Source organism: Aquincola sp. J276 (assembly GCF_024700035.1).
GTDB classification, from domain to species: domain Bacteria; phylum Pseudomonadota; class Gammaproteobacteria; order Burkholderiales; family Burkholderiaceae_C; genus Aquincola; species Aquincola tertiaricarbonis.
This window is the reverse complement of the sequence record NZ_JAJONC010000002.1, coordinates 1,172,052-1,217,500: the sequence shown is the minus strand read 5'-3', so window position 1 is coordinate 1,217,500 and position 45,449 is coordinate 1,172,052. Positions and strand designations below refer to the sequence as shown.

Genomic DNA, 45,449 nt, shown 5'->3' with positions numbered 1-45,449 from the left:
GGAGCCGCAAGGTGACGGCGTACCTTTTGTATAATGGGTCAGCGACTTACATTCAGTGGCGAGCTTAACCGAATAGGGAAGGCGTAGAGAAATCGAGTCCGAATAGGGCGTTCAGTCGCTGGGTGTAGACCCGAAACCAGGTGATCTATCCATGGCCAGGATGAAGGTACCGTAACAGGTGCTGGAGGTCCGAACCGACTAGTGTTGCAAAACTAGCGGATGAGCTGTGGATAGGGGTGAAAGGCTAAACAAACCTGGAGATAGCTGGTTCTCTCCGAAAACTATTTAGGTAGTGCCTCAAGTATTACCATCGGGGGTAGAGCACTGTTATGGCTAGGGGGTCATGGCGACTTACCAAACCATTGCAAACTCCGAATACCGATGAGTACAGCTTGGGAGACAGTGCACCGGGTGCTAACGTCCGGACACAAGAGGGAAACAACCCAGACCGCCAGCTAAGGTCCCTAAAATTGGCTAAGTGGGAAACGAAGTGGGAAGGCTAAAACAGTCAGGATGTTGGCTTAGAAGCAGCCATCATTTAAAGAAAGCGTAATAGCTCACTGATCGAGTCGTCCTGCGCGGAAGATGTAACGGGGCTAAGCCAGTTACCGAAGCTGCGGGTGCATCGCAAGATGCGCGGTAGGAGAGCGTTCTGTACGCCTGTGAAGGTGGATCGTGAGGTCTGCTGGAGGTATCAGAAGTGCGAATGCTGACATGAGTAGCGTTAAAGGGGGTGAAAAGCCCCCTCGCCGAAAGCGCAAGGTTTCCTACGCAACGTTCATCGGCGTAGGGTGAGTCGGCCCCTAAGGCGAGGCAGAGATGCGTAGCTGATGGGAAACAGGTCAATATTCCTGTACCGACGTGCAGTGCGATGTGGGGACGGAGAAGGTTAGCTCAGCCGGGTGTTGGATATCCCGGTTCAAGCATGTAGGCGTGCCCTCTAGGCAAATCCGGAGGGCTTAGCTGAGGTGTGATAACGAGGAGGCTTGCCTCCGAAGTGAGTGATACCCTGCTTCCAGGAAAAGCCACTAAGCTTCAGCTGCACGCGACCGTACCGCAAACCGACACTGGTGCGCGAGATGAGTATTCTAAGGCGCTTGAGAGAACTCTGGAGAAGGAACTCGGCAAATTGACACCGTAACTTCGGAAGAAGGTGTGCCTTTAGTAGGTGAACCATTTACTTGGGGAGCCCAATGAGGTTGCAAAGAATCGGTGGCTGCGACTGTTTATTAAAAACACAGCACTCTGCAAAGACGAAAGTCGACGTATAGGGTGTGACGCCTGCCCGGTGCTGGAAGATTAAATGATGGGGTGCAAGCTCTTGATTGAAGTCCCAGTAAACGGCGGCCGTAACTATAACGGTCCTAAGGTAGCGAAATTCCTTGTCGGGTAAGTTCCGACCTGCACGAATGGCGTAACGATGGCCACACTGTCTCCTCCAGAGACTCAGCGAAGTTGAAATGTTTGTGATGATGCAATCTCCCCGCGGAAAGACGGAAAGACCCCATGAACCTTTACTGTAGCTTTACATTGGACTTTGAACAGATCTGTGTAGGATAGGTGGGAGGCTTTGAAACCCAGTCGCTAGATTGGGTGGAGCCGACGTTGAAATACCACCCTGGTGTGTTTGAGGTTCTAACCTTGGCCCGTGATCCGGGTTGGGGACAGTGTATGGTGGGCAGTTTGACTGGGGCGGTCTCCTCCCAAAGTGTAACGGAGGAGTTCGAAGGTACGCTAGGCACGGTCGGAAATCGTGCTGATAGTGCATTGGCATAAGCGTGCTTGACTGCGAGACTGACAAGTCGAGCAGGTACGAAAGTAGGACAAAGTGATCCGGTGGTTCTGTATGGAAGGGCCATCGCTCAACGGATAAAAGGTACTCTGGGGATAACAGGCTGATACCGCCCAAGAGTTCATATCGACGGCGGTGTTTGGCACCTCGATGTCGGCTCATCTCATCCTGGGGCTGTAGCCGGTCCCAAGGGTATGGCTGTTCGCCATTTAAAGAGGTACGTGAGCTGGGTTTAAAACGTCGTGAGACAGTTTGGTCCCTATCTTCCGTGGGCGCTGCAAGATTGAGAGAGCCTGCTCCTAGTACGAGAGGACCGGAGTGGACGCACCTCTGGTGTATCGGTTGTCACGCCAGTGGCATTGCCGAGTAGCTAAGTGCGGAAGAGATAACCGCTGAAAGCATCTAAGCGGGAAACTCGTCTCAAGATGAGTCTTGCCGGGGCCTTGAGCCCCCTGAAGAGTCGTTCGAGACCAGGACGTTGATAGGCTGGGTGTGGAAGCGCAGTAATGCGTTAAGCTAACCAGTACTAATTGCTCGTGAGGCTTGACCCTATAACTTTGACAACACGACCGTCAAAGATCACGTTATGCCAAACCTTGGCGCAATCGTTGAATACTGATTACACTCTTTGAATTGGCTGGGCTGACCCAACAGGCGTCAACCCGGCAACCCGTCAAGCCTGATGACCATAGCGAGGTGGTCCCACTCCTTCCCATCCCGAACAGGACAGTGAAACGCCTCAGCGCCGATGATAGTGCGGGTTCCCGTGTGAAAGTAGGACATCGTCAGGCTATTTACCCAGCGCATGCCCCCGCATAACGAATAGTTGTGCGGGGGTTTTGCCTTTGGGGACGCCGATGTTTAGTTTCTGTTGCGCGACGCGGCTGAAATAGAATATCCGCTGACACCGCTATTGGATATAGATATGGCCAAGAAGATTGAACGCAGCCGGATTGATGCCGGTCGTTTTGAACTCCCGACGAAGCTGGCGTTCCTTTCCGCCGAGAAGCTGGATTTCGCTTCGGTGACGGACAAGGATGGGCAGTGGAGCGTCGAGATGCCTGCGGCCGCGCTGCAGAAGCTTGCAACGTCTCGTGCCGAGCTGAAGCTGAGCAAGACCGAACAGAAAAGGCTGCAAGCGGAACACACCGCGGCGCTGGAGGCCGAGCGCGCTGCGCACCAAGCAACGCGTGACGAGCTCGTCAAACTGCAGCGTCGTCTCAAGACGCTGGAGAAGAAGCTGGGTGCCGGTGCCGAGGCACCTGTTGCGGTGCGCAAGAAGGCCACGGCGGTCTGAGCCAGCGCCGGCCGCAAAGACACCGGCATCTGCAGACCAAGCAGAGATTCCGGTGACTGACGCGGCCATGCCGGCTCGCATGGGGCGCGGGAGCGCTCGCCAGCTCGCCTGACGCCTGCTCAACCCTGCGGCGGCTGCAGCGGCAAGCTGAAGAAGAACAGAGCGCCGCGTCCGACCTCCGAACGGGCGCCAACGCGCCCGCCGTGGCGGTGCACGATGCGCTTGACCAAGGACAGGCCGACACCCGTGCCCGGAAAGTCTGCGGTGCTGTGCAGTCGGCGGAAGGCGCCGAAGAGATGCTCGGAGGCGGCCATGTCGAAGCCGGCGCCGTTGTCTTGCACCTCGTAGATCCACTCGTCGCCTTCACGGCGGCAACGGATTTCCAGCCTCGGCGACATCACGCGGCTGCTGAACTTGTAGGCATTGGCCAGCAGGTTTTGCCAAACTTGCCGCAACAGGACTTCGTCACCATGGGCGACCGGCAGCGGGCGGTGGACCACCGCCGTAGTGCGGCCGTCATGCAGGCCGGCAAGCACCTGGTCCACCAATGCTTCCATCGGCACCGGGCCGAACGACAGCGGGCGTTCCTCCACCTGGGCGAGCAGCATCAGTTCGTCGACCAGGGCGGTCATGCGGGCGCACTCGCCACGCACCAGCACCAGGGCCTTGCGCGTCGGGTCGGCCAGCGGGTGCTGCCCGCTGTGGAGCAGCATGTCGACGACCTGGCCCATCGCGGCGATGGGGCCGCGGATGTCGTGGGACACGCTGCGGCCGAAGCTCCGCAGGTCGGCATTGGCGTCGTCCAGCAGCGCCGTGCGCTGCACCACGCGGGCCTCCAATGTGCTGGTGAGCTCCAGCAGCTCCTGCTCACGCTGGCGCAGCTGCGCCACGAGCTGCGTGAGCGACCCGGCCAGCTGCGCAATCTCGTTGGGGCCGCCGAGCGGGCTGTGCTCGTCGGCATCCTTCGCTCCGACCAGGCGGCGGGCCTGCAGCGCGATCGCGCGCAGTGGTGCCGTCACCCAGCCTGACAACCACCAGCCGGCCAACCCGAACAGCAGCGCGCCGAACAGGCCGTACAGCCAGATGCGCTGTCGCAGCGCATCGGCGGAAGCCAGGGCGGCATCGGCTGGCTGACGCACGACGATGGTCCAGCCGATGCCGGGATAGTCGGCCTGTCCGCGGGTGGGCAAGGCGGCGGTGAGGTAGGCGCGGCCGTCGCTCCAGGTGCGGATGCGCGGCGGGCCGTGCGACAGGTCGGCGATCTGCGTGGGATGCCAGGACAGCACCTGCGGCGCCGGTGGCCCCAGCAGCACGGTACCGCTCCGGCTGAGGACGATGATCTCGACGTCACCGCCCACCTCGCCGGAAGCCAGCGCCGCCCGGCGCAGATCGTCCGCCCAGCGCAGGTCCAGGTGCGCGCCCAGCACGCCGGTCGTGCGGTTGCCGAACCGCACCGGCGCGGAAAAATCCACCAGCCGCAAGGGCTCGGCCGCCGGCCGCCGCGGCAGCAGGCTGGCCAGCAGCAGGGCGTCATGCACGTCGCCCACGGCAGGGCCGCGCAAGCCTTCCGCGAACCAGGGCCGTGCCGAGACGTCGCGGCCTTCCAGCAGGCCGCCGGTGGCGGCGATGACCTTGCCCTGCGTGTCCGCAAAGCCGATCCATGAGTAATAGGGCAGCGTGGCCTGCAATCGATCGAGCAGGGCACGCCAGGCGTCGGCGTCCACCTCGGCGTCGATCAGCGACTGCAGCGTGGCCAGGTTCTGGATCTCGCGGTAGCGCTCGAACATGCCGGCGTCGAGCGCGCCGACCAGCCGGCTGCCGATGTGCTGCAGCGTTTCGCCGGAGCGCTGGCTCATCTCGTCGCGCACATGCTGGCCGGACAGCCCGCCGACCGCGGCGAACAGCACCGCCGCCAGCCCTGCAAAGGCCAGGCCGATCTTCATCCGTGTGCTGCGGCCGCCGTGGCCTGTCCAGAAATTCAACTGCATCGAGGATCTGTACCGCGGACGGAGGGCGGCGTAGGCAAGTGAGTGGGTGGGCGCCCGCATGCGCCGTGGAGCGCAGCGCTGAGTGTCGCCTACCTCGGGGGCGGACCAGGCCGGAAATCGGGCACCCCGATTGCTGTGGATCCGTACAGCCATTCAACGGAGCAAGCGATGACCGACAAGAAGACCCAGGCGCAGGCCGACCAGAGCAACATGGAGAAGAACCCGGACGACTGGGTGACCGGCGAGGAACCGATGACCGGCGCCCAGCGCTCCTACCTGAAGACCTTGTCCGAGGAAGCCAAGCAGCCCTTCGACGAGGAATTGACCAAGGCCGAGGCCAGCAAGCGCATCGACGAGCTGCAGGCGCAGACCGGGCGCGGCCAGAGCTGATCGACGGTTGGGGCCGGGCGGCCTGCTTCAGGCGGCCCGGCGGCACGGACGCCCGCATCCCGCGGGCTTGGCGTCCGGCTGGGTGCAAGGGGCTCAGGCCTCCTCGGACTCCTCTTCCTCGGCCATCATGCCCATCTCGGACATGAGGGCCATCTTGCGTTCGTTCAGCTGCTCGCCCAGGGCGGCGACATCCAGCTTGGCCTTGCGCACCTGCGGGAAGAGCTCGCTCTCTTCTTCCTTGACGTGGTGGTCGATGTACTCGCCCAGCACCTTGACCAGCGAGTCGTACATCTCGTCCGACGGGTCGGACTCCTGGATCTGCGCGATGAGGTCCTTGGCCGATGCATGCTCGACGGTGGCTTCGTTGACCAGGTCGGCTTCCTTGATCTGGTCCTTGGCCGCAGGATAGAAGATCTCTTCCTCGATCTGCGCATGCACGGTGAGCATCATGCAGATCTGCTCGGCCAGCTCCTGCTTCTCGTCGTCCTCGGCTTCGTGGTCGACCATCTCCTGGTACTGCTGGAAGAGTGCCTTCACCTCACGGTGGTCGGTGGTGAGCAGCTTGATGGCGTCGGGTGTTCCGGACTTGGACGCTGTCGTCGAGCGTGAACGGGTCGTCTTCTTCGCTGCAGCTTTTTTTGCGGTGGCCATGCTGGTGCTCCGGGTTGATGGATTCGTGCGGCGCGGAATGCGCCGGCGTGCTCGCATGGCAACCGGCGTTCCGCATGGTCATCGCCGCGCGGCTACAGTTCGCGTCATGAAGCGGTGGCTGATCGGCGCGCTGGTCCTGTGGATGGCCTTTCAATCGGTGGCGGCGGCAGCCTGGCCGGTGATGCCCTGCTGCGCCGCCGAATGCCATGACGCACTCGCCTGCGCGACCATGGCCTGCAGCCCGGCCTGCATGGCCGCGGCCGCGGTGCCGGCCGCTCCGGCCGACCTGGCCTGGACCACCGCGGCCGATGCACCGGCCGCCGGGCCGGCAATGTGGCGCATGGCCCGTCCGGGCGACGAGATCTGGAAGCCGCCGCGAGGCCTGCCGCTTTGACCCCTATCGATTCCCCAAGACCTTCCACGGAGTACCCATGAGCAAGAAGTTCCACAAGATCGGCGCCGCGCTGGTGCTGCTGGGCGCATCGGCGGCCGCCTGGGCCGCCACCGGCTGCTGCGGCGACCTGGCCTGCTGCCTGCAGATGCTGGCCTGCTGCTTCGAATAAGCCGGCAGCGCCTCGTCGCGACCCGGGCCGGTGCCGCAAGCACCGGCCCTTTTTCTTGTCCGCCCGCCGGCTGGTCGTGACCCTGTCATATCGCTTCCGAAGAATGTCGCGCACCCCGTTCCACAACGACAACCCGGAGGAAGAGAACATGCAGTACCCCCGTCTTGCCCTGCAGCCGGCCGCACTGGCCGCTGCGCTGATGGCCGCCCTGGCTGGCATGCCCGCGCAGGCCGCCAACACGCTGGTCGGCTTTGCCGAACTGGCTGCCAACACCTTCGCACCCGGCCCCACCTCGGGCCAGTTCCAGAGCCCCGCGAGCGGCGTGGTGCCACCCTACATCGACAAGCAGCCGGTGCAGGGCTTCTCGGCCGTGCTGGCCGGCCCCAGCGCCGGCAGCTTCTACGTGATGCCGGACAACGGTTTCGGCAACAAGGCCAACTCGCCCGACTACCTGCTGCGCATGTATGCGGTGACGCCCGACTTCCGCACCGCCACCGGCGGCAGCGGCCTGGTGCGCGCGGCGGACTACACCACCGGCGCGGTGCGCAACAGCTTCGACAACAGCAGCTACATCAACCTGCGCGACCCCGACGGCAAGCTCGGCTTCCCGATCGTGGCCGCCGGCACGAACTACCCCTATGCCGGCAGCGGCGCAGGCAATGCCGGCATTCCGGTGGACAGCAGCATCCGCAATGGCCGACTGCTGACCGGCGGCGACCTGGACATCGAGTCGGTGCGCCGCGACAAGAACGGCAACCTGTGGTTCGGCGAGGAGTTCGGCCCGTTCCTGGTGAAGACCGATGCCACCGGCAAGGTGCTGAAGCACGAGGTGTCGCTGCCCAATTCGCTGGGCATCGGCAGCAACCCGCTGGTGCAGTCGCCGCAGAACCCCTACCTGGGCGCCGGCGGCAACAACCTGCGCGGCTCCAACGGCTTCGAAGGCATGGCCATCAATCCGGCGGGCGACAAGCTCTACACGCTGCTGGAGGGTCCGCTGATCGAGGATCCGAACCAGAAGCGGCTGATCATCAACGAGTTCAGCGTGGACACCGAGAGCTACACCGGCAAGACCTTCGGCTACCGCCTGGATGCCGCCGGCACCAACATCGGCGACATGACGGCGATCAACGACCATGAGTTCCTGGTGATCGAGCGCAACGGCATCCAGGGCACCAGCCCGAACGCCGGCGACATGTTCAAGAAGATCTTCAAGATCGACCTGAACAAGGTGGACGCCGACGGCTTTGCCGAGAAGACGCTGGTGGTGGACCTGCTGGACATCGCCGATCCCAACGACCTGAACCGCGACGGCAAGACCACCTTCGACTTCCCCTTCGTGACCATCGAGGACGTGCTGATCCTGGATGCCAACACGCTGCTGGTGATCAACGACAACAACTATCCCGGCAACGGCGGCCGCACGCTGGTGGGCCCGGACAGCACCGAGTTCATCCAGATCCGGCTGGACACGGCGCTGAACGTGTCGCCGGTGCCGGAGCCCGGCACCTATGCGCTGATGCTGGCCGGCCTGGCGGGCGTGGGCCTGGTTGCACGACGCGGCCGTCGCGCTCAAGCCCAGCGCTGAAGCACCTGGTAGCCGCCGCGGGAGGCGGCCAGCACCGCCTCCTGCAGCGGCCAGTCCACCGGCGGCGGCAGGCTGCCCGCCGACGGCAGACCGGCACCGCGCGCCTTGCGCGCCAGGGTGATGTGCCGCTGCCAGGGCCGCTCGTCCAGCGCGATGTCCATGGCCTGCAGCGCTTGGCCGATGGCCTGGTGCAGCGCCTGCAACGGCGCGGGCGGTGGCTGGCTGCACAACAGTACCGCCACGCCGTTGGGCCAGACGCTGCAGCGGTCGAAGCGCAGCGCCAGGGGCTCGTGCGGCGGGGGCCAGCCCGACGACCGCACCGCCGCCTGCAGCGCCGCCTGCAGTGCGGGCAGCTGCGCCGCGGCCAGCGCGCCGATGAAGTGCAGCGTGACATGCAGGTCCGTCGGCCGCACCGGGCGCGCGCCCGGTGGCCAGGTGCAGCGGGCCTGCCAGGCCTGCGCCGCGGCACGGGTGGCCTCGCCCGGCCACAAGGCGGTGAACAGGCGCAGCGGCGGCGCGTCGTTCAACGCCCGTGGCCGCGCTGGGCGTCAGCCGGGTTCTGGGCGTCGATCTGGCTGTGCAGGGATTCCAGCACCGCCTGCAGCCCGGTGAGGGCCGGCGGCTCGGGCTGGGCGATGCCGCTCAGCTGCCGGCTGCCGCCGTCGGCGGCCACCACGCTGGCCTGCCATTGCAGCCGGCCGTCGGGCAGGGTGTCGTAGTCGCCCTCGTAGTCGCAGGGCAGGTTGGACAGCGCATGGGCATGCTGGCCCGTGAAGTGCGGCATAGAAGCCTCCGGTTGGCGTCAGAAGGTGCCGTGGTACAGCGCGCAGGAGCGGCAGATGGATGGCGGTGCATCGTCGCGCAGCCCGCGGCGGAACTGTCGCGCGGTGGCGCTGTTCCAGGCGCCGGGAATGTCCACCTCGGCCGAGGCCGGCTCGGGGCCGAAGACGCGGCCGAAGCTGGCGCGGTCGGCGGTGGCCACCATGCAGCAGGGCAGCATCTCGCCGGCGGCGGTGAAGTACAGGCCGTCCCACGGCCAGCTGCAGCGCGGGCTGCCCGCGGCGGGTGCCGGCGCGGCGGCCGGCCGCAGCGAGGGCAGGTTCAGCTGCAGGCCCAGCGCCCGGGCCCGCTGGCGCGCCTGCTCGAACACCTGTTCCGCATGCGGCAGGTCCTGCGGACGCAGCTCGGCGCTGCGGCAGTAGCTGCGGATGGGGATGTAGCGGCCCGGCAGGTCCTCGTGCTCGAGGTCGCTGGACAGGCGCTGCACCAGCAGCTCGGGCACGCGGTGGGCATGCAGCAGCTCCACCAGCGCGGGCAGCTCGTCGAGGTTGCTGCGCATCAGCACCATCACCCCCCGCACCTCCAGCGGGCTGGCGGCGGCATCACGCGCGTCGGTCAGCCGGCCGAGGTTGCGCACCACCTTGCCGAAGTTGGCGCCGTGGCGCACGCCTTCGAAGGTGGCGGCGGTGGCGCCGTCCAGCGAGACGGACAGCGCCGCCAGGCCGCTGCTGATGCAGCGTTGCACCCGCGCCGGCGTGAGCAGCGTCAGGTTGCTGTTGGCCGACACCCGGATGCCGCGTCGGGCGGCGATCTCCACCATGTCGAAGAAGCGTGGATGCAGCATCGGCTCGCCCAGGCCCTGCAGATGCAGCGCTTCCAGGCCGGGCAGGGCATCCAGCAGGGCGATGTAGCGCTCGACCGAGAGGGTGGCCACCTCGTCGCCGCGGTGGTTGACGGTGCACATGCCGCAGGCCAGGTTGCAGCGGCCGATCGGCTCGATCTGCGCGAACCGTGGCAGCGGCGGTGCCGGCACGTCCGGCGCCGGCGCCTCGAACGCCGCGGGTTGCACCGGCGGCAGCGGCGGGGAAAGGGTGGAGTCGGGCGCGGGTCGTGTCGGCGAGATCAGGTCGGTCATGCGCGGCGGTGGGCAACGCGCGTGCCGTGGCCCTGCCGGGCCGTCACTGCATCGGCGGCAGCGGCGCCCGGGGCGGCTCGTGCGTCTGCTCGAACTTCTCCTGGCAGGGCAGGCAGCGCAGCGCGGCCGGCTGCGCTTCCAGCCGGGCCAGCGGGATGTCGGTGCCACAGTCCAGGCATTCGCCATAGCTGCCGGAGCGCATGCGGTCCAGCGCGGTGCCGATGTCCTGCAGCTCGCGGGTGTCGCGCTCCTGCTCGGCGGCACGCACTGCGCCGCGCACACGTTCCTCGCCCTGTTCGCCCAGGTCTTCCACCTGGCTGTGCGGCACGCTGGCGGGCGTGTCCTGCGATTCGTCGTCCAGCGCCTGCACCTCGTCGCGCAGGGTGGCCTGGCGCTCGTGCAGCCGCTGGCGCAGGCGCTCGATCTCCTGGCTTCCCAGCGCGGCCATGCTCATGCTCCCTTGCGGCCGCCGGCGCCCTGCAGGTGCTGCTGCACCGCCTCGGCCGAGGTTCCCACGGCAGCCACGGCCTGCCGGAGCTGGTCGGGCGTGACGCCGAACTTGGCGGACCAGTCGCGCAGTTCGTAGTCCTCGTTCACGTTGATGCGGGTGCGATCCTGGCCGTGGCTCTTGGTCTTGTCGTCGGACATGGTGTGCCTCCTGCGGTGGTGGACGATGCCTGCGACTGTGCTGTCCGATGCGCTGGCCGCGTATCAGCCGCCGTCGCGGACGCCTGTAGGCGACAGACGACGCCCCCTAACCCGTCAAGAGGCGCCCGCGTTTCCTCATCAATCGGTAGGAGGCGTTGGCTGCAGGCGGCTGGGCAACATTCGGTAACGCCGCCTCCAGTGCGGCTCGCAGTAGGCGCGACCGCCCGGCGCGCAAGAGGAGAAGTTTTGTCACAGGTCCTGGAGTTCGAATCCGCGCCCGCTTTCCAGGCGCATCCACCCCAAGCCCCGGCGGGCCTCGACGACTGCGTCGAGATGTTGTACGACGCGGTCGGCGACGACACCAGCTTCCGCACCGCCCTCGGCCATTTCTGCGGCCACTTCGACGCCACCGGCGCCATCTACCTGCTGCCGCCCGACGAGCACAGCGCCGACACCATCGCCGCGCGCCACGTGCCGGCCGCCGCACTCACCGAGTACCACAGCCACTTCTTCGCGCACGACAGCTGGCGGCTGGCCGCGCAGGCCCGCGGCCTGATGGTGCCGGGCTACGTGGCCCGCGGCTGTGACATCGTGGACCCCGGTGCCTTGCAGCTGTCGTACTTCTGGCGCGAGTTCCTGCAGCCCTACGGCGTGAAGGACATCCTCACCGGGGTCATTCCGCCGGCCGAAGGCGAGGGCGGTGCCTGCACCATCGTCAGCTTCCACCGCGGCGCGGCGCAGCCGGGCTGGTTCGCGCCGCGGCTGGTGGAGCAGATGCGCACGCTGATGCCGCACCTGGGCCGCGCGCTGCGCATGCACCGCCGCATCGCGCCGCAGGTGGCGGTGGCAAACACGCTGGAAGGCATGTTCGACCAGATGGACGTGCCGATGCTGTTCGTGGACCGCCGCGGCCGCCTGGTGCGCGCCAACCGCCAGGCCGAGCGGGTGTGCCAGCGCGCCCAGACGCTGAGCCTGGCCCCGGGCGGCCTGCTGATGGCCCGCACCGCCGCCGCTGGCTGGCAGCACGTCGCCCGCGTGATGGACGGGCTGGCCGGCGCGCCCACCGTGCGGCAGATGCTGCTGGAGGAGGACGGCATGCCGGCGGTGCTGACGCTGCGGCGGGTGCATGGCAACCCGCCCGGCTTGGCGCCGGGCGATGGGGCCGACGAGGTGCATGCGGTGGTGACGCTGCGCGCCACGCCGGCCGAGCTGCTGGAGGCCTTCGCCCAGCACTATGCGCTGACGCCGGCCGAGGTGCGCACCGCCCGCTGCGTGGTGGATGGGTTGCAGGCCGAGGAGATCGCGCAGCAGCTGGGCGTCAAGCTCAGCACGGTGCGCACGCACATCGGCCACCTGCTGGCCAAGACGGGCTCGCGACGGCAGACGGAATTCGTCGCGCGGCTGCGCGGCGGCGCGCCGCGGCCTTCAGCCCGGTGAGGTCTGCAGCGCCAGCGCCTGCTCCACTTCCGCGAACAGCGTGGCCGGCTCCACCGGCTTGCTCAGCACCTTCAACCCGGCCTCCTTGGCGGCCTGCAGGCGCGAGGCATAGCCGGTGACCAGGATCACCCGCAGCGCCGGGCGCAGCGTGCGCAGCCGCAGCGCCAGCTGGATGCCGTCCAGCGTGCCGGGCATGGCGACGTCGGACACCACCACTGCATAGTCCGGCGCGCCGCGCAGCACCGCCTGCAGTGCATCGTCGGCATTGGCCGCGCGGTCCACCTGCAGGCCGGTGGAGGCGAGCACCGCGGTGTAGGTGGCGGCCACGTCCTCGTTGTCCTCCACCAGCAGCGCGCGGCCATGCAGGTGCGGCGTGGCCGCGGTGTCCACAGGCGCGGCCACCGGCACCGGCCGCGGCGTGGCGGGCAGCGTCATCGTCACCGTGGTGCCCGTGCCCGGCTGGCTCCGGAGGGCGGCGCTGCCGCCGGCCTGCAGCGCAAAGCCGTGCACCTGGCTCAGGCCCAGGCCGGTGCCCTTGTCCTGCGGCTTGGTGGTGAAGAAGGGCTCGAAAGCCTTCTGCGCCACCTCCGGGCTCATGCCGGTGCCGGTGTCGCTGACCGCGATGCACACGCTGCCGGGCTCGGGCGCCTCGCCCTGTGAAGGCCGCACCTCGATGTGCAGGCGGCCGCCCTGGGGCATGGCATCGCGTGCGTTCACGGCCAGGTTGATCAGTGCCAGCTCCAGCTCGGCGGTGTCGGCCAGCACCGGCGGGGTGTCGGCCGCCACGTCCAGCGACAGCGACACGTTGCTGCCCAGCGTGGTCTTGAGCAGGCCGGACACCGCGGGCAGCCATTCCTGCAACTGCACCGGCTCGGGGTTGATGGCCTGCCGGCGCGAGAACGACAGCAGCTGCCGGGTCAGCCGCACGCCGGAGGCGGTCGCGCGTGCGATGGCCTCCAGCTGCTTGCCCTGCGCCAGCTGCGGGTGCAGCCGGCGCAGCAGGTGCACGTTGCCGTTGACGATGGCCAGCAGGTTGTTGAAGTCATGCGCCACGCCGCCGGTGAGGTGGGCCAGCGCCTCCAGTTTCTGCGACTGCATGGCCGCCTGCTCTGCCTGGGCGCGCAGGCGGATCTCCTCGCGCAGCTCCACCGCCACCGCATGTTCGTTGCGGGTCTTCTTCAGCGCCACGAAGGAGACGTACACCAGCCCCAGCGTCACCGGCCCCAGCACCGCGGCCAGCAGGCCGACGAAGCGCTTCCAGCTCTGCAGGATGGCGTGCTCGCTGAGCGAGGTGGAGACATACAGCGGCAGGCCCTGCAGCCGCTGCAGGCTGGCCAGGCGGCGCACGCCGTCGATGCCCGAGACGCCGAACATCACGCCGCTGGCTGCGCCCGCGCTCACGGTGGCCAGCACCGGGCTGCTGGCCGGCAGCCGCGTCACCGGCGCCGCCGGCCGCGGCCAGCGGGTGAGCAGATCGCCGCTCTGCAGGAAGAGCAGGAAGGTGTTGAGCCCCGGTTCCTGCGCGGCCAGCGAGCTGTAGAACTCCTCGAAGTACTCGGGCGAAAGCGACACCGAGATCACTCCGGCGAAGCGGCCGTCCGGCGCGCCGCGGCGCAGCAGCAGGCTGAAGATGGGCTTGTTCTGCAGCCGGCCGGTGACCACGCTGGTGACGACCACCGGCTCGCCGCCCTGGGCCATCGCGGTGAACCAGGGCCGGTCGGCCACCGAGGTGCCGGCCGGCACCGGATAGCGCGCGCTGCTGACCACCGGCTCGCCGGCGGCATTCCAGACACCCAGGGCCTGCACCGCGCGCTGGCCTTCGATCAGGTCGACCAGCCGGCGGTGCACCGTGGCCTCGTTGTCGCGCAGGGCGGCGTCGTCGTGGCCGGCGATGCTGTCCACCCGCAGCGCCAGGTCGCGGGAGGTGTCCATCACCTGCTGCGCATGCCGGGCCAGCACGCTGCTGACGCGCACCACCGTGTCCTCGGCATCGTTGAAGGCGCGTTCGTAGCCCCACCAGCTGGCGGCCAGGAAGGCGCTGAGCGGGATCACCGCGGCGCCCCAAAGCACCGTCTGCAGCCAGCGGGTCAGCGGCGTGTCGCCGTGCTCGGCCAGCCGCGCCGCCATCTGCGGCTGGGCGTCCTGCTGCGCACTGCGGATGCGGCCGCACAGCAGCGCCGTGAGCAGCGCGCTGACGATGAATGCCCCGAGCTGGACGGGCGCCTGCCCGGTCCGGATCGACGGCGGCACGCCCGGCAGGGCGACCGCCACGGCGCACAGCAGCGCCACCAGCGCGCCTGGGCCGGCGCCCAGCCGCACGGCCACGATGGCGCAGGCCGGCAGCGCGAAGAGGAAGGGCAGTGCGTCGTCCAGCAGCGGCTGCAGCGCGGCGCGGGCCAGCACGGCCAGCACCGCCCAGGCCGCCGCCTGCCACCAGCGCCGGAGGCGGTGGTGCGGCGCGGGCGGGTGGCCTGGATGGGGCTCGGACGTCATGGACTGCAATCGGATCGGCGAGGAACGCGGCGCGCCCCGCCCGGCATGTCATGGTACTTCGCGCGTCTGACGCCTCCGCGGCCGGCCGGCGGTGCGGCAGGTATCCCGTTTGCCGGTAGGCGTGGTCGGCCTGCGTCCAGCGGGCCCTGAAGCTCCAGGAACACCACGCATGTCCAGCCCGCCCCTGTCGCCCACGCCCGATCCTGCCGCCGGCGTGGCCCGTGTGGACAACCGCCTGGCCCGCGCCCGTCGGCTCATCGGCTGGGCGGTGGTGATCGGCGGCATGGCGGCGGCGCTGGATGCGCTGATGCACACGCCGGTGTTCGCCGACGAACGGGTGAAGGCGGCCCTGCTGGGCGGCTCCATCGCCGCGCTGGCCACGGCGCTGGGCACGCTGCCGGTGCTGCTGTCCCAGCAGTTCTCGCAGCGGGCCAGCGATTCGATGCTGGGCTTCGGTGCCGGCGTGATGCTGGCTGCCTGTTCCTTCTCGCTCATCATTCCGGCCCTCGGTGCGGCCGAGGCGCAGGGCGCAGGGCCCTGGGGCGCGGGCGGCATCGTCGGCAGCGGCGTGCTGCTGGGCGCGGCCGCCTTGATGCTGGTGGACCGGCTGGTGCCGCACGAGCACTTCGTCAAGGGCGTGGAAGGGCCGAAGCGGCAGACCGCGCGCCGGGCCTGGCTGTTCGTGATGGCGATCGCGCTGCACAACCTGCCGGAGGGCCTGGCCATCGGCGTGGGCTTCGGCGGTTCCGACCGCATCGGCGCGCAGGCGCTGGCCACCGGCATCGCGATCCAGGACGTGCCCGAGGGCATGGTGGTGGCGCTGGCGCTGCGCGGCGTGGGCTACAGCAAGCTGGTGGCAGTAGGACTGGGCATCGCCTCGGGCCTGGTGGAGCCGGTGGGCGCGGTGTTCGGCGCCGCGCTGGTCAGCCTGGCCTCGGGCCTGCTGCCCTGGGGGCTGGCGGCGGCCGCGGGCGCCATGCTGTTCGTCATCAGCCACGAGATCATCCCCGAGTCGCACCGCCAGGGCCACGAGCGGGCGGCGACGACGGGGCTGATGCTGGGCTTCGTGCTGATGATGCTGCTGGACACCGCGCTCGGCTAGCACTCCGGGCGGCAGGAGCCGCCCAGCCGGCGCCGGGTGCCCCCATGCGTCGCAGGTCCGGCGCCGTGCACACGAGCTTCCGCTCTGCGCGCACACGATGCAACCCGCGCGGGGTCAGCTCCCGGACGCCAGCATCGTCTGCGTGATGGCGCGGCCGATCTGCTCGAACATCTGGCCGGCCAGCTTGTTCTCGTCCAGGCCCTCGGCGCAGGTGGCCACCACGATGGCATTGCGGCCGCCGTCCTGCGGATGGATGACGCCCATGTGGCAGGCGCGCTGGAACTGCGTGCCGGTCTTGTGGATGAACTTCACCGTGCGCGGCAACCCGGCTTCCAGCCGGTAGTTGTCGTAGCGGTCGAACTTCATGTCGATGAACAGCACCTGCTGGTGCTGCGGCGACACCAGCTCGCCCTTGACGAACTTCTCCAGCATGCCGCCGTACGCTTCCAGCGTGGCTGAGTTCAGACCGCGGCGGTAGTAGCGCTCATAGGCCTCCTCGAGGGTGGGCACCTGCAGCTCGGAGGCCTGCACGCCCAGCGTGCGGCGCAGCGCCGTCACCCGCTGCGGGCCCATGGGCGCGCCGGCGATCTTCACCAGGTCGATGTTGGGCAGCTCGCGCGCCTTGGGATGCAGCTCGGCATACACGTCCCGCCGCACCTGGGTGAAGCTGGTCAGCGTGCCGGCGCCGCGGCCCATCATGGCCTGGGCCCGGCGGTTCCAGGTGTCCTCGCCGATGCTGCGCACCAGCATGTTGGCCGCGGTGTTGTCGCTCTGCTCCAGCATGCGCTTGAGCAGCGATTCCACGGTGAAGGCGCTGCCCGCCTTCTGCCACACCACCGCGCCGGAGCCGTCCACCTTGTCGGTCTCCTGCAGCACCAGCTTCTGCTGCAGGCTGCCGCGGCGGGCCTCCAGCTCCTGCAGCACGGCCAGCGCGATCGGCAGCTTGGCGGTGGAGGCCAGGTACCACGGCCGGTCGGCCTGGTAGGACAGGGTCTCGCCGTTGTCCAGCCGCTTGACGTAGAGGCCCAGCTGCCCGGGCGTGGCCTCGTCGATGCGCTGCACCTGGGCGCGCAGCGCATCGGTCCAGCCGGCGGGCGGGGCGGCCCGGGCGGCCTCAAGGCTCGTCAGGAGCGTCAGGGCCGCCAGAAGCAGCGTCGGACGAAAGGCGGGGCACCGCATTGCACAGGGGGTCATGGGGCTTTCCATCGGTCAGTAGTCCGGAATGGCAGATGGCCGCGCCCACCTCGCGCAGCGCACGGTCGGAGCGGGCGACGGACAGCTCGCCGCTGGTGCAGGCGGCCACCAGCACGCGGCTGTCCTTGCCCAGCCGCGGCACGCTGATCACGCCTGCATCGCAGGTGCGGCCGCGCTGGGTGCCGGTCTTGTGGGCGAAGCGGGCCCGCGTGGGCAGGCCGGCCTTGATGCGGTTGGGGCCGGTCTTCACCCGCTCCATCAGGCGCAGCAGCCAGGCGGTGCCCTTGGGGCCCAGCGCCTGGCCCTCGACCAGCCGGGCGAGCAGCTCGCCATAGGCATCCAGCCGGCCGGTGTTCAGGCCGGTGGCGTAGTAGGCCTCGTAGGCGGCGGCCAGCGTGGGCAGCTTCAGTTCGCTGGCGGGCACGCCCACCAGGCGGGCCAGCAGCAGCCGGCGTTCGGCCTCGCTGCGCTGCTGCTTCAAGGCGAGGAAGTCCGCACCCGACAGGTGCTGCGCCGCCGGCGTGAGCTGGCCATAGGCCTGGCGCCGCACGTCGGCCAGGCTGGTGATGCGCTCGAAGCCGCCGGGCACCAGTTCCTGCACCAGGGCATTCACCGCCTGGATGCCCACCAGCCCGATCAGCATGTCGCTGGCGGTGTTGTCGCTCCAGACGATCATCTGCTCCAGCAGGTAGCGCACCGTCAGCGGCGCGCCCAGCGGCTTCAGGCGCGTGGGTCCGGCGCCGTCCACCACGTCGGCGGCGCGCAGCGTCAGCGGCGTGTCGAGGCCGAAGTCGCCGCGCTCCACGCCGCGCAGCACCGCGATGGCCACCGGCACCTTCACGGTGGAGGCCAGGTACCACGGCCGGTCGGCCTGGAAGGAGGCGGAGGCGCCGCTGTCCAGGTCGCGCACGTACACGCCGATGCGCGCCGAATGCCGCTGTGCCACCTGCGCCAGCTCGGCCTGCAGCCGCGGCACCCAGGCCGGCTCGGCAGCGGCTGCAGGCTCGCCCGCCCGCAGGCTGCAGGCCGTGGCCAGGGCCAGGGCCCCGATCCACAGCCGCAGCAGGGCGCGTGGCAGGCAGCGCATGGCCTCAGCCCGGCGTGTTGGTGTAGCTGGCGTTGCCCAGCCCGGTGCCGATGGTGAGCACGGCCCAGCGCGCCACGTCCTGGGTGAAGGGCAGTTCGCTCAGGCCCTGCACCACGGCGTCGTTGTGCATCACCACCACCGTGTCCGCCTCGCCGATGCGCGGGATGTTCTCCTGCAGCCGGCGCGGCAGGTGGAAGCTGGCCTGCCGCCAGTCGTCGGGCAGGTTCTGCGCGCCGCGGTCGATGGAGCCGTCTTCCAGCACCACGCCCGGGCAGCCCACGGCCAGCACCGGCAGCAGCGGGCGCTGCTCGCCTTCGGCATGCGCGATCAGCCGGCGCAGCATGGCCACGATGCCCTGCACCAGGTCGGCATCGCCTTCCTCGTCGGCATGGCGCCATTTCTCGCGCCGCACCACCGAGGCGCTGCGGCCGCCGTCGCCGCCGAATTCCACGATGCCGCAGCGCACGTTGGTACCGCCGATGTCGATGGCCAGCATGGAGGCGCGCGGGCCGGCGGGCGAGCGGTCCAGCAGGTGGATGCCGCCGATCAGCCCGCCGTCGTCGGCGCCGTAGTGGATGGCGCGCAGCTGCACCGCCTGGCCGGCGGCCTGCAGCCGGCCGGCCGTCTGCCGGATGGCGATGCGGCCGATGGCGCTTTCCTTGAAGCCGCCGCCCACCACGATGCGCTGCACGCCCTGCCAGCTGGGATGCTTCATCAGACGGCCGATGACATAGGCCAGCCGCTCGGAAAACTCGTTGATGGCCAGGGCCACCGTGCGTGCGGCCTCGGTGTCGCCGGACAGGGCCAGCCGGTCCAGCGTCTCCTTGCTCATCTCCTCGCTCGGCGTGGGCCCCAGCGGATCGTGGCCGGCCCGCTCCATGCGCTCGCGCCATTGCGCCAGCAGCTCGCGGAAGGCGGTCTGGCTGGCCTGGTCGCCGACCAGGCCGTCCTCGTCCTCGATCTCGAGGCTGTAGCCGTCGATGCGCACATCGGCCAGGGTGCAGCTGCCATGCGCGGGCGGACGGGGCAGGGCGGCGTCATCGGTCATGTCGGGTGGCGGCGGTCGAAGGGGCCCCATCTTTCGCCGGGCCGGAAGTGCGACGCGTCAGACACGCCACCATCCGCTTGTAGGCCGGCAACCGCAGTCATCGGCGCAAGCGGAGATGCAGGCATGCCGGTTGCCGCCAAGGCGACGTTTGCCGGCGCTGCGTGTCGCGTGCCTCTTACGTCCAACGGTCGCCTGCCCCCCTCATCTCCCCCATGAACAGTCCGCCCCAAGCCACGCCCGCCCATCCCGAGCGCGATTCCACCGGCATCGAAGGCCTGGACAACGTGCTGGGCGGCGGCCTGCCGCCACGCCACCTGTACCTGGTGGAAGGCGAGCCCGGCGCCGGCAAGACGACGCTGGGCATCCAGTTCCTGCTGGAAGGCCATCGCCGCGGCGAGAGCGGGCTGTACGTCACGCTGTCGGAGACGGCGCAGGAGCTGCGCACCGTGGCCGCCGCGCATGGCTGGTCGCTGGAAGGCCTGCAGGTCTTCGAGCTGGTGACGGCCGAGGGCCTGAGCGCCGATGCCGAGCAATCCATCCTGCATCCGTCGGAGATCGAGCTGGGCGAAACCACCCGCGGCGTGATGGCCGAGGTGCAGAAGAACCGGCCGCGCCGCGTGGTGTTCGACAGCCTGTCGGAGATGCGGCTGCTGGCGCAGGATCCCCTGCGCTATCGCCGGCAGATCCTGGCACTGAAGCACTTTTTTGCCGGCTGCGGCTGCACCGTGCTGCTGCTGGACGACAAGACCTCGAGCGACAGCGACCTGCAGCTGCACAGCATCGCCCACGGCGTGCTGACCCTGGGCCAGACCACCGGCCACTACGGCGAGGACAAGCGCTACCTGCGGGTGGCCAAGCTGCGCGGCGTGAAGTTCCGCGGTGGCGACCACGACTTCAAGCTCGACACCGGCGGCATTTCCGTCTACCCGCGGCTGATCGCGGCCGAGCACGGCGCCAGCTTCCGGCCGACCGCGCGCAGCACCGGCAACCAGGCGCTGGACCAGCTGCTGGGCGGCGGCCTCACCCTGGGCAGCAACACCTTGTTCGCCGGCCCCAGCGGCGTCGGCAAGACCACCACCGCCGTCGCCTGCCTGCTGGCTGCGCTGCAGCGTGGCGAACGCGCGGCGTACTACCTGTTCGACGAAGGCCTGGGCACGCTGCTGGCGCGCTGCGACGCGCTGGGCATGCCCATTCGCCGCTTCCTCGACGATGGACAGCTGGAAGTGGTGGCGCTGGACCCGGCCGCCGTCACGCCGGGCGAGTTCGCGCACCTGGTGCGCGAAGCGGTCGAGCGCCGCGGCGTCACCGCGCTGGGCATCGACAGCCTGAATGCCTACCTGCAGGCGATGCCGGGCGGGCGCTTCCTGCTGCTGCAGATGCACGAGCTGCTCACCTATCTGAACCAGCGCGGCGTGGCCACCATCCTGGTGCTGGGCCAGCACGGGCTGTTCGGCGAGGGCCACAACGACGTCGACCTCAGCTACCTCAGCGACGCCATCCTGCTGTTCCGCTTCTTCGAGGCGCGCGGCCGGCTGCTGAAGGCGGTGCTGGCCGTCAAGAGCCGCACCAGCGCGCACGAAAGTTCCATCCGCGAGTTCCGCCTCGGCCCCGGCGGGGTGGAGGTGGGCGCCGCGCTCACCGATTTCGATGGCGTGATGCGTGGCGTGCCGGCCTATCGCGGCAACCAGCCGCTGCTGGGCGACGACGGCGCCGTGCCGGCCCCGGGCGCCCGGTGAGCGCCGCCGGCCTGGAACTGCGGGTGCTGGTGCACACCCCCCGCGGCAGGGACGCGGAGGTGGTGGTGTCGGTGCTGGCCGGCCGCCGGATCGAGGCGGTGACCTGCGCCAGCCACACCGCGGTGCTGTCAGCGCTGCGCGAAGGCGCGGCCGCAGCCATCCTCACCGAGGAGGCGCTGCAGGGCGGCCCCGACGGCGATCTGTTGCGCTGGCTGGCCGACCAGCCGAGCTGGTCGGACTTTCCCTTCATCGTGCTGGCCACGCGCCAGGCAGGCCGGCGCTCCGACCATGCGCTGCGCACGCTGCAGTCGCTGGGCAACGTGATGCTGCTGGAGCGGCCGGTGAATGCCGAGACGCTGGCCAGCGCCGCCGAAGCCGCGGTGCGGGCCCGCCAGCGCCAATACACCACCCGCCGGAACCTGCAGGAGCTGGGCGAGACCCGGGCCACCGTGGAACGGCTGAACCGCGAGCTGGAAGACCGCATCGCCGCGCGCACCCATGAACTGGCCGCCGCCAACGACCGGCTGATGGCGGAGATCAGCGAGCGCGAGCGGGCGCAGGCCGCGCTGGTGCACATGCAGAAGATGGAGGCCATCGGCCGGCTCACCGGCGGCATCGCGCACGACTTCAACAACCTGCTGCACGTGGTCAGCATGAACCTGGAGCTGCTGGTGCGCCAGAGCCCCGAGGCCAAGGTGGCCGGCATCGCCGAGCGGGCGCGGCGTGCCGTCTCGCGTGGCTCGCGCCTGACCGGCCAGCTGCTGACCTTCGCCCGCGCGCAGTCGCTGCTGCCGCGGCTGACCGACGTGAATGCGCTGCTGCTGGGCATGCATGAGCTGGTGGCCCTGTCCACCGGCGCCAGCGTGCAGCTGGAGCTGGACCTCTGCGAAGGCCAGGCCTGGGTGCAGATCGACCCCAGCCAGATGGAGATGGCGGTGCTGAACCTGGCCGTCAATGCCAAGGACGCGATGCCCGGCGGCGGCCGGCTGCGGCTGTCCACCCGCATCGAGGACCTCGACGCGGACGAGTTGCCCGCCGGCCGCTACGTGCTGGTGTCGGTGGCCGACCAGGGCGCCGGCATCCCGCCGCACCTGCTGAGCAAGGTGTTCGATCCCTTCTTCACCACCAAGCCGGTGGGCAGCGGCACCGGCCTGGGCCTGAGCCAGGTGTACGGCTTCGCGCAGCAGTCGGGCGGGCTGGCGCGCATTGAGAGCACGCTGGGCGAGGGCACCACGGTGGAGATCCGCTTCCCGCTGGTGGCGCCGCAGGTGGCGGCGCCGGTGCCGGCCGAGGACCACGGCCATGCCGGTGCGCAGACCCACAGCATCCTGGTGATCGAGGACGATGCCGAGGTGCGCCGCGTGATCGTGGAAAGCCTGCGCCTCAACGGCCACCGCGTGGTCGCGGCATCGAACGGCGCGGACGGCCTGGAGGCGCTGTCGCACCACCAGCCCGACCTGCTGATCGTCGACTACGCCATGCCGCACATGAACGGCGCCGAGGTCATCAAGCATGCACGCGAGCAGCAGCCCGGCCTGCCGGTGATCCTGGCCACCGGCTATGCCGACATGGCCGAGGTGGGCGCGGTGCTGGGCACGCAGTCCATCCTGGTCAAGCCGTTCGACATCGGCACCCTGCTGGGCGCGGTGGCCCAGGCCATCCAGGACGGCGCGGTGCAGGCCGCCGAATAGCGCGCCCGGCCCGGACCGCCGGATGGGCCGATCACATCGGCGGCTGGCCGTTGGAGGCGGTGACGCCGCCGTCCACCGGCAGGTTCACGCCATTGACGAAGCGTGCGTCCATGCTGGCCAGGAAGGCCACCACGCCGGCGATGTCGGCCGGCTCGGCCACGCGGCCCAGCGGCATGCGCTCCATGAACTCGTCCACCAGCTCCTCGTCCTTGAGCATGTCCTCGGTCATGCCGGTGCGGGTGAGCGAGGGGCACACCGCGTTGCAGCGCACGCCGCGGCTGCCGTAGTCCAGCGCGATGGCGCGGGTGAGGTTGACCACGCCGCCCTTGGCCGCGTTGTAGGCGGCGGTGTTCCAGTCCGCCCGCAGTCCGGAGACCGAGGCGGTGTTGACGATGCAGCCCTGGGACTGCAGCAGGTGCGGCATGGCCGCGCGGCAGCCGTGGAACACACCGGTGAGGTCGGTGTTGAGCGTGCGGTGCCAGTCGTCGATGGACACCGCCTCCACCGAGCCTTCGGGCGCGATGCCGGCGTTGTTCACCATGACGTCCACGCCGCCGAAGCGCTGCACCGTGGCATCCACCAGGGCCTGTACCTGGGCGTAGTCCGAGACGTCGCAGCGGCGCGCCAGCGTGCGCCCGGCCGGCAGCGTGGCGGCCACCTGCTGCAGGCGTGGCTCGTCGATGTCGCACAGCACCACGTTGGCGCCTTCGCTGGCGAAGCGCTCGGCCACGCCGCGGCCGATGCCCGAAGCCGCGCCGGTGACGATGACGGTCTTGTTTCCGAAACGATGCAACTCATGCTCCTTGCGAATGCTTGGACCCAGTCTCCGGCCCCCGCCCGCCGCACCGCGTAGGACGGCTGCGGCGGGCGCTGTAGGTGCCCCGCGCAAGCCGCTCGTGCGGGCTGTTACGCACCGTTGCGGCGCCTAAACTGGGTCATGCAGAGCACTCGCTTACTGGCGGTCAACGAGACGCTGAGACAACTGAGCTTCGAGCTCGGCTCCGGCAGCCGCGAGCTGGCCGGCCACCTGGATGCCATCGCCGACCTGCTCAAGGTGTCGCTGGACTGCAGCCGCGTCACGCTGTGGCTGCTGCAGCGCCGCCACCCGGAACGCACGCTGGACTGCACCGCCTTCTCCAGCCACAGCCGCACGCTCAAGGTCAGCCGCTGCGCATTGCCGCAGCCCGCGGTGCAGGCCTACCTGGATGCGCTGCTGGCCAGCGGCCTGCTGGCGGTGGAGGACGTCCGCCAGGCACCGGCCCTGGCGGCGCTGGATGCAGCCTACTGCCGGCCGGAAGGCGTGGTGGCCACGCTGGACGCGGCCTTCGTGGTCAACGGCCAGGCGGTGGGCGTGGCCTGCTGCGAGCAGATCGGCCAGCCGCGCCGCTGGCTGCCCGAGGAGGCGGCGGTGCTGCGCCGCGTGGCCCAGGCAGTCACGCTGGACCTGGCCCGCGTGGCGCTGGGCGTGAAGCCGGAGGACGAGTGCAGCGACGAGGTGCGCCGGCTGCTGCAGGCGCTGTCCGCCGCCGGGCAGGGACCGCACACCGGCTAACATGCCCGCAGAGGCACGCGTACCGCGCTGAGGAAGGAATAGAAGCATGGTTCAGACGGGACAAGCACCCGCATACGACATCGTCGCGGCCCACGAGGCGGAGATCCTCGAAGCCTGGTTGCTGCGGCTGCATGCCGATGGCGCGCTGCAAAGCGGCCGCATCCGCGAAGGGGAGCTTCGGGTGCAGTGCACCAGCTTCCTGCGCCAGCTGCGCGAGGCCATGGCCGAAAGCGCGGATGCCGATGCACCGCCCTTCGCCAACGTGCGCGATGCGCTGGGCGACCTGTCGGCCACCCGTGCCCAGCAGGGCTTCAGCCCGCGCGAGATCGCCACCTTCGTGTTCTCGCTCAAGCAGCCGCTGTTCGAGGCCATCACCCGCCACCACACCGGCGACGCCGTGGCGCAGCTGGAGGCCAGCTGGTCGGCCGGCCTGCTGCTGGACCGGCTGGGCCTGCTGACGATGGAGGCCTTCCAGCGCATGCGCGAGGAGGTCATCGTGCGCCAGCAGCAGGAGATCTCCGAGCTGTCCACGCCGGTCATCAAGCTGTGGGACGGCATCCTCGCGCTGCCGCTCATCGGCACGCTGGACAGCCAGCGCACGCAGGTGGTGATGGAGAACCTGCTGGAGACCATCGCGCAGCAGGGCGCCGGCATGGCCATCATCGACATCACCGGCGTGCCCACGGTGGACACGCTCACCGCCCAGCACCTGCTGAAGACGGTGGCCGCCGCGCGGCTGATGGGCGCGGACTGCATCATCAGCGGCATCCGCCCGCAGATCGCGCAGACCATGGTGCACCTGGGCGTGGAGCTGACGGTGGTGAGCAAGGCCACGCTGGCCGATGCCTTCGCGCTGGCGCTGTCCCGCCAGGGCCGCGGCGTGACGCGGCTGCGCCGGCCCGAGCCGCCCGCCGCCATCACGGCGCTGGGCTGAGCGGCATGGACCGCATCCCCATCCTGAAGCTGGGCGAGGCGCTGCTGGTCACCATCCAGGTGGACATGCACGACCAGCTGGCCAGCGCACTGGAAGAAGACCTCACCGCCAAGATCGTGTCCGCGCGGGCGCGCGGCGTGCTGATCGACATCTCCGCGCTGGAGATCGTGGACAGCTTCATCGGCCGCATGCTGGACAACATCGCCGCCGTCTCGCGCATCCTGGATGCCGACACGGTGGTGGTGGGCATGCGCCCGGCGGTGGCCATCACGCTGGTGGAGCTGGGCCTCTCGCTCAACGGCGTGAAGACGGCGCTGGACGTGGAGCGTGGCATGGCCATGATCCGCAGCCATGCCTACCTGAACTCAGACGACGACGACGACGCCGGTGACTGAGCGCCTGGACATCCGGAAGTCTGAAGATGTCGTGCGTGTCCGGCAGCGGGTGCGCGCACTGGCGTTGGAGGCGGGACTCAGCCTCGTGGACCAGACCAAGATCGTCACCGCCGCCAGCGAGCTGGCCCGCAACACGCTGGACTACGGCCGCGGCGGCACGGTGGACGTGGAGCTGGTGCTGTCGCCGCGGCGCGGCGTGCGGCTGTCCTTCGTGGACGAAGGCCCCGGCATCGCCGACATCGAACTGGCCCTGCGCGACGGCTACACCAGCGGCGGCGGCCTGGGCCTGGGCCTGGGCGGCGCCAAGCGGCTGTCGTCCGAGTTCAGCATCCGCTCCGCGCCCGGCGAGGGCACCACCGTGACCATCGCCCGCTTCAAGTAGCCGCCATGCTGGAAGTGCTGGTACGTGAGCAGAGCCAGATCGCCGAGGCGCGGCGGCGTGCATCCTCGGCCGCCACCGCCTCGGGCTTCGGCGAGACGGCCGCCGGCCGCGTGGCCCTGGTGGCCACCGAGCTGGCCACCAACCTGCTCAAGCATGGGCAGGGCGGCCGGCTGCTGGTGGACGCGGCCGGCAGCCATGTGAGCCTGCTGGCGCTGGACACCGGCGAGGGCATCGCCGACATCGGCCGCAGCCTGGCCGATGGCTATTCCACCGCCGGCACCGCGGGCAACGGCCTGGGTGCCTTGCGCCGGCTGGCCGATCCCTTCGAGCTGGTGAGCTGGCCCGGCCGCGGCACCGCGGTGCTGGCCCGCGTGGCCGACAGCGAGACGCCACCCGATCCGCAGGCCGCGCCGCCGGCGCTGCGCGACACGCTGGGCGCCGTGGTGGTGCCCCGCCCCGGCGAGACCGCCTGCGGCGACGCCTGGAGCTGCCATGAGGATGCGCAGTCGCGCACCGTGTTCGTGGTGGACGGCCTGGGCCACGGCATGGACGCCGCCCGCGCGGCCAACGAGGCGGTGGCGCAGTTCCAGCGCAGCCGCCACCAGCCGCCGGAAGAGATCGTGCAGGGCGTGCATGGCGCCATCCGCCACACCCGCGGCGCGGCGGTGGGCGTGTCGCGCATCCACTGGGCCAGCGGCACCGTCAGCTTCGCCGGCGTGGGCAACATCGCCAGCACCTTCGTGCCGCGGGCACCGGGCGCGGCGGTGCGGCGCATGGTCTCGCACAACGGCATCGTGGGCCACAACGCGCGCAAGATCCAGGCCTTCGACTACCCGTGCGGCGACGGCCTGCTGGTGCTGCACTCCGACGGCATCGCCACCAGCTGGAACCTGGCCACCTACCCCGGCCTGATGCAGGCGCATCCGATGCTGGTGGCCGCGGTGCTGTACCGCGACTTCGGCCGCGGCCGCGACGATGCCACGGTGGTGGTGGCCGACACCCGCGCGCCCGCGCAGGCCCGCGCATGAACCCGGTGCTGCTCACCGTGCCGCTGGCCGCACCGGCCGACGTGGTGGCCGCCCGCCAGCAGGCCCGCCGCGTGGCCGAGCTGCTGGGCCTGGACCGCAAGGGCCAGACGCGGCTGGCCACCGCGGTGTCGGAGATCGCGCGCAATGCGCTGGGCCATGCCGGTGGCGGCGAGGTGGCCATCGGCCTGGACGGCCGGCAGCTGCAGGTGGCGGTGCGCGACCACGGTGCCGGCATCGCCGACCTGGAGCTGATCCTCAGCGGACGCAAGGTGTTCGCGCCCGGGCAGGGCGCCGGCATCGCCAGCGCGCGCCGGCTGGTGGACCGGCTGGACATCCGCAGCGCCGCCACCGGCACCGAGGTGCTGCTGTCGCAGTACCTGCCCGCGGTGCCCGACCCGGCGCAGCTGGCCCGGCTGGGCAGCACGCTGCCGCAGCGCCGGCCCGACCCGGTGGCCGAGCTGCAGGTGCAGGAGCGCGAGCTGATCGACAGCCTGGCCGACCTGCAGGAGCGCGAGGCCGAGGCCGACCGCCTGAACCGCGAGCTGGAGGACACCAACCGCGGCGTGGTGGCGCTGTACTCCGAGCTGGAGCAGAAGGCCGAGGAACTTCGCGGCGCCAGCGAGATGAAGTCGCGCTTCCTCTCGCACATGAGCCATGAGTTCCGCACGCCGCTCAACAGCATCATGGCGCTCACGCGTTTGCTGATCGACGGCGTGGACGGCCCGCTGACGACCGAGCAGCAGCGCCAGGTGGACTACATCCGCCGCTCCGCCCAGACGCTGCTGGAGCTGGTGAACGACCTGCTGGACCTGGCCAAGGTGGAGGCCGGCCGGCTGGACGTGAGGCCGACCGACTTCACCGTGACCGACCTCTTCGCCTCGCTGCGCGGGTCGCTCAAGCCGCTGCTGACCAACCCGGCGGTGAACCTGGTGTTCGACGAGGCGCCGGGGCTGCCTGCGCTGCTGGCCGACGAGCAGAAGGTGGCGCAGGTGCTGCGCAACCTGGTGAGCAACGCACTGAAGTTCACCGAGGCCGGCCATGTGCAGGTGCGCGCCCGGCATGACGAGCGCCATGCGCGCATGGTGTTCGAGGTGGAGGACACCGGCATCGGCATCGCGGCCTCGGCCATCGACCTCATCTTCGAGGAATTCGGCCAGGTGGAAGGCCGGCTGCAGCGTGGCGGCACCGGCCTCGGGCTGCCGCTGTCGCGCCGGCTGGCCATGCTGCTGGGCGGCGAGCTATCGGCGCGCAGCGAGCCCGGCGTGGGCTCCACCTTCACCCTGGCCATCCCGGTGCGCTATGGCCAGGCGGTGGTGCCCGAGGGGGCGGCGGCAAGCGCCGGGTGCTGGTGGTGGACGACGAGGAGGTGTTCCGCTACGTCATCCGCCACATCGCGCAGGACGCCGGCTTCGACGTGCTGGAGGCGGAAAATGGCGAGGTGGGCATTGCGCTTGCCCTGTCCGAGGAGCCCGACATGATCTTCCTCGATCTGCACATGCCCAAGGTCGACGGCTTCGCCACCCTGGCGCGGCTGGCCGATTCGCCGCTCAAGTCCACGCCCGTCATCGTGTGCACCTCGCATGCGCTGACGGTGGACCAGAAGCGCGCGCTGGCCTCGGCCTATGCCATCGTGCCGAAGCAGGACCTCTCGCGCGACGGCCTCTCGCGGCTGATGCGGCTGGTGCTGGACGAGGCGCAGTCCCCGGGTTGAAGCGTCATGCCGGCACGCACCGTCACCATCCTCAATGTCGATGATTCGGAAGTAGCCTGCTACACCAAGCATCGTGCATTGCGGCATGCGGGCTTCCACGTGGTGGATGCGGGCAGCGCCGCCGACACGCTGCTGAAGATGGAGTCGCTCAAGCCCCAGCTGGTGCTGCTGGACGTGCAGCTGCCCGACGGCAACGGCATCGAGCTGTGCAAGGTCATCAAGGCGCGCTGGCCCACCACGCTGGTGCTGCAGACCTCGGCCACCTTCGTCAGCCCCGAGGACCGCACCCGGGGCCTGGAAGGCGGTGCCGATTCCTACCTGATCCAGCCCATCGAGCCGGCCGAGCTGGTGGCGTCGGTGCGGGCGCTGCTGCGGCTGCACGAGGCCGAGGCCCGCACGCGGGAGCTGAACGAGACGCTGGAGCAGCGCATCGTCGAACGCACCCACGACCTGCATGCCACCAACCAGGCGCTGGTGGAGCAGATCGCGCAGCGCGAGCGGGCCGAGGCCGCGCTGGTGCAGTCGCAGAAGATGGAAGCGGTGGGCCAGCTCACCAGCTCCATGGCGCACGACTTCAACAACATCCTGGCGTCGATGGTGGGCTACATCCACCTGGCGCGCCGGCGGCTGGACGACGGCGAGCCGCGTGCGATGCTGGACAAGGCCGTGGCCGCGGCGGCGCGCGGTCGGCGCCTGACCTCGCGGCTGCTGGCCTTCTCGCGCAACGATGCCCTGAGCACCGAGCCGGTGGACCTGTCGCAGCTGCTGGCCGGCATGGCCGAGTGGCTGCAGCAGACCGCGGGCAGCCGCATCGAGGTGGTGATCGAGGCCGGCGCGCCGGACCTGGTGGCGATGACCGACGCCAACCAGATCGAGCTGGCCATGCTCAACCTGGTGATCAACGCACGCGATGCGATGCCCGACGGCGGCCGCATCCGCATCGGCGTGACACATGGCGAGCTGTTGCATGACGAGCCCGACCTGCCCGCCGGCCGCTACGTGGTGCTGAGCGTGGGCGACAGCGGCCATGGCATGCCGCCGGAAGTCGCCGCCCGCGCCTTCGAGCCCTTCTACACCACCAAGCCCTCGGGCCGTGGCACCGGCCTGGGCCTGGCCCAGGTGATGGGCGTGGCGCGGCTGTCCCAGGGCACGGCGCGGGTCAGCAGCAGCCAGGGCGGCGGCACCGAGGTCGCGCTGTGGCTGAAGGCCGGCAGCCTGCCCGCCGAGGATCCCGCGTCGGCCCTGGTCGCGGAAGCGGCGCTGGCCGCCGCGGGCCTGGACGAGCGGGTGCTGCTGGTGGACGACGAGGCCGACATCCGCCACACCCTGTCGCGCCTGCTGGCCGACGGCGGCTACGTGGTCCACAGCGCGGCCAGCGGGCGCGACGCCATGGCCGCGGTGGAGGCGGGCTTCGTGCCCGACGTCCTGCTGGCCGACTACGCCATGCCCGGAGAGACCGGCGTGGACCTGGCGCTGAAGCTGCGCGACATCCGCCCCGAGCTGCCGGTGCTCTTCGTCAGCGGCCACGTGGACCGCGGCGTCATCACCACCGCCGTGCCCGGCGCGCAGCTGCTGCGCAAGCCGTTCAGGGTCGACGAGCTGATGGGGGCGCTGAGGGGGTTGTTGAAGGGTTAGGCAGACCGGCGCGGCCGTGGCATCAGCCGCCGATACGGCGATGATGCGCAACCGCCACTGACGCTCCGTGCCCATGTCCACCGCCTCCCTCCTGCTCAAGCTGTTCCGCCACAAGGCCTGGGCCGACGACGAACTGCTGGCCCGCGTGGCGCAGCTCGATGAAGCCACGCAGGCCGCCGAGCGGCATGCGGCCGTCCGCCTGCTCAATCACATCCATGTGGTGGACCGCATCTTCGCGGCCCACCTGGCCGGCACCTCGCATGGCTTCACCGCGACGAACACGTCCGACACGCCCACGCTGCCGACGCTGGCCGCGGCGATGGCGGAGACGGACCGCTGGTACCTGGCGCACATCGACGGGTTGGACGCGCAGGCGCTGGCGCAGGTGCTGCGGTTCACCTTCACCGACGGCAGCGCCGGTGCCATGTCGCGCGAGGAGATGCTGGCCCACGTGGCCACGCATGGCGGCTATCACCGCGGCGCGGTGGGCCGCGTGCTGTCCCAGGCCGGCATCACGCCGCCGCGCGACCTGTTGACGGGTCACCTGCACCTGACCGAGCCGGCGCGCAGGGTTGGTCATTCCACGATGCCCATGCCATCGACGTCGGGGCTTCGACGCTGACGGCGCTGGAGCACTTCCTGGGCACGGTCCGGCGCACGCCGCAGCGGATCGACCGGTTGATGGCGCTGCGCAACGGCGTGGTGAGCCTGGTGGGGTTCAAGGGCCTGGGCGTGCTGTCGGCCGTGCCGGCCGGCAAGCCGGCCTCGGCCTACCGGCCGGGAGATCGGGTGGGCATCTGCACGTTGCTTTCGGCGCGTGACGACGAGGTTCTGCTGGGCGACAGCGACAAGCACCTGGACGTGGTGCTGTCGGAGCTGCGCGAGCCGGCCGACGCACGCGACCATCGCCGTCTGGTGGTCAGCACTGTGGTGCAGGCCGATGCACCGCCTGATCGTGCCGGCAGTGATGAAACCCGCGGCGCAGTCCTGAAGGGCCGCGGCAATCGCCCTCACGCGGCCACTGCTCGCCGGCATGGTCGAGCGGCTGCAGCAGACAGCCGGCAGCTGCATTGCGGTGGCCCCGGAGGCCAGCGGGCAGAACCTGGTGGCCATGAGCGATGGCAACCAGAGCTGGCGATGCTCAACCTGGTGATCAGTGCGCACGATGCGATGCCCGACGCCGGCCACATCCGCATCGGCGTGGGATGGGCATGGCCCTCAAGCTGCGCGACACACGCCCCGTCCTGCCAGTGCTCTTCGTCAGCGACCAAGTGGACCGGTCTACGGGCGCGCAGCCTGCGGTGGGCCGGCACTGCGGTTCACAGCAGCAGCCGACCGCGACGCAGGTCCGTTACCGGGGCGGCGGGCACCCCCGGCACGCAGGACAGGGTGGGCACCACCGATACGGCTGGCGCCGCCGCAGCGGCTGCATGCTTGGCGGTGCGATGCGCAGCCAGCTGGTTGACGATCCAGCGTGCCGCCTGGGGTGCGGCCAAGCTGGTGCCGTTGGCGCGGACGGTCGCGTCGCTGGTGGTGCCGCAGACCCGGATGCCGGGCTGCGACAAGCTCTCGTCGGCCATGGCGGAGATCTCGAGCGGGCGTTCGCCGGGGCGGACGCTGGCGCTGTAGAGGCTGGCCATCGGCTTGCCACCGGCATCCAGTTGCGCGGTCAAGGCGCCTGCGCGCACCGTCAGCCAGCCGGTGCCGGCGCTGTTGAGGGTGTCCTCGTCGGTCAGCCGCCCCGGCCCGCCGTGCGGCGCCAACAGCCTGGCCGCCTGCAGCCGGGCGGTCTGCCCAGGGATCACGTCGCGCTCCACCCACGCGCGCACGTTCCACGGCGCAGCCTGGTCGGTGCCCTGGTGCGTGATGACGATGGACCATTCGCCCGAGCCCACTTCCACGCGCGTGGTGCTCATGCGGGTGGCCGCCACCACCAGCAAGGCCATGCTGTGCTTGAGGCTCTGCGCCACGCGCGGAAAGCACAGCAGCCCCGCGGTCGTCGCCTCGGCCCGCGGCGGGTTGAAGGCCACGCTCGGCCAGCGCTCCACCTTCAGCACCTGGCCCAGCGGCGAGCGTGCGGTGATGGCGATCTCGTGCTCCCCGACGAAGCCGCCCTGCGGGTCGTCGTCCCTATCGAACCAGATCTCCAGGTAGGTCTCGATCGGCTTGTGCGGCGGCACCAGCAGCCTCAGCTCGGTGGATTGCCCGTGGCGCAGGCCCAGGTGCTCGAAGTGGCGGCCACCGGGCCTGCGTTGCAAGGCATCGGGGCTGTCCAGCACCCGCGCGGTGCCGTACGAGTTGCCCGCGGCCAGCACGATGGCCATGGCCGGGTGCGCGCCGGCCAGTTCATCCATCGCCGTCTCCAGCAGTGCGGTGCCGTCATGGGCCGAAGTCACGCCGCCATAGCTCAGGTTGGCCACCAGCGGTATCGGCGGATCGCCTTCGGGCGCCAGGGCTTGGGAGGCGTTTGCCAGGTAGCGCAGGCCGTCCAGCGCACGCACCACCATCCAGCGCGAGCCGCCGACGTTCACCTGTTCCCTCGGGAACTGCACGACGGCCAGGGGTGCGGTGGCGGCAGCGTCGTCGGCATCCTCGCGGCGGAAAGGCACGCCGTCGTCGCCGGCCGCCTGCAGTGCCGCTGTGGTGGTGTGCACCGGCAGGCGCGATGGCCGGCCGGCCAGCAGCCCGATCACGGCCGCGGCATGCGTCATCCGCGACAGCGGCTGCGCCTGCAGCGCACGGGGATCCTGGTAGACGGCCTCCTCCTCCACGTGGCCGCCGTGGGTGTGGGCCAGCGCGATGGTGTCCAGGCTGCTGGCGGTGCGCTGCCGGCCATACAGGAAGTCGGGCGGTGGCGGGTCGTCCAGGTCCGTTGCATCGTCGATGCGCGACGTCTGGTCCCACAGGCATTGCACGCGGGTGCCGCCGCCTTCCTTGCGCAAGGCGGCATGGGCGAAGGGGCAACCATCGTCCAGCACGCCAATCAGCACAGGCGGTGGCGGTGGCGGAGGTGGCTCGGCTGGCGGGTGGCCGGGTTTCGGGAGCTGATCTGGACGCTTCACGGCCTGTGCGGGCTGGTTGGCGCGCGGCCGCGGGAATCCGATCTGCACCCTCTTCACGGCGGGGTGCACCATCAGGTTCAACACCTGCTCGCCCAGCTCGCGCATGTCGCCGGTGCGGCTGTCGATGCGCACGGTGACATGACGGGCCAGCCGCAGGCTGCCGGGCATCGGCCGGCAATACACCGGCGGCACCGAGGCCCCGAGCTCCTGCAGGTTCAGCAGGCTGATGAAGTCGACCGCGTCGGGCGGAGCGCCCTTCAGCTCCACCAGAAAATCGAGCACCGGCGTCACCTCGCCGCTCTTGAAGAACTGCCGGAACAGCGTCTGCAGGGCCCAGGCGGCATAGGGGTCGATGTGCTTGCCTGCGCGGGCCTCCGCCAGCCAGCGCGTGAAATCGACGGCGCCCTGCAGGTTGCGCGCGGGCCCCTGGGAGGTCGGTTTCGAGGGTTGCTTGTCGGGCTGCGGGTCCATCATTGCCACTCCTGCTCAGCCCGCGACCACACCGTGTGCAGCAGGCTGCGGCCATGGCTGCCGTCGACCAGCCCTTCGTCCAGGTGGGGCGCCAGCCGTACGGCCGCCTTGTTGGCGGCGAAGTAGGCGCTGGACGTGTTGGGGCCGTCCATCACCTCGCTTCGGTCGAAGGCGGAGGCGAGGGCGGGGTCGTCGGGCTCGAGTCCTGCGCCGCCGAAGTGCCGCGGCACCCAGCCAGGCATGGCGGGCCGGGCCGGCTGGCAGCGGTGGATGAAGTATTCGGCCAAGCTCTCGGCCACCATGCGCCCGGCTACCGAGTCCAGATGGAAGTGCACGCCCGCCACCACCCGGTTGCTGGCGATGCGCGTGGCCAGGCGCTGCAACGGCCGGTCGATGGCGGCCACCGGCCGGCCTGCACCGGTGGCGATGGCACCCAGCAACCGCGCCACCAGGAAGGCTTCCAGCGCATGGCCGCTGGGAAAAGCCTCGAAGCGCCGGGGTCGGATGACGGGGATGATCGCCGGCCAGTAGGTGGCCGGGCGAGGGCAGGCCAGGTACTGCTTGACCGGCTGCAGCACGTGGTAGGCCAGCCGCACCGCCAGCGCCAGGATCTCCAGCGTGTGTGGATGGCTCGTGGGGTTGAGGTCCATCACCGGCGACCAGTAGCGCCAGGGCACGCCGAGCTGGCTGTTGATCTCGCCGATGCGCTCGATGCGCAGCTCCGCCCACTGCTTGACGAGCACCAGCTGCTCGCCCTCGAACACCGCGCGCCCCGGGCGCGAGATGCTGAACACCGGATACAGGTGGCCTGTGACGCAACCACCCGTGCCGCCGCAGGCCGACGCCGGCTGCAGGTCCACATGCTCCATGCGCACGCTGCCCATGTCGTCGGCACGCAGCCGGATGCCGTTCATCAGCTCGGCCAGCAGGTCGATCTGCCGGATGTCGGACGCATAACGCGCAAAGCGCAGCGTGGAGGAGGGCCGCGGCAGTCCGTCGGCGATGGCGTCCTGGAAGGCGATGGGCGGGCTCCAGCGCATGTCCGGCGCGTCCAGCCCGCCGATCAGCGCCTCGCGGGTGTAGACGTGGCCAAGCGTGGCGCCGCCGTTGCCGCCGGGCAGCAGCGAAGCGAAAGGACCCAGGCCTGCGCCGGCCGACCGCATGCCGGCACCGCTGGAGGGCCAGTCGCCCTCCCCCTGTTGGCCCTGCTCCCCTTGCTCGCCCTGCTCGCCCTGTTCGCCTTGCTGTCCTGACATGGTCGTCCCCCGCGTCGTGTGTGTTCAGGCCGCCGGCAGGCCGGCGTCCTGCAGCGCTTGCGCAAAGCGCAACGTCTTGTCGTCGCCCGGTGGCACGCGGGCCAGGTAGGTGCGCACCGTGAAGTGCGGCTCCACGGCCAGCAGCTGGCGCACCGTCTCGGCAGCGGCCTCGCCCTGGCCGGACAGTGCCTGCGCTATCGCCATCGAGCGGTAGGCCGAGCCATGCGTGCCGTTGGCGGTGATGGCGCGCTGCGACAGCGCAATGCAGCGCTGCAGGTCGCCCGCCCGCAGGGCCGCGGTGGCCGACAGCGCGTCGTAGTAGTGGCGCATCGGATCCACCGGCGCGAGGCCGAGCGCAGTCTCGCTGGCCGCCAGCGCCGGCTGCGCCGCGTCCAGGAAGCCATGGGCCACGCCGCTCATCAGCCAGGCCAGCGAGTCGTTGGGGTCGTGCTTGAGCGCCTGCAGGTACAGCGCCTGCGCTGCGCCGGCGTTGCGGCGCACGCCGGCCTGCACCGAGCCCGCCATGGTCAGCGCCAGGGCCGAGCAGGGGTCGCGGTCCAGCGCCTGCTCGCTGTAGTACTCCGCCTGTGCGCCATCGCGGTGGCTGTTGTCGCTCCAGCCCTGAACGACGCGGAAGACGTGCCACCTCGCCAGCCAGGCCATCGGCTCGGCATGGCGCGGCGCCCGCTGGCTGATGGCTTCCAGCAGCTCGCGCGCGCGCAGGAAGTCGCGCAGCGCGAAGCGGTGCAGCATGTCGATGGCCGACAGGTACATCGTGTGCATCGCGAGGTTGGGCAGCGGCCGGCCGGATGCAACGGCCTGCTGCTCGACGCGCAGGATGCGCTGGCTGACCGCATGCACCACCGTGCCCAGCAGCTCGCTTTGCGGCGACAGCAGGTCGTTGGAGGGCGCGCTGTCCTGGCTGTTCCAGATCGGGTCCGGGGTGCCGCGCCGCCACAGCGTGGTGTCCAGGTGCACCTGGCCGTGGCCGTCGGTGCGGGCCGCCACCTCGCTGGACAGCGTGGGCTCCAGCACATAGTCCGCACGCATCAGCGCATACACCTGCTGCCGCGGCAGGACGCGACCCTTCAGTGCGCGGCATGACAACGCCGACACCACATGCATCGCGTTCGAGCGGCTGAACATGCGGATCAGCTGGTCGGTCGCGATGTCCGCCAGGTCGGCGCGGGCGCCATCGGGCAGCGCCTGCACCGGCATCACCACCAGCGTCGGCTTGAGCCGCATGCGCGCGGCGATGGCTTCGTCCAGCGCAGCGGGCAGCGGCGGATGCTGCGGCCGGTGCCGGAAGATGCGCACCGCTTCATCGACGTGCTTGAGCCAGCAATCGCCCATGTCATGCAGCAGGCCGTCCAGCGGCGGCACCAGCTCGTCGCGCACCGGCGACGACATCAGCGTGTCGCCGGGCTGGCCCAGCGCCGCGATGCGGGCCGCCAGGTTGACGCCGGCGCCGTACAACGCATCGGCATCGGCCAGCAGCGTGGTGCGGTGGAGACCTGCACGCAGGCTCAGCGACGGCGACTCAGGGCCCTGGCCGGCCGACTGCGCTGCCAGCACATGCAGCTGGCAAACGCAGCGCAGTGCGCTGCCGGTATCGGCGAAGGTGAGCAGGAGGCCGTCGCCGCGCCGCTCCGCCACGCGGCCACCATGGGCCGGCACCACCTGCGTCGCGGCAGCGTCCAGCAGCGAGCGGATGCGCCGCACCGCCTGCAGTTCGTCGACCTGCATCAGCCGCACCGATTCGACGACATCGACGAAGGCGATGGTCGCCGCTTCCGAGCGCAGCTCTGACGGGGTGATTGACATGGCGGCCACTGTGCAGCGCTTCTCCGAGCCGATGTGCATGGCTGTGGTATCGCATGGGCCGACGGCTCAGGTCGTCCTCAAATCTGATGAGCGGGCGTCGAAGGCGACTGCCGCGATGCCCTCACGCAGCCACCGGCTCGAACACCCCCTCCAGCCGGTCTTCCAGCTCGTCGCTGGCCTTGCGCAGCGCGGCCAGCGTGTCCGCATCGGGGCGCCAGTAGGCGCGTTCGCTGGCTTCCAGCAGGCGGTTGGCCACGCGCGACGAGGCGGTGGGATTCAGGCGCGCCAGGCGGTCGCGCATCACCGGGTCGAGCAGGAAGGTCTCGGTCAGCTGCTGGTACACCCAGGGATGCACCTGGCCGGTGGTGGCCGACCAGCCCAGGGTGTTGGTCACGTGCGCCTCGATCTGGCGGACGCCTTCGTAGCCGTGCTGCAGCATGCCTTCGTACCACTTGGGATTGAGCATGCGGGTGCGCGTCTCCAGCGCCACCTGCTCGCCCAGCGTGCGCACCGTGCCGTCGCCGCGGGTCTGGTCGCCGATGTACACCGGCGGCGGGGCGCCGGTGCCGACGCCCCGCTCCCGCCGCGCGCGCTTGACCGCGCCGGTGATGCCGCCCAGCGTGTCGAAGTAGGTGTCCACCGTGGTCACGCCCAGCTCCACCGAATCCAGGTTCTGGTACGTCAACTGCACGTCGGCCAGCACGCTCTTGAGCAGCGCGGCCTGCAGCTGCGGCCGGCCGTTGCGGCCGTAGGCGAAGCCCTTGCGGCGCGCGTAGCACTCGGCCAGTTCGTCCTCCTGCTGCCAGCTGCTGCTGTCCACCAGGTGGTTGACGTTGGCGCCGTAGGTGCCTTCGGCATTGCCGTACACCCGCAGCGCGGCCGTCTCCAGCGTGCAGCCATGTTCCTGCTGGTAGGCCAGCGCATGCTTGCGGATGAAGTTCAGGTCGGCCGGTTCGTCGGCTTCGGCGCACAGCCAGGCGGCATCGGCCAGCAGCTTGATCTGCAGCGGCATCAGGTCGCGGAAGATGCCCGACAGCGTGATCACCACGTCGATGCGCGGCCGGCCCAGCGCGGCCAGCGGCACCAGCGTCGCCCCGGCGATGCGGCCATAGCCGTCGAAGCGCGGCAGCGCGCCCATCAGCGCCAGCGCCTGCGCGATGGGAGCGCCTTCGGTCTTCAGGTTGTCGGTGCCCCACAGCACCATCGCGATGGATTCGGGCAGCGGCTGGCCGTCGGCCCGGCAGCGGTCCAGCAGGCGCTGGGCCTGGGCTGCGCCGTCCTTCACCGCAAAGGCGCTCGGGATGCGGAAGGGATCGAAGCCATGCAGGTTGCGGCCGGTGGGCAGCACCGACGGCGTGCGCAGCAGGTCGCCGCCCGGGGCGGGGCGCACGAAGCGGCCGTCGAGCGCGCGCAGCAGCGCGGGCAGTTCGCCGTTGTCGGCCAGCAGGCGGTTGGACTCGGCCAGCTCGGCCAGCCAGGCGGCGTCGGGCGCTTCGCCCAGCGTGTCCATCTGCTCGGCCAGCGCCTCGGCGTCGCCCTGCACCAGCGCCTCGATGAGCGTCCGCGGCGGCGGCGTTCCGCGCGCGGCCTCGGCCATCGCCAGCAGCGTGTCGGTGCGCTCGGCCAGCGTAGGCGCGCGGCCCAGCACATGCAGGCCCTGCGGGATCAAGGTGTATTCCAGCTCCAGCATGGCCTCGGCCAGCCGCAGCACCTGGGCTTCCACCTGGTCGGCGGGCCAGGCGGGCTGGGCCTCGCACAGGTTCAGCGCGGCGGCCTGTGCCTGCAGCATGACGGCGAGGTCGGCGCGCTCCGTGGCCTCGCACGAGTCGGCTCCCTGCGGCGCGCGCCAGCGCTCCACCGTGGCCTTGAGCGCCAGCAGGCCGCGGTACAGGCCGGCCTGCGCGATCGGTGGCGTCAGGTAGCTCACCAGCGTGGCGCCCGCACGGCGCTTGGCCAGCGCGCCCTCGGACGGATTGTTGGAGGCGTAGAGATAGAAGTTGGGCAGGTCGCCGATCAGCCGATCCGGCCAGCAGGCGCCCGACAGGCCGGTCTGCTTGCCGGGCATGAACTCCAGCGCGCCATGGGTGCCGAAGTGCAGCACCGCATCGGCGCGGAAGTCTTCGCGCAGGTAGCGGTAGAAGGCGGAGAACGCATGCGTCGGCGTCATGCCTTTGTCGAACAGCAGGCGCATCGGGTCGCCCTCATGGCCGAAGGCCGGCTGCACCGCCACCAGCACATGGCCGAACTGCCGGCCCAGCACGAAGATGGACCGGCCGTTGCTCAGCTGCCGGCCCGGTGCCGGGCCCCATTGCGTCTCGATCTCGCGCAGCCAGCGCTCGCGCTTGACATGCTCGTTGGCAGGGATCAGCGCATGCACGTTGGCATCGGCGCCGTACTGCGCGGCATTGCCGGCCAGCAGGCTGTCGCGCAGCGCATCCACCGTCACCGGCACGTCGACGGTATAGCCCTCGGCCTTCAGGGCGGCCAGCGTGCGGTGCAGCGACTCGAACACCGACAGGTAGGCCGCGGTGCCGGTGCTGCCCGCATTGGGCGGGAAGTTGAAGATCACCAGCCCCAGCCTGCGGCGCGCGCGCTCGCTGCGGCGCAGCGCCACCAGCTTGTGCACGCGCGCGGCCAGCGTCTGCGCCCGCTCGGGGCAGCTGTGCATGTCCTGCGCATGGCTGGTGGCCTGGAAGGTGCAGCGGTGGTGGCAGCCCTGGCACACCACGCCTTCGGCGCCGGGCCGGCCGCCGAACACGGTGGGGCCGGTGGCGCCGTCCAGCTCGGGGATGGCGACCATGATGGTGCTTTCCACCGGCAGCAGGCCGCGTTCGCTGCTGCCCCACTGGTCCAGCGTCTGGAACTCCACCGGGTGCGCCGCGAGGTAGGGCACGTCGAGCCGGGCCAGCATCTCCTCGGCCGCCTGCGCATCGTTGTAGGCCGGCCCGCCCACCAGCGAGAAGCCGGTGAGCGAGACCACCGCGTCCACCGTCGCACGACCGTCCTGGAGGAAGAAGCGCTCGATCGCCGGGCGCGCGTCCAGCCCGGCCGCGAAGGCCGGCCGCACCTTCAGGCCGCGGGCCTCCATCGCGGCGATCACGCCGTCGTAGTGCGCGGTGTTGCCGGCCAGCAGGTACGAGCGCAGCAGCAGCAGGCCGACGGTGCCGGCCTCGGGCATGGTGGTGGTAGTGACGGGCGCCGGCGCGGGCAGCAGCTCGGCCGCATCGGCCAGGCGTGTGGGCAGCCGCGGGTGGTACACGCCCAGCTCCGGGTACTCGACCGGCGCGGCGGCGGCCAGCATGCCGCGCAGATGGCGGCGCGGGCCGTCGGCATAGCGGTCGACCAGCGACAGCACCATGTTCAGCACGTTGTCCTGCGAGCCGCCCAGCCAGTACTGCAGGGTGAGGAAGTAGGCCCGCAGGTCCTGCGCGGTGCCGGGCACGAAGCGCAGCAGCTGCGGCAGCCGGCGCAGCATCTTCATCTGCGCCGCGCCGCCGCTGGCCGGCGGCTTGCCGTTGGCGGCGGCCTTGCCGCGCAGCCGCTTGAGCAGCGCCATCGGGCCGCTGGCCGGCTTGGCCATGTCCAACTTGCCTAGGCGAGTGAGCCGCACCACCTCGCCGGCGGAAATGGCGCAGACCATCGCGTCGCACTGCGCGCGCCGGGCCAGCAGCGCGGGCATCACCGGCAGGAAGTGTTCTTCCATGAACAGCATCGTCGCGATGACGATGTCGGCCTGCCCGATGTCGGCGATGCAGCGCTCCAGCGCGGCGGGGTGGGCCGCCCAGTCGGAGGCCGCATGCTGGCTCAGCACCAGCCCGGGCAGCTGCCTTCGCAGCGCGGCACGCGCCCGGTCGGTGGCGCTGGCGAGATGGGTGTCCATCGTGACGATGACCACCCGGTACGGCGTGAGGTCGGCAGTGCGGGTGGGCTTCGTCATGGCCTGAATCTAGGCCTGACATAAGGCAGTGTCAATACAACATGACACTTAGCCGGTGACGAATCAGCCGACAGGCTGCGTGTCCATCAACGATTCCGCTTCGGCCGGCAATGCGCAGGCTTGCTCGAAGCTCAACATCCCGCGATGCAGGTAGCCGGCGAGGTTGTTGCGGAATGCGCTGCGCCAGGGCACCGATGCAGCCCATTCAGGCTCCCGGTCGAGCACCGTCCCGGCGCAAGCGGCTATGGCGCTGCCTGGCGTTCCTCCCGCGACCGCAGCCCCCAGCGCCACAACCCCTCGCTCGGCAGCGGCAGCACCAGGAACCAGTGCTCGACCACGCCCAGCGTCAGCAGCGCGGCTGCAAAGACCAGCGCCGTCTCGTCGAAGCGGCCATGGCCGCCCTGCAGCGCGGCCTGCCACACCGCCAGCGTGGCGGCGGTGGCGGCGATCACGGAGACGGGGAACAGCCGGTTCATCGGCCGCTGGCGGAAGTAGCTGTGCACGTAGACCAGGTGCGCGGGCAGGAAGCTCTCGTTGAGATTGCGCACACCCAGGAAGACGTTGAGCTTGGTGCTCTGCCGCATGCACCACAGGGCCACGAAGGTCCAGGCCGCCGTCTGGTTGGGCTGGCCCCAGCTCAGGGCCAGCACCGCCGCGCCCAGCACCAGCAGCGCCAGCTCGTGGTACAGCACCACCTCGAAGGCGTGGGCCGCGCGCCGCCATCGACGGGCGGTCGGCGGGCAGGGCGTTCGCCGCGGGCCGGTGACGTAGCCGAGCAGGAAGGCCACCTCCTGCCAGGCCCACACCATCAAGGCGGAGGTGAAGGCCAGGTAGGCGCCGGTGACGCGGGTGTCGTCGGCGGTGGCGGCCACGCCGCACAGGGCCACGCCCAGCATCACCGTGGCCCACAGCATGGTCCAGCGGTGGCTGGCGCGCGGCAGGCCCACCAGCCACAGGATCACGCCCGTGCTGAACCACCACGCGAACAACGTGTACAGGATGGGCCCGGCATGCCGCATCGCGTGCTGCCCAGCGCTGCGAATGCGCGTTACCAGGCCGGCGCCACGCGCACCTGCGCCGGCAGCGCATGGCGCTGGACCGGCTGCAGGTACAGCCGCGCGAAGGTGAATGCCGCCTGCGCCGCGCAGCCCGCCTGCTGCAGCTTGCCCACCAGCCCGCCGCGGGCCTTGGCCGCGTCCATGCGGGCCTGCAGCGCGCACAGCCGGTCCAGCCCGCGCAGGAAGGCCGGGCCCTCCACGTCCAGCGAGATCGGGAACACCTGCTTGCTGATCTCGGTGGTGATGCGGAAGACGGTGAGGTCATAGGCCGTCGGGTCCAGCCCCATCGCCTGCTTGAGCGCGGGCCGCGCGTGGTCGCGCACGTACATCGTGGCGTACACCGCCAGCAGGAAGAAGCGCACCCACAGCAGGTTGCCGCCGCGCAGCAGGTGCGGGTGGGCGCGCAGCAGCAGCGCGAAGGATTCGCCATGCCGGAATTCGTCGTTGCACCAGCGCTCGAACCAGCGAAAGATCGGATGGAAGCGCAGCTCCGGGTGCCGCTCGAGCTGGCGGTAGATGGTGATGTAGCGCGCGTAGCCGATCTTCTCCGACAGGTAGGTGGCGTAGAAGATGTACTTGGGCTTGAAGTAGGTGTAGGCCTTGGTGCGCTTCAGGCTGCCCAGGTCCACGCCCAGGCCGTAGTCCTTCAGTGCCGAGTTGATGAAGCCCGCATGCCGCGATTCGTCGCGCGCCATGTAGCGCATCAGCTGCTTGATGTCGGGGTTGGTGCTGCGCTTGAAGATCTCGTTGTAGAGCACGCAGCCGGAGAACTCCGAGGTGAGCGAGGACACCAGGAAGTCGAGGAACTCGGCGCGCAGCTCCGGCGTCCAGGTGGGCGTGAGGGCGGCCACCTCCTCGATGAACTGCGCATTGCGCTGGAAATGGTCGTGGTTGTTGTCGCCTTCGTACTCGGCCAGCATCGCGTCCCACTCGGCGCGCAGCGGGCTCACGTCCAGCTTGTCCATCGCCGCGAAGTCGGTGGTGTAGAAGCGCGGGCTCAGCATGCTGGAGGCGCGGGCGCGCTCGATGGCCTGCTCGGGGCTGTGGAGGGCGGTGTCCATCATGGTCGGTTCTCCTGCGCTCAGGGCGTCGTGCGGGGTGGGGCCGGCAGCAGGCGCACGAACACGCCGGCGTTGGTTGGCCCGAAGGCTTCGAGGTCGATGCGGCGGCCGGTGCTGGGGTCTTCCAGCGTCAGCCGGCCGTCGTTGCGGGCCATCAGCCGGAAAGGCGGCTGCGGGCCGATCTGCTGGCGCTTGCGGTCGCGCACCAGGCCGCGCACCGCGCTGCGCAGGAAGCCGTTGGTGCCGGGCGCCACGGTGTCGATCAGCTGGCCGGTGTCGGCATCCCGCACGGCGATGCCGCCGCCGGGCAGGTCGTCGAAATGCAGGCTGCGCGCCTGCAGCGCGGGTGCGGGCAGGTCGGCGCTGCCGCCCATGCCGGTCAGGCGCACCGCGGCCACGCCGATCAGCGTGACCAGCACCAGCACGCCGAGCGCGGCCAGCGGCAGCCGCGGCGTGGCTTCATGGTGCAGGCCGGCGGGCAGGCTCATGGCAGTTGCCTAGACGAGTTGCCCGAACGCGCCCGGCTGCGCCGCGGGTGCGGCCTGCTCCGGCAGCGTCGGCCGTGGTTTCGGCTGGGCCGGGGCGTCGACGGCCAGCGCCTGCTGGGCCTGCACCAGCAGCGCAGCCACCTCGGCCACCCGCGGCAGCGCCCGCAGCATCGGCTGCGCGCGGCGCAGCTGCCACGGCCGCACATGCGGCCACAGGTGCAGCCAGGCGATGCGGTCGGTGCCGGCCAGCTGCAGCGCGATGTCGCCGTGGCCGCGGCGGCCGCGGCGCAGGCCGGCGGCCGCGATGCGGGCATGCGGCAGGTTGAAGGTGACGGTGAGCACGATGCCCACGCGCATCACCACCCGCCGGCTGGTGAGGGTGTAGACGGTGCTGCGCGCGCTCAGCCAGGCCATCAACGCCACCACGCCCAGGCCCAGGCCGGCCAGCAGCACCGGTGGCGCCATCAGCTTCAGCAGTGACAGCGTCGGCGTGGCCGCGGCCAGCAGCTCGGCCAGGCGCCAGGCCAGCAGCAGGCCGAAGTACAGGCCGATCTTGCGTAGGTGGAAGGCCTCGCGGGCCAGCGTGGGCCAGTGCGGGCTGCCCTGCCACAGCAGCCGTTCGTCGGCGGGCAGCGGCTCGGGCAGGCCGGGCGCGGCCTCGAACTCATGTTCGGCGGCGGGCTGCAGCGTGGCGGGCAGCGCGCCCGCCGCGCGGCGCGGGGCCGGTGCGGTGGGTGCCGCCACGCGGGCACGCAGCGTGGTCACAGCAGCGGCTCCGCACGACGCGGCGTGGCGTACAAGGTGCCGGCGCCGTAATAGGCCATCACCTTCTCCTCTTCCAGCATGGTGATGCGGTCGGGATGGCGCAGCAGCGGCACCCCCGCGAACTGCGCGCCCAGGATGGAGCGCACCTCCACCCGGTTGGCCTTCACGCGGGCGAAGTTCATCGGCAGCAGCACGGAGCTGGCAGCACCCGGCACCTGCAGCTCCAGGTAGCGGAACAGCATCTCGGCCTGGTCCACCCACAGGTCCAGCACCTCGCCGCCCACCGCGCCGTCGGCGCCGATCACCGGCAGGCCGCGCGGGTCGGGGTCCTGCGGGTCGATGGTCAGGGCGGGCAGCGCGCGCAGCGGCAACAGGCGGGGCTGCAGGTCGGCGGTGGTGTCGACGATGTCGGGCCGCTCGGCCCAGGCGCCGGGGCCGACGCCCGCGGTCATCGGGTCGCCTTCGGGCTCGATGGGCGCGCCCAGGAAGCGGCCGGTCAGCCGGGCCCGCTCGGGCGCCACCGGCAGCGCGCGGGTGGGCACCGTCACCGTGCGGCCGTCGCGCAGGTGGTAGGTCTTGGGGCGGGGAATGGGCGGGTAGCCCTGCACGTCGATGCGGCCGCCGGAGCGGTCGGACTCCAGCGGATAACCCTCGCGCTTGTTCTCCTGGTGCAGGTAGTAGACGAGGCCCGCGAAGAAGATCCAGAAGCCGTAGAGCGTGAGCTGGGCCACGTCGATGTACTGCGTGATGGCGCCGGTTTGCATGAGGTGTCTCCTGCGTGAAGAGGAAAGCGTCAGCCCGGGAACTCGGCCAGGCCGAAGGGACGCGGCGCGGCCGCGGGCGGGCCCGGGCGCACGGCCTTGACCAGCGGCCCGATGGCCGCCAGCGTGGCGAACAGCAAGGCGATCTCGAGGTGGTAGACGAAGCTGTAGCCGATGGCCGGCCCGGTGAGCGCCGGACCCAGCGCACCCTGCGCAGCCAGGGCCGAGATGCCGTCGCGCAGCGCCCCGCCCAGGCCGATGGCCAGGCCGCCGGCGGTGGCCTGCACCGCACCCCAGGCGCCCAGCGCCAGGCCGTTGTGGCCGGCCGAGAGCGCCATCGCCGCGATGAGCGTGCCCACGCCGAACAGGCCGCCGCCGAAGCCGATCAGCAGCACGCCGGCGCGGAACAGCAGCGGCGATTCGAGCGGCGCGGCGAAGATCACCGCGGCAAAGGCCACCACGCCGGCCAGCGCGCCCATGGCGGCCAGCCGGTAGGCATCGGCGCCGCGCTG

At 70.4% G+C, this 45,449-nt stretch carries 41 protein-coding genes, 2 rRNA genes and 1 pseudogene (2 of these 44 cut by a window edge); 21 read left to right on the top strand and 23 right to left on the bottom strand.

All coding sequences use genetic code 11. The features are described 5' to 3' along the window. The 3 genes from LRS14_RS23560 to LRS14_RS23550 all read left to right on the top strand — a co-directional run. Positions 1-2,343: ribosomal RNA gene (locus tag LRS14_RS23560) — 23S ribosomal RNA — on the top strand; it begins 530 nt to the left of the window's first position. A 127-nt stretch (positions 2,344-2,470) separates the two neighbouring features. Beyond that, positions 2,471-2,583: ribosomal RNA gene (gene rrf, locus LRS14_RS23555) — 5S ribosomal RNA — on the top strand. A 134-nt stretch (positions 2,584-2,717) separates the two neighbouring features. Continuing rightward, positions 2,718-3,089, top strand: a complete 372-nt coding sequence (locus LRS14_RS23550) for a hypothetical protein (protein WP_257801335.1) — start codon at positions 2,718-2,720, stop codon at positions 3,087-3,089. 119 nt (positions 3,090-3,208) lie between these two features. On the opposite strand, the gene LRS14_RS23545 is transcribed toward LRS14_RS23550, so the two are convergent. Then, positions 3,209-5,032 (bottom strand): ATP-binding protein, encoded by a 1,824-nt coding sequence (locus LRS14_RS23545; RefSeq protein WP_257801334.1) that lies wholly within the window; start codon positions 5,030-5,032, stop codon positions 3,209-3,211. A gap of 213 nt (positions 5,033-5,245) precedes the next feature. Between LRS14_RS23545 and LRS14_RS23540 the strand changes: the two genes are divergently transcribed. Then, positions 5,246-5,467 (top strand): DUF3072 domain-containing protein, encoded by a 222-nt coding sequence (locus tag LRS14_RS23540; protein ID WP_046114989.1) that lies wholly within the window; start codon positions 5,246-5,248, stop codon positions 5,465-5,467. A gap of 93 nt (positions 5,468-5,560) precedes the next feature. Here LRS14_RS23540 and LRS14_RS23535 read toward each other — a convergent pair whose 3' ends face one another. Beyond that, on the bottom strand, positions 5,561-6,004 hold the full coding sequence (locus LRS14_RS23535) for a hemerythrin domain-containing protein (RefSeq protein ID WP_232315457.1): 444 nt from the start codon (positions 6,002-6,004) through the stop codon (positions 5,561-5,563). 16 nt (positions 6,005-6,020) lie between these two features. On the opposite strand from LRS14_RS23535, the gene LRS14_RS23530 reads away from it, so the two are divergent. From LRS14_RS23530 to LRS14_RS23520, 3 genes are all read left to right on the top strand, one after another. After that, positions 6,021-6,512, top strand: coding sequence for a hypothetical protein (locus tag LRS14_RS23530; protein ID WP_257801333.1), 492 nt, complete (start codon positions 6,021-6,023; stop codon positions 6,510-6,512). 37 nt (positions 6,513-6,549) lie between these two features. After that, positions 6,550-6,681 (top strand): hypothetical protein, encoded by a 132-nt coding sequence (locus LRS14_RS23525; protein ID WP_257801332.1) that lies wholly within the window; start codon positions 6,550-6,552, stop codon positions 6,679-6,681. A gap of 103 nt (positions 6,682-6,784) precedes the next feature. Continuing rightward, on the top strand, positions 6,785-8,266 hold the full coding sequence (locus tag LRS14_RS23520) for an esterase-like activity of phytase family protein (RefSeq protein ID WP_257801331.1): 1,482 nt from the start codon (positions 6,785-6,787) through the stop codon (positions 8,264-8,266). On the opposite strand, the gene thpR is transcribed toward LRS14_RS23520, so the two are convergent. The 5 genes from thpR to LRS14_RS23495 are packed head-to-tail and all read right to left on the bottom strand — an operon-like array spanning position 8,251 to position 10,829. Next, the gene (thpR, locus tag LRS14_RS23515) at positions 8,251-8,793 is read right to left on the bottom strand and encodes an RNA 2',3'-cyclic phosphodiesterase (RefSeq protein WP_257801330.1); all 543 of its coding nucleotides are present in this window, start codon (positions 8,791-8,793) and stop codon (positions 8,251-8,253) included. The two genes, LRS14_RS23520 and thpR, sit on opposite strands and share 16 nt — an antisense overlap. Then, positions 8,790-9,050 carry a hypothetical protein gene (locus LRS14_RS23510; RefSeq protein WP_257801329.1) on the bottom strand — a complete coding sequence of 87 codons (261 nt, stop codon included), beginning with the start codon at positions 9,048-9,050 and terminating at the stop codon, positions 8,790-8,792. The genes thpR and LRS14_RS23510 overlap by 4 nt, the downstream gene beginning before the upstream one ends. An 18-nt stretch (positions 9,051-9,068) precedes the next feature. Beyond that, a complete protein-coding gene (locus tag LRS14_RS23505) occupies positions 9,069-10,181 on the bottom strand; it encodes a radical SAM/SPASM domain-containing protein (RefSeq protein ID WP_052736525.1) in 1,113 nt (370 codons plus the stop codon). A 43-nt stretch (positions 10,182-10,224) separates the two neighbouring features. Beyond that, positions 10,225-10,629, bottom strand: a complete 405-nt coding sequence (locus LRS14_RS23500; RefSeq protein ID WP_052736524.1) for a TraR/DksA family transcriptional regulator — start codon at positions 10,627-10,629, stop codon at positions 10,225-10,227. Between the two features lie 2 nt (positions 10,630-10,631). Continuing rightward, positions 10,632-10,829 (bottom strand): DUF3606 domain-containing protein, encoded by a 198-nt coding sequence (locus tag LRS14_RS23495; RefSeq protein WP_046114985.1) that lies wholly within the window; start codon positions 10,827-10,829, stop codon positions 10,632-10,634. 246 nt (positions 10,830-11,075) lie between these two features. Between LRS14_RS23495 and LRS14_RS30420 the strand changes: the two genes are divergently transcribed. Beyond that, a complete protein-coding gene (locus tag LRS14_RS30420) occupies positions 11,076-12,266 on the top strand; it encodes a helix-turn-helix transcriptional regulator (RefSeq protein ID WP_046114984.1) in 1,191 nt (396 codons plus the stop codon). On the opposite strand, the gene LRS14_RS23485 is transcribed toward LRS14_RS30420, so the two are convergent. Next, entirely contained in the window at positions 12,255-14,759 is a 2,505-nt protein-coding gene (locus tag LRS14_RS23485; RefSeq protein WP_310740870.1) for an ATP-binding protein, read from the bottom strand. The two genes, LRS14_RS30420 and LRS14_RS23485, sit on opposite strands and share 12 nt — an antisense overlap. Positions 14,760-15,042: 283 nt before the next feature. Here LRS14_RS23485 and LRS14_RS23480 point away from each other — a divergent pair, with 283 nt between their 5' ends. Next, a complete protein-coding gene (locus tag LRS14_RS23480; protein WP_046115016.1) occupies positions 15,043-15,861 on the top strand; it encodes a ZIP family metal transporter in 819 nt (272 codons plus the stop codon). A 114-nt stretch (positions 15,862-15,975) separates the two neighbouring features. Here LRS14_RS23480 and LRS14_RS23475 read toward each other — a convergent pair whose 3' ends face one another. From LRS14_RS23475 to LRS14_RS23465, 3 genes are read right to left on the bottom strand one after another with little or no spacing between them, the layout of a single operon-like run. Continuing rightward, complete coding sequence (locus LRS14_RS23475) at positions 15,976-16,923, bottom strand: serine hydrolase (RefSeq protein WP_257801328.1); 948 nt, start codon at positions 16,921-16,923, stop codon at positions 15,976-15,978. 52 nt (positions 16,924-16,975) lie between these two features. Further along, entirely contained in the window at positions 16,976-18,142 is a 1,167-nt protein-coding gene (locus LRS14_RS23470; protein ID WP_257801327.1) for a serine hydrolase, read from the bottom strand. 4 nt (positions 18,143-18,146) lie between these two features. After that, positions 18,147-19,190, bottom strand: coding sequence for an ROK family protein (locus tag LRS14_RS23465; protein WP_257801326.1), 1,044 nt, complete (start codon positions 19,188-19,190; stop codon positions 18,147-18,149). Between the two features lie 212 nt (positions 19,191-19,402). Between LRS14_RS23465 and LRS14_RS23460 the strand changes: the two genes are divergently transcribed. Both LRS14_RS23460 and LRS14_RS23455 read left to right on the top strand, forming a co-directional pair. Next, entirely contained in the window at positions 19,403-20,926 is a 1,524-nt protein-coding gene (locus LRS14_RS23460) for an ATPase domain-containing protein (RefSeq protein WP_257801325.1), read from the top strand. After that, complete coding sequence (locus LRS14_RS23455) at positions 20,923-22,617, top strand: response regulator (protein WP_232315454.1); 1,695 nt, start codon at positions 20,923-20,925, stop codon at positions 22,615-22,617. Before LRS14_RS23460 ends, LRS14_RS23455 begins: the two co-directional genes overlap by 4 nt. Before the next feature lie 31 nt (positions 22,618-22,648). Here LRS14_RS23455 and LRS14_RS23450 read toward each other — a convergent pair whose 3' ends face one another. Beyond that, positions 22,649-23,410 carry an SDR family NAD(P)-dependent oxidoreductase gene (locus LRS14_RS23450; RefSeq protein ID WP_157039692.1) on the bottom strand — a complete coding sequence of 254 codons (762 nt, stop codon included), beginning with the start codon at positions 23,408-23,410 and terminating at the stop codon, positions 22,649-22,651. A 144-nt stretch (positions 23,411-23,554) separates the two neighbouring features. Between LRS14_RS23450 and LRS14_RS23445 the strand changes: the two genes are divergently transcribed. The 10 genes and pseudogenes from LRS14_RS23445 to LRS14_RS23400 form a co-directional block, all read left to right on the top strand. Beyond that, a complete protein-coding gene (locus LRS14_RS23445) occupies positions 23,555-24,169 on the top strand; it encodes a GAF domain-containing protein (protein WP_257801324.1) in 615 nt (204 codons plus the stop codon). Between the two features lie 46 nt (positions 24,170-24,215). Next, complete coding sequence (locus tag LRS14_RS23440; RefSeq protein ID WP_257801323.1) at positions 24,216-25,103, top strand: STAS domain-containing protein; 888 nt, start codon at positions 24,216-24,218, stop codon at positions 25,101-25,103. A gap of 5 nt (positions 25,104-25,108) precedes the next feature. Beyond that, complete coding sequence (locus tag LRS14_RS23435) at positions 25,109-25,498, top strand: STAS domain-containing protein (RefSeq protein ID WP_046114978.1); 390 nt, start codon at positions 25,109-25,111, stop codon at positions 25,496-25,498. Next, positions 25,491-25,880, top strand: coding sequence for an ATP-binding protein (locus LRS14_RS23430; RefSeq protein ID WP_257801322.1), 390 nt, complete (start codon positions 25,491-25,493; stop codon positions 25,878-25,880). The genes LRS14_RS23435 and LRS14_RS23430 overlap by 8 nt, the downstream gene beginning before the upstream one ends. A gap of 5 nt (positions 25,881-25,885) precedes the next feature. Beyond that, positions 25,886-26,908 carry an ATP-binding protein gene (locus tag LRS14_RS23425; RefSeq protein WP_257801321.1) on the top strand — a complete coding sequence of 341 codons (1,023 nt, stop codon included), beginning with the start codon at positions 25,886-25,888 and terminating at the stop codon, positions 26,906-26,908. Beyond that, the gene (locus LRS14_RS23420; protein WP_257801320.1) at positions 26,905-28,386 is read left to right on the top strand and encodes an ATP-binding protein; all 1,482 of its coding nucleotides are present in this window, start codon (positions 26,905-26,907) and stop codon (positions 28,384-28,386) included. Before LRS14_RS23425 ends, LRS14_RS23420 begins: the two co-directional genes overlap by 4 nt. After that, complete coding sequence (locus LRS14_RS23415) at positions 28,275-28,619, top strand: response regulator (RefSeq protein WP_257802209.1); 345 nt, start codon at positions 28,275-28,277, stop codon at positions 28,617-28,619. The genes LRS14_RS23420 and LRS14_RS23415 overlap by 112 nt, the downstream gene beginning before the upstream one ends. Positions 28,620-28,625: 6 nt before the next feature. Continuing rightward, positions 28,626-30,254 carry a response regulator gene (locus tag LRS14_RS23410; RefSeq protein ID WP_046114974.1) on the top strand — a complete coding sequence of 543 codons (1,629 nt, stop codon included), beginning with the start codon at positions 28,626-28,628 and terminating at the stop codon, positions 30,252-30,254. A gap of 73 nt (positions 30,255-30,327) precedes the next feature. Further along, complete coding sequence (locus LRS14_RS23405; RefSeq protein WP_257801319.1) at positions 30,328-30,876, top strand: DinB family protein; 549 nt, start codon at positions 30,328-30,330, stop codon at positions 30,874-30,876. Then, a pseudogene (locus LRS14_RS23400) lies at positions 30,852-31,130 on the top strand (DUF2867 domain-containing protein); the annotation flags it as partial. The gene LRS14_RS23405 and the pseudogene LRS14_RS23400, both read left to right, overlap by 25 nt. 443 nt (positions 31,131-31,573) lie before the next feature. Here LRS14_RS23400 and LRS14_RS23395 read toward each other — a convergent pair. The 11 genes from LRS14_RS23395 to LRS14_RS23345 form a co-directional block, all read right to left on the bottom strand. Beyond that, entirely contained in the window at positions 31,574-33,787 is a 2,214-nt protein-coding gene (locus LRS14_RS23395; protein WP_257801318.1) for a hypothetical protein, read from the bottom strand. Beyond that, positions 33,787-35,043 (bottom strand): phosphatase PAP2 family protein, encoded by a 1,257-nt coding sequence (locus tag LRS14_RS23390; protein ID WP_257801317.1) that lies wholly within the window; start codon positions 35,041-35,043, stop codon positions 33,787-33,789. Before LRS14_RS23390 ends, LRS14_RS23395 begins: the two co-directional genes overlap by 1 nt. Before the next feature lie 24 nt (positions 35,044-35,067). Further along, on the bottom strand, positions 35,068-36,867 hold the full coding sequence (locus LRS14_RS23385; protein ID WP_257801316.1) for a hypothetical protein: 1,800 nt from the start codon (positions 36,865-36,867) through the stop codon (positions 35,068-35,070). Positions 36,868-36,988: 121 nt separating this feature from the next. Next, positions 36,989-40,804 (bottom strand): magnesium chelatase subunit H, encoded by a 3,816-nt coding sequence (locus LRS14_RS23380; RefSeq protein ID WP_257801315.1) that lies wholly within the window; start codon positions 40,802-40,804, stop codon positions 36,989-36,991. A gap of 63 nt (positions 40,805-40,867) precedes the next feature. After that, a complete protein-coding gene (locus LRS14_RS23375; RefSeq protein WP_257801314.1) occupies positions 40,868-41,029 on the bottom strand; it encodes a hypothetical protein in 162 nt (53 codons plus the stop codon). 17 nt (positions 41,030-41,046) lie between these two features. After that, positions 41,047-41,823 (bottom strand): putative photosynthetic complex assembly protein PuhE, encoded by a 777-nt coding sequence (puhE, locus tag LRS14_RS23370; RefSeq protein ID WP_257801313.1) that lies wholly within the window; start codon positions 41,821-41,823, stop codon positions 41,047-41,049. A gap of 29 nt (positions 41,824-41,852) precedes the next feature. After that, positions 41,853-42,926, bottom strand: coding sequence for a magnesium-protoporphyrin IX monomethyl ester (oxidative) cyclase (gene acsF / locus LRS14_RS23365; RefSeq protein WP_257801312.1), 1,074 nt, complete (start codon positions 42,924-42,926; stop codon positions 41,853-41,855). Positions 42,927-42,943: 17 nt separating this feature from the next. Continuing rightward, positions 42,944-43,411, bottom strand: coding sequence for a photosynthetic complex assembly protein PuhC (gene puhC, locus LRS14_RS23360; RefSeq protein ID WP_257801311.1), 468 nt, complete (start codon positions 43,409-43,411; stop codon positions 42,944-42,946). 9 nt (positions 43,412-43,420) lie between these two features. Further along, entirely contained in the window at positions 43,421-44,176 is a 756-nt protein-coding gene (gene puhB / locus LRS14_RS23355; protein ID WP_257801310.1) for a photosynthetic complex putative assembly protein PuhB, read from the bottom strand. Continuing rightward, entirely contained in the window at positions 44,173-44,940 is a 768-nt protein-coding gene (puhA, locus tag LRS14_RS23350) for a photosynthetic reaction center subunit H (RefSeq protein WP_046114966.1), read from the bottom strand. Before puhA ends, puhB begins: the two co-directional genes overlap by 4 nt. 29 nt (positions 44,941-44,969) lie before the next feature. Then, a protein-coding gene (locus LRS14_RS23345) for a PucC family protein (RefSeq protein ID WP_257801309.1) crosses the window boundary here: on the bottom strand, positions 44,970-45,449 show its final stretch. Its footprint extends 948 nt past the window's final position; 480 of the gene's 1,428 nt are visible here — the last part of the coding sequence; its start codon lies beyond the right edge, outside the window; its stop codon occupies positions 44,970-44,972.

What these genes read in the sequence shown, in the direction of transcription:
- LRS14_RS23545 (WP_257801334.1), bottom strand. Translation starts at nt 5,032, where the DNA reads ATGAAGATCGGCCTGGCCTTTGCAGGGCTGGCGGCGGTGCTGTTCGCC.
- LRS14_RS23460 (WP_257801325.1), top strand. Translation starts at nt 19,403, where the DNA reads ATGAACAGTCCGCCCCAAGCCACGCCCGCCCATCCCGAGCGCGATTCC.
- puhE (WP_257801313.1), bottom strand. Translation starts at nt 41,823, where the DNA reads ATGCGGCATGCCGGGCCCATCCTGTACACGTTGTTCGCGTGGTGGTTC.
- LRS14_RS23385 (WP_257801316.1), bottom strand. Translation starts at nt 36,867, where the DNA reads ATGTCAATCACCCCGTCAGAGCTGCGCTCGGAAGCGGCGACCATCGCC.
- LRS14_RS23405 (WP_257801319.1), top strand. Translation starts at nt 30,328, where the DNA reads ATGTCCACCGCCTCCCTCCTGCTCAAGCTGTTCCGCCACAAGGCCTGG.
- LRS14_RS23410 (WP_046114974.1), top strand. Translation starts at nt 28,626, where the DNA reads ATGCCGGCACGCACCGTCACCATCCTCAATGTCGATGATTCGGAAGTA.
- LRS14_RS23470 (WP_257801327.1), bottom strand. Translation starts at nt 18,142, where the DNA reads ATGCGCTGCCTGCCACGCGCCCTGCTGCGGCTGTGGATCGGGGCCCTG.
- LRS14_RS23465 (WP_257801326.1), bottom strand. Translation starts at nt 19,190, where the DNA reads ATGACCGATGACGCCGCCCTGCCCCGTCCGCCCGCGCATGGCAGCTGC.
- LRS14_RS23485 (WP_310740870.1), bottom strand. Translation starts at nt 14,759, where the DNA reads ATGACGTCCGAGCCCCATCCAGGCCACCCGCCCGCGCCGCACCACCGC.
- LRS14_RS23420 (WP_257801320.1), top strand. Translation starts at nt 26,905, where the DNA reads ATGAACCCGGTGCTGCTCACCGTGCCGCTGGCCGCACCGGCCGACGTG.
- LRS14_RS23445 (WP_257801324.1), top strand. Translation starts at nt 23,555, where the DNA reads ATGCAGAGCACTCGCTTACTGGCGGTCAACGAGACGCTGAGACAACTG.
- LRS14_RS23440 (WP_257801323.1), top strand. Translation starts at nt 24,216, where the DNA reads ATGGTTCAGACGGGACAAGCACCCGCATACGACATCGTCGCGGCCCAC.
- LRS14_RS23390 (WP_257801317.1), bottom strand. Translation starts at nt 35,043, where the DNA reads ATGTCAGGACAGCAAGGCGAACAGGGCGAGCAGGGCGAGCAAGGGGAG.
- LRS14_RS23425 (WP_257801321.1), top strand. Translation starts at nt 25,886, where the DNA reads ATGCTGGAAGTGCTGGTACGTGAGCAGAGCCAGATCGCCGAGGCGCGG.
- LRS14_RS23505 (WP_052736525.1), bottom strand. Translation starts at nt 10,181, where the DNA reads ATGACCGACCTGATCTCGCCGACACGACCCGCGCCCGACTCCACCCTT.
- LRS14_RS23520 (WP_257801331.1), top strand. Translation starts at nt 6,785, where the DNA reads ATGTCGCGCACCCCGTTCCACAACGACAACCCGGAGGAAGAGAACATG.
- acsF (WP_257801312.1), bottom strand. Translation starts at nt 42,926, where the DNA reads ATGATGGACACCGCCCTCCACAGCCCCGAGCAGGCCATCGAGCGCGCC.
- LRS14_RS23550 (WP_257801335.1), top strand. Translation starts at nt 2,718, where the DNA reads ATGGCCAAGAAGATTGAACGCAGCCGGATTGATGCCGGTCGTTTTGAA.
- LRS14_RS23435 (WP_046114978.1), top strand. Translation starts at nt 25,109, where the DNA reads ATGGACCGCATCCCCATCCTGAAGCTGGGCGAGGCGCTGCTGGTCACC.
- LRS14_RS23510 (WP_257801329.1), bottom strand. Translation starts at nt 9,050, where the DNA reads ATGCCGCACTTCACGGGCCAGCATGCCCATGCGCTGTCCAACCTGCCC.
- LRS14_RS23480 (WP_046115016.1), top strand. Translation starts at nt 15,043, where the DNA reads ATGGCGGCGGCGCTGGATGCGCTGATGCACACGCCGGTGTTCGCCGAC.
- LRS14_RS23525 (WP_257801332.1), top strand. Translation starts at nt 6,550, where the DNA reads ATGAGCAAGAAGTTCCACAAGATCGGCGCCGCGCTGGTGCTGCTGGGC.
- LRS14_RS23395 (WP_257801318.1), bottom strand. Translation starts at nt 33,787, where the DNA reads ATGGACCCGCAGCCCGACAAGCAACCCTCGAAACCGACCTCCCAGGGG.
- puhA (WP_046114966.1), bottom strand. Translation starts at nt 44,940, where the DNA reads ATGCAAACCGGCGCCATCACGCAGTACATCGACGTGGCCCAGCTCACG.
- LRS14_RS23495 (WP_046114985.1), bottom strand. Translation starts at nt 10,829, where the DNA reads ATGTCCGACGACAAGACCAAGAGCCACGGCCAGGATCGCACCCGCATC.
- puhC (WP_257801311.1), bottom strand. Translation starts at nt 43,411, where the DNA reads ATGAGCCTGCCCGCCGGCCTGCACCATGAAGCCACGCCGCGGCTGCCG.
- LRS14_RS23500 (WP_052736524.1), bottom strand. Translation starts at nt 10,629, where the DNA reads ATGGCCGCGCTGGGAAGCCAGGAGATCGAGCGCCTGCGCCAGCGGCTG.
- LRS14_RS23540 (WP_046114989.1), top strand. Translation starts at nt 5,246, where the DNA reads ATGACCGACAAGAAGACCCAGGCGCAGGCCGACCAGAGCAACATGGAG.
- LRS14_RS23380 (WP_257801315.1), bottom strand. Translation starts at nt 40,804, where the DNA reads ATGACGAAGCCCACCCGCACTGCCGACCTCACGCCGTACCGGGTGGTC.